This window comes from Streptomyces sp. NPDC102274 (assembly GCF_044766385.1).
Lineage (GTDB): Bacteria > Actinomycetota > Actinomycetes > Streptomycetales > Streptomycetaceae > Streptomyces.
The window spans coordinates 1-52,228 of record NZ_JBIWLW010000043.1; the positions used below are offsets into that span (position 1 = coordinate 1).

The window sequence follows — 52,228 nt, forward strand, 5'->3', positions numbered from 1 at the left end:
CTCGCCACCCGCTACCGAGCCGGACTCCAACTCGCCTCACTCATCCTCTGGCTCCGCCAACCAGCGACATGATCATTGTCAGACACACCCTAGTGCAGCTGGGTCTGAACCTGTGAGGCGATCAGCTCCAGATGGTCCAGATCGTCCAGATCCATCACCTGGAGATAGATCCGCGACGAGCCGACGGCGCCATAACGGCCGATCTTGTCGACCACCTCGTCGGGCGAGCCCGCGAGCCCGTTCACCTTCAGCTCACCCACCTCCCGTCCGAGGGAGGCGGCCCGGCGGGCCACCTCCGCGTCGTCCTTGCCGACGCACACGATCAGCGCGTTCGAGTACACAAGATCGTCCGCCTTGCGCCCCACGGCCTCGGCGGCGGCCCGCACCCGGGCGAACTGCCGCTCGGTGTCCTCGATGGAGGCGAACGGGAGATTGAACTCGTCCGCGTACTGCGCGGTCAGCCGCGGTGTGCGCTTGGCGCCATGGCCGCCGATCAGGATCGGCACCTTGCTCTGCGCGGGCTTGGGCAGCGCGGGTGAGTCGGTCAGCTGGTAGTGCGTACCGTCGTACGAGAAGGTACGGCCGGTCTCCGTGGCCCAGAGGCCGGTCACGATCGCCAGTTGCTCCTCCAGCCGGGCGAACTTCTCCTTGGGGAACGGAATTCCGTACGCCTTGTGCTCCTCCTCGAACCAGCCCGCGCCCAGGCCCAGTTCGATCCGGCCGCCGGACATCTGGTCCACCTGCGCGACCTGGATGGCCAGCACACCCGGCAGCCGGAACGTACCGGCCGTCATCAGCGTGCCGAGGCGGATCCGCTTGGTCTCCCTGGCCAGCCCGGCCAGGGTGATCCAGGCGTCCGTGGGCCCGGGGAGCCCGTCGGCGGACCCCATCTTCAGATAGTGATCGGACCGGAAAAAGGCGTCAAAGCCCAGGTCCTCGGTGGCCTTGGCCACGGTCAGCAGTGTCTCGTAGCTCGCCCCTTGCTGGGGCTCGGTGAAGATTCGAAGATCCATGTCCTCCATCCTGCACCTTCGGGCAGGGCTCCCCTCTCCCCTCCCTGCCGATCCTGCTCTCCCGCTCCCTCTGCCGCTGCCACTCCAGCCCCAGCTGCCGCTCCTCCCGCTGGCGCGCCCACTCCCGCTCCCGCTCGCGGTCCCGCGCCACGAGCAGGCGCAGCATCACGCCCACCCGGTCGTTGGACTCGTCGGCCGCGTCGATCGCGTCGATGCACTGCCAGTACAGCCCCTCCTCGTCCGTGGCACACGCCACTGCCACCAGCGCGATCCCGACCTCGCCCAGCAGCGCGCCGAGTCCGGTCAGGGCCGCCCGGATGTCGGCCACCCCGGAGAGCTGTCCGGCCCGCACCCGGCCGATGCGCGGCCCCGGACGGTCCGGTAAGCCGTCCGGCGACCCGTCGGCCCGCCCGTCCGGTAATCCGCAGTCGCTCGCGCCCCCGTCGGCCAGCTCCCGCGCCTCGCTCTTCAGCTCCTTCGGTCCGTTCAGCGCCAACTGGACGCCGATCGCTCGGGCGAGGCTCTGCGCCTGCCACGCCTCCGCGATGACATCCCATTCGTCCGTGCTCCCGGCAAGGGCATGCCGGCTCACTCCGATGAGCCGTTCCGCATCCATCCGCAGCCCCGTTCGTACGACAATCCTGCCCGCGCAACTCCACTACCCAGAGTGAGGGATTGGCGACGGAAAGGCCAGAGCAATGCGGAAATCTCTGGACAGCAGGCTCGTTGTGCATAACTTGCCCACTCCGTAGAGTGACGATCAGGGTGATTCGCGGCCATCCGTCGGTCGCTTGGGCGGGTAGCGGACCTCATTCCGGTCCATCTTGGCGGCGAGTGCCACGAGCGGGTCGATCCCCAGCACCTCGCAAAACTGGAGCAGATAGGCGAGCACGTCCGCGACCTCGTCCGAGACCCGGTGGGCCGACTCCGGGTCCTCCATCACCCGCGCCGACTGCTCGGGCGTCAACCACTGGAAGATCTCCAGCAGCTCCGACGCCTCGACGCTCAGCGCCGCCACCAGATTCTTGGGGGTGTGGTACTGCTCCCAGTCGCGCGCCGCCGCGAACCGGGCCAGTCTGCGCTGCATTCCCGCTACATCGAGTTCCGTCACGGGTCCAGGTCTACCACCGTCACCCCGGCGGCCCCCCGCGCGCGGGAGGCGTCACCGACCGCCCCGACCAGGCCGATCTTCCCCTCCGCGCAGACCGCCGAGGCCAGCGAGAGCAGTTCGCCCGCTTGCCGCCGGTCCAGGCTCCGGTCGAATCCGTCCGCGAGGACGGTGAGCGACCGCAGCGCCGGGGGTACCTCGGAGGTCTGGCCCACGGCCAGCACGCCCGGACCGGTGAGCAGGACGAGCGCGAGCGCCAGATATCTCAGCTCGCCCTCGCCGAGCCGGCCCACGGGAGTGGCCGCCCTGGCGCCCGAGGCGTCCCGGGCGAGCAGCGCCCGTACCGTACCGTCGGCGAGCTGCTCGACGGCGAGTTCCGTCACCGGCCCCGCGCATCCGGCCCGCGCCGCCGCGGCCAGCCGGGCCCGCCGGCGGGCGCAGCCGTCGCCCGAGCGGTCGAGCGTCCGGTCGAGCACCGCCGCCAGATTCTCGCAGCCGCGGCGCAGCCGCCCCATTCCGGCGGCCACCGGATGCCGCATGAGCTGGGGCTGCGGGTCGCAGACGAAGACGGAGCGCAGGGCCAGCACGGTCTGTTCCGCGGCGGCGAGCACCAGCGACTCGCCCTCCGTACGGCCTCCCACCCGCAGCGGGAGCAGCGCCGTGCCGAGCCGGTCGTCGGGCAGCGGGGCCCGGGTCACCGGCACGGCACCTGCCGTGTGCCAGGCCGCCTGGACCGTAGGACGCCCCGGGTCGCGCAGCGCCGTGGTGAGCAGGGTCTGCCCGCGGCCGGTCAACCGTTCGCCGACGATACGGAGTTCGGGCTCGGCCTGGACGGCGAGATCGAGCCGTACGGGACCGACCGGGCCGTCGACGGTGCAGCCGATCCGGAAACCGCGCCGTCCCTGGGCGTCGGGCGCGGCCCGTTCCGGAACGCAGGCGACCGGATCCGGGAAGACCTCGGCGAGGGGCACGCCCGCGCCGAGCCTGGCGAGCGACTCGTAGGCCCGCAGGGCCGTGGACTTACCGCTGCCGCTCGCTCCGGTGAACAGCGTCATGGGGCCCAGGGGAAAAGCCGCTCCGCGATGCGAGGTGAAGGCAGAGAGCCGCAGTTCGGTGATGGTGGGACGCGCGCGGGTTGCTTCCATGGCCGGACCGTATGCGGCCCAAAAGCTGCCGAACCGTTACGCCTTGGCCACCTTCCTACGATCGGGGGACGGCGTCCGCCGCGATCCCCTCGACCTCCGTGCCGATGGGGGCCAGCAGGAAGACGTTCCTGTCGACCCGGTGCATCCCGCTGCCGAGCCCGAAGACGACTCCGCTGCTGAAGTCCAGGATGCGTTTGGCCACATCGGGCTCCGCGCCGGTCAGATCCAGCAGCACCGGAATCCGGGCGATCAGATGGTCGGCGACCTCCCGCGCGTCCGCGAACACCTGCACGCGCAGCACGATGAAGCGCCGGTTCTCCGCCTGGAAGTCCTGGGGGACGGTGCGGTGATCGACCCGCGAGGGCCACTCGTTGCGGCCACGCAGCGGAACGACCTGGGCCAGGCCCTCCCACTGCTCATCGGTGGCGTCGTATCCGTCGTACCTGCCGTAGCGACTCATCGGACCACCCCGCCCGTGCGCTGTGTCTGCATCCGGCCATCCTCCCGCGCCTCACCCGTTCGGCCCAATAGCGACACGGCCCGGGAGGGGACCGGCTTCGCCGGCCGTGACCGGAATCCGCCGACGGGACCCCGCCCCCCGGAGCCTGTCCACCCAAGGGCTGTCCGGCCGGGGTCCCATCCTCACACCACGCGCACTCGGCCTCAACGGGGCGTCACGGACTCCCTCTTCACCTCCAGACCCGCCGGCGCCTCGATGTGCGCCGTACCGTCGGCGGCCACGGAGATGTCCAGGCGCCCGCCCGCGACATCGAGACCCTCCACCTTCAGCGGCCGGTACGCCTCGGCGAACGCGGGCGCGACGGTGAGCGTGCCACCGGGAACATCGGCCGAGAGCCCCAGCACGGACTGGAGGACCACGACGGACGAGGCGGCCGCCCACGCCTGCGGCCGGCAGGACGCCGGATAGGCTGAGGGCACCGAGTCGGTCGCCGAGCCATGGCCGGCGAACAGCTCGGGCAGCCGGGCGTCGAAGCCCGCGGAGGCGGTCAACAGCCCCGCGGCGAGCCCCGCCGCGGCGTCCGGGAATCCGGCCCTGGTCAGCCCGTGCACCGCGATCGCGGTGTCGTGCGGCCAGATGGAACCGATGTGATAGCCGTACGGGTTGTAGCCCACGGAGTCGCTGCTCAGGGTGCGCAGGCCATGGCCCGAGTCGAGGTCGGGCGCGCTGAGCCGGGCGGCCAGCAGGGCGCTCTCCTCGTGGTTGAGCAGGCCCGTGCCCAGCAGATGGCCGAAGCCCGAGGTGACCGAGTCCACCGGCCGCTTGTCCCGGTCGAGGGCGACGGCCGGATAGGCGCCGCGCTCGTCCTCCACCCAGAAGTGGCTGCGGAACCGGTCGGAGAGCCGCTCGGCCCACTCCTCCCACTGGTCGGCGCCGGGCCGGCCGAAGGCGCGCAGCAGCGCGGCGCCGCCGCGGGCCGCCTCGTACGCGTACGCCTGGACCTCGCACAGCGCGATCGGAGAGGTGGCGAGGCGTCCGTCACGGTGCCGGATGGAGTCGCCGGAGTCCTTCCAGCCCTGGTTGGCCAGACCGCGTCCGGTGTGGTCGATGTACTTCAGGAAGCCGTCGCCGTCGGCGTCACCGTGGTCACGCATCCAGGCGAGGGCGGACTCGGCGTGCGGCAGCAGCTGTTCGACCTGGTCGGGGGCGAGCCCCCAGCGCCAGGAGTCGTGCAGCAGCGTGATCCACAGCGGGGTGGCGTCGACCGTGCCGTAGTAGGACGGCGGCAGCGAGAAGTCGTCGCGGAAGTCCTGGGTCCCGCGGCGCACCTCGTGCAGGATCTTGCCGGGCTGCTCCTCGGTGTCCTGATCGGACGTGACGCCCTGGCGGCGCGCGAGCGTACGCAGCGTACCGGCGGCGAGTTCGGTGCCCAGCGGCAGCAGCATCCGGGCCGCCCACAGGGAGTCACGGCCGAAGAGCGTGAGGAACCAGGGGGCTCCGGCGGCCAGGAACTGGTCGGCGGGCGCCTCGGAGTCGGTGAGGCGCAGCCGGTCGAGGTCGGCAGCCGACTGGCTGAGCCAGTGGTCGAAGCGCCGGTCGGCGCTGCGCAGCACCGGGGTGCGCCAGGGCACGCTGTCCGCCGTGGGGGCGGGGAACTGGTCGCCGTCCTCGTGAGCGGCGTCACAGTGCAGAACGGCGGTCCAGACCGCTCCGGGCGCCAGTTCGATGTCGTACTCCAGCCGCCCGGACGCCGGGTCGACGGCGGTGGGCGCCGGGGTTGAGGTGAGGCTTACGGCGAACGCCTCCTTGGACCAGCCGAGTCCGTGCGCGATGGCGGTCGCGGGAACCGGGCTCTGCGGGTGCCCGGTCTTGACGCGCTCCATCGCGGCGAGGTCGGTGGCGGCGGTGACGATCAGCCGGACGCGGACGTTCCGCACTCCCGCGTTGGAGAGTTCGAGCGTCTCCTCCAGCAGCCCGGGGGTGACGCGCCGCCTGCGGTGCAGGGTGACCGCCGGGTCCGGGGTCACCTCGCCGAGGCCGCGCAGCACTCCGCGGAAGGCCGCCCGGTCCGCACCGTCGAAGGCTCCGCGTACCGGCGCGATCGCGATCCCGTCGGCCTCGACCGTCAGCCGGGCCAGCGCTCTGCTGTCGCTGTGGTAGAAGCCTTCGGCGCCGCCGTCGATCTGTCCGTCCGCGTGGGAAATCGCGAAGCTCGGCGCGTACAGCGTCACACAGGCGTCATGCAGGAACGGCTGGAGGCCCTCGGCCGAGCGGACCGCGGCTGCGTCGGAGTTCATAGCGTCGTGGGTCTTGACAGTAGTGGACAACAGAGCAGAACCTCTCAGTCATTGGAGCGTTCCAAGAACCCTAACGACGACATCAGCTCGTTGACAATGGCATTAGAACGCTCCAATCAACTCGTTGATTCGCACGAACCGTTCCGGAGACAGTCATGCCCCGCCCACCCAACGCGCCCCCGACCAAGGCCGGTCCGGTGACTCTGGCCATGGTCGCGCGGCGCGCAGGGGTCTCTCCGCAGACAGTGTCAAATGCCCTCAATTCGCCCGAACTGCTGCGCTCCGAAACACTGGAGCGGGTCCAGCGCACCATCGACGAGATGGGGTACCGCCCGCACCGGGCGGCGCAGACGCTGCGCACCCGCTCCAGCAAGCTCATCGGCTACGGCATACGTCCCGCGCCGGGGAACTCGGCGCCGGTCATGGACCGCTTCCTGCACGCGCTGTCCCAGGCGGCCGACGAGGCGGGCTACCGGATCCTGCTGTTCGCCTCGCCGCCCGGCCACGCCAGTCTGGACGGGCACGAAGAGCTGATCGATCTGCACAGCGTCGACGGGTTCGTGCTCAGCGGCACCGACCGCGGCGACCCTCGTCAGACCTGGCTGGCCAAGCGCGGCATACCGTTCGTGGGCTTCGGACGGATGTGGTCGGGCCGGCAGATAGGCGACTGGGCGGATGTCGACGGCGCCTCGGGCACGGACGCCGCGGTCGAACACCTGGTGGCCCTGGGGCATCGAAAAATCGTGTTCCTCGGCTGGCCGCGCGGCTCCGGTGTCGGTGACGACCGGGCCGAGGGCTGGCAGCGCGCCATGCGCCGGCACGGTCTGCCGGTACGCGGCCGGCGCGCGCAGAGCCTCGATGACAGCTCCTCGGCGCGGGCCGCCGTGGGACCGCTGCTCGACGCGGGGGCGACGGCCGTGATCGCCGCCAGCGACATGCTCGCGATGGGCTGCTACCAGGCGCTGCGCGAGCGCAAGGCCCTGCCGGGCAAGGACGTCGCCGTCATCGGCTTCGACGACTCCCCCACCGCGGCCCTGCTCTCCCCCGGTCTGTCCACCGTCGCCCAGCCTCTGGAGGCCGTCGGCCGCGAGTGCGTACGTCTGCTGCTCGCCCGGATGTCGGAGCCCGGTGCCCCGCCCGAGCGTGTCCTGCTCGAACCGTCCCTTGTCATCCGCGACAGCACACCCGCCCCGGGAAGCTGACCGCGCCCACCAGCGCCCCGGAGCGAAGAACGCTTCCGGGTCACCGATTCACCACACGCCCTTCCAAGGCTTCTGAGTCGCACGTTTCATCTCTTCTGGAGGAATTCATGGTCACCCGCACGGCCGCCGCCGCCGCACTCGTCACCTGCGCGGCGCTCCTGGCCGCCACCGGCTGCTCGTCCAACTTCGACAGTGGCAAGGACCAGGCACAGGACAAGGCCGAGAAGCAGAACCTGACCGTTCTGATCGCCACCTCGGGTGACGCCGAGACCCAGGCCGTGAAGGCCGCCGCCGCCTCGTACGCGAAGACGTCCGGCAACACGGTGACCGTCGAGGTCGCCAAGGACATGAACCAGCAGCTTGCGCAGGCCTTCGCCGGGCACAAGCCGCCGGACGTCTTCTACGTCAACTCCGACCAGTTCGCGAACTACGCCAAGGGCGGCTCGCTCTACGCCTACGGCGACCAGATATCCGACGCCTCGGACTTCTCCCAGCAGCTGCTCTCGTCCTTCTCGTACGAGGGGAAGCAGGTGTGCCTGCCCAAGGACACCTCCACCCTCGGTCTCGCCATCAACTCCGACCTGTGGAAGAAGGCCGGGCTGACGGAGAAGGACTACCCGAAGAACTGGAAGGAACTCCAGAGCGTCGCGGACAAGCTCACCGCCAACGGCGTCACCGGCCTGGTGACCAGCGACGAGTACCAGCGCCTCGGCGTCTTCATGAAGCAGGCGGGCGGCTGGCTCACCGACGCGGACCAGAAGAAGATGACCGCCGACACCCCGGAGAACGCCGAGGGTCTCGCCTTCGTCCAGTCGATGCTGAAGTCGGGCTCGATGAAGTTCGCCAAGCAGGTGGACACCAGCTGGGGCGGTGAGGCGCTCGGCAAGGGCAAGGCCGCGATGACCATCGAGGGCAACTGGCTCGACGGCGGTATGAAGCTCGACTACCCGGACGTGAAGTACTCCGTCGCCCCGCTGCCCGCGGGTCCGAAGGGCGAGGGCACGCTCGCCTTCAGCACCTGCTGGGGCGTCGCCGCCGACAGCACCCACCGCGCCGCGAGCGTCGACCTCGTCAAGCACCTGACCTCCGCCGACCAGCAGCTCGCCTTCGCCGACGCGTTCGGTGTCATGCCGTCGCGGACGAGCGCGCTCACGACGTACGCCGAGCGGACGCCGCAGGCCAAGGCGTGGGTGGACGGCAGCGCGTACGCGCAGGGACCGGTCACCATCGCCGGCTTCGACAAGGTGCTGAGCCAGTTCAACACCGACCTCCAGTCGCTGCGTACGGCTGATCCGAAGAAGATCCTCGCCGACCTCCAGCGCAACGGCGAACAGGCGATCGCGAAGGGCAACTGAGCCCCATGCCCCTCCGTACTGTGCGCGCGCACCGCGCACACCGATCGACCGGCAGGCCGGGCGAACCTGACACGCCCGGCGTGACCGGTACGACCGCGACGGCCCGCGCCCGCGCCCCGCGCGCGGGCCGTCGCGGGGACCAGCGCCGGGAAGGCACCTGGGGCTGGCTGTTCGTCAGCCCCATGGTGGTGGTCCTCGGGCTCTTCCTGGTACTGCCCATCCTCATGGCACTGTGGGTGAGCCTGCTGAACTGGGACGGACAGTCCAACCCGTTCAGCGGCGACGCCGACTTCGTGGGCCTGGACAACTACCGGACGCTGTTCACACAGGACGGTCTCGACCGCACCCTCTTCGCGACCGCCCTGCGCAACAACGCCTATTACGTCCTGCTGACCGTGCCCCTGCAGACCGGGCTGGCGCTGGGCCTGGCCCTGATCGTGAACCAGAAGCTGCTGCGGGCGCGCGGCGCGCTGCGTACGACCTTCTTCTTCCCGTCGGTCACCAGCTCCATCGCCGTGTCCACGGTCTTCCTCTTCCTCTTCCAGGGCAGCGGGGCGGTCAACTCCCTGCTGTCGTGGATCGGGGTGAAGGGACCGAACTGGTTCGCGGACCCGCGCGGGGTGCTCTCCCTGATCCTGGGCGGCCTCGGGATCGTCGATCCCGAACGGCCCTCCGGGATGCTGGCGGACCACGCCTTCATGGGGCTGTCGTGGTTCGAGTGGCTGTCAGGCCCCTCGATCGCGATGTGCACGATCATCCTGCTGTCCGTGTGGACGACCTCGGGCACCTTCATGCTGATCTTCCTCGCGGCGCTCCAGGACATCCCCCGGGAGCTGGAGGAGTCGGCCGCCCTGGAAGGGGTCAACCGCCGTCAGCTGCTGCGGTACGTGACGCTTCCCGCGCTGCGTCCCGTGCTGTTCCTGGTGCTCACCCTGGGACTGATCTCCACCTGGCAGGTCTTCGACCAGGTCTATGTGATGGGCCAGGGGGCCCCGGGCAATACGACGCTCACACCCGCGTTCCTGTCGTACTCCGCGGGCTTCGACAACGCCGACTTCGGCCAGGGTGCGGCGATCGCGTTCGTCCTGCTCACCCTGATCCTCTGTCTGACCGGGTTCCAGCGCTGGGCCCTGCGGGAGCGCGGCGAACGTAAGGGGAGGAAGCGATGAGCGCCGGTGGTACGGCCGTACGCGACCGGGTCGAGCGGGCCCGGCTCCGGCGCGCCGCGCGCAACCCGGCCCGCCCGCCGGTCCTGGGACGGTTCCCGGTCCCACTGCGGGTGGTGGGGTACGCCCTGGTGGTGGGGGTGGCGATGCTCTATCTGCTGCCGTTCCTCCTCCAGTTGGTGACCGGTTTCAAGACGGACCCGGACGCGGCGGCGCATCCGCTCTCCCTGCTGCCGACCACTCCGACGACGGCGGCCTACCAGCGGCTGTTCGGGCTGAGCGAGTCGGCGGACGGTGTGCCCTTCCTGCGCTGGCTCTCCAACTCGGCGCTGGTCGCGGTGATCGTGACCGCGGGCCGGGTGCTGTTCGACTCGATGGCCGGGTACGCGCTGGCGCGGCTGCGCTTCCGGGGCCGCAAGGTGCTCTTCGGCTTCGTGCTCGCCGTGATGGCGGTGCCCGGGGTGGCCCTGCTCATCCCGAAGTTCCTGGTGCTCAACACCTTCGGGATCTTCGACACCTACACCGGCATGATCCTGCCGCTGATGGTGGACGCGGCGGGCATCTTCATCATGAAGCAGTTCTTCGAGTCGGTGCCGCGTGAGGTCGAGGAAGCGGCACGGGTCGACGGGGCGGGGGTGTTCCGGATCTTCTGGTCGGTGGTCCTGCCGATGGCCAGGCCCGCGCTGATCACGCTGACGATCCTGTCGTTCCAGGGATCGTGGAACGAGTTCACGCACTTCCTGGTCGCCACCCAGTCCGGCCAGTACGAGACGCTCACCACGGGTCTGGCCCGCTTCGTCTCGGGCGGTCTCGGCGGCGGCACGCAGTATCCGCTGAAGCTGGCGGCGGCGCTGCTCTCCACCCTGCCGGTGGCCGCGCTGTTCTTCTGCTTCCAGCGCTACTTCGTCAACGGCGCCAACTCGGGCGCGGTCAAGGAGTAGCGGAAACACGGCCGCAGTCCGGCTCCGACACTGCCCCGTCGCCGGGTACGGCGACGGGGCAGCCGTGTACTGCGCCGAAGAGGTGAAACACCCCCACGGCGTCCGGTATGTCCCACAATTCGGCGGCGCCCGCGTCGCGAATGTGTCGGTGACAGAGCGCGTACCCGCGGTGGTGCGGGCGCCGAGGAAAGAGGGGGCGTGATGGGCGCGGAACACATCGACACCCGGCCACTGGAACCCACGACGCGGGACGACATCATGGCGCTGCAGACGGCGGCCTCACTGGAGAACCTCGCGGTCGGCGTCTACCGGACCGCCGCCTCGCTGCCGTTCATCAAAGACGGCAACGCGACGATCCAGGAGTTCATCGCCGCCACCACCCAGCAGCACGAGGAACACGTCAAGGCGTTCAACACGGCCGCCGTCCAGGCGGGCGGCAGGCCACAGACCGGGACCGACCCGAAGTACGCGGCCGTCGTCCAGCAGGCGCTGCCGACCGCCAAAACCCCCGCGGACGTGGTCGCGCTCGCCCTCTCGCTGGAGGACGTGGCCGCGCAGACGTACGCCATGAACGTGGGCCGGGTCGGCACCGCGCGACTGCGCCGGCTCTTCGCCTCCGTCGCGCCCGTCGAGGCCCAGCACCGCGCCACGCTGCTGACCGTTCAGCTACTGCTCGGCTCGGGCGACGGCGATCTGATCGCGATTCCGACGGACGCCGCCGCACTGCCCGCCGCCGTCGGGACGGCCGGATTCCCCGACGCCTTCTATCCGACGGTCAACGCTTCGCCGATCTCCGAAGGGGCCGTGCGGTGAACGCCGCACCCGAACGGGGCGGCCGGGAGCTGCCCGTCGCCGGTCCCACCGAAGAGGCTGGGGCGCGCGGCGCCGACCGCCGGAGGTTCCTGCTGGGGGCGTCAGGCGCGGGGGCCGCGTTCCTGCTGGCGGCCTGCTCCGGCGAGGAGGCCCTGTCCTCGCGGTCGCCCGTCGACCGGGCCAGCGTGATCGCGCACCGGGTCGCCTACCCCGGCGATCTGCGGACGGTCGCGCTGGCGGTCGCGCTGGAGAACCAGGTCGTGGGCGTCTATACGTCGGCGTTGGACGCGGTCGGGGCGGGCAGACTCGGGACCGTACCGCCCGCGCTGAGGAGCTTCCTCGCCCAGGCGAAGGCGCAGCACACCGACCACGCCAGGACTTGGAACGCCGTCCTGACCCGCGCCGGCAAGCCCGCCCTCAGGGATGTGCCGCTCTCCGACCAGAAGGAGATCACCGACACGCTGGCCAGGGCCACCAGCGCCGCCGACGCCGCCGCGCTCGCGTTGCAGCTGGAGGAACAGGCCGCGCAGACCTATGTGATGACCACCTACAGCGTGCGGGGTGCCTCGGAGGTCGAGACCGCGGCCACGCTCGCGCCCGTCGAGGCGATGCACGCCTCGATCCTGCGCTTCATCCTGGGTCAGGATCCGGTGCCCGACGCGTTCCTGCCCATCGACCGGGCGGCCAGGACGAGTCTGCTGACGGTGTGAGGCCGCGGCCCGTCGCGTGCCGGGAGTACGGCGAGCGGCTGCCGCTCGTGCCGCAGGACCGGGACGACGTGCCCGCCGGAGTGCCCGGCCATGTCAGCGCCCGCCGCCGAACGGCGACTTGGCCACGATTCCATGATTTCCTACGCGCCGTCAGGCGTCGCGCCCCCGCTCCCGCCGCTGGGCCAGCACCTCCTTGCGGCGCGCCTCCTCCGCGTGGAAGAGCGCCGCCAGCCGCCGCGTCCTCTCGTCGAGTTCGATCGGCGCGTCCTCGTCGTCGTCCTCGGAGATCAGCCCCTCCGCGACGGCCTGCTGGTGCTGCACCATCACGGGGGGCTGCGGGTCGGGGTCCGAGGGGCGCGGGCCCTCGGGGCCGTCCGGCCCGATACGGACCAGGCGTTCGATCCGTACCACCCTGAACCGCCGTCCCTCCACCTCCACTTCGTCGCCGCGCTCCGCGTCGAGCCGGTCGGCCGCGGCCACGTACGGTGCGCGCCGCTCCGGTTCGAGGCCGAGCTGCCACGGGATCATGACGCGCAGCGCGACGGCGAGGGCGTCCCGCGCGCCCTGCGGTGTGGTGCATGTCCCGGTGGAGTCGGGCCGCCAGCGCCCGGACTCCTTCTCCGCCGTCATGAACGTCGCCGGCAGGAGGACCCCTCCCGGGTGCGTCCGCGCCGCGATCCGGGAATCGTCGCGGATGTCGTCGGGTACCGTGCCCGACTTGCGTACCAGCGAGAGCAGTTCGACCTTGAGAATGCCCTGGGACATACCGGTGGCGATGACGGGGTCGAAGACGAACCCGGCCGTGGGATCCGGGGCCTTGTGCGACTCGCCGCACTCCATCGGGTCCGGGTCGGTCGGGCGCGGGGGCTCAGGTCCGTCGGGTCCCGAGCGTACGTAACACTCCGCGCGGGCGACCCGGTGGCGGACGCCGAGCACGGTCAGCTCGTCGAGGGTCTCCCACTCCATCCGCTCGGCGGCCCGCATGCACTCCTCGTATCCGGCCCGGTCACCGGCCTGCTCGCACTCCTCGGCCCGTCTGCGGAACTGCGAACCCATGTTGTCCCGGCCGTCCTGCGGGGCCAGCCCCGAGAACGACGAGACCAGCTCCCAGCCGCCCGCCTCGCGTTCGCGCACCACTCCGAAGAGCGGCCCGCCCGCCGAGAGGATGTCCGGATAGCTCTCCCGCGCCCGCCATGCCTCCACATCGGCCACCGCCTCGACCGGCCCCTCCGGTCCTGACACCCGGATCGTCCGGTATGCGGGCACGTTCTCACCAAGCTCAGCCATGCCCATGAGCATGCCCACAGGGCCGGGACGCACGGGGCGATTCCATGGAAAGAACCACCGACCGCGTGACACGCTGCCGTACCCGCACATATGTACGCCCATCCGGGCGGGTGCGGAGCCGAACCCGCGTACGGGTCATCGCGGCCGGCGAAGGCGCCAGGGGAGTCTGAGTCCACGGCGGGCGGCCCATCGCGGCAGCGCGGGGCCGGAGAATCGGCGGTCGTACGGGCGCGTGCCGCCGACGTCCGCGCCGACGTCGCCGTCCGGTCCGGTGCCCGTGTCCACCGGAGGGCGCAGACCATCCTTGTCGTACTGGGTGGCGGCGATCGCCGCCACGAGCTGCTCCTCGGTGAAGGTCTCGGAGCCCCGAACATGCGGGACGAAGCCCACGAGGACGCCGTCCTCCACCACCTCGGCCCGCAGCCCGAGCACCTCGTCGATGTCCCAGATCGCCTCGCCGCCCTCGGCGAGCACGACCTGCACCCCGCACTGGTAGACCCCCAGGTGCGCCAGATGGGCCATCACTCCGCGGGCCCGCAGCGACGACACGAGACGGCCGGCACGATCCTCATCCATCCGATGGCCATCTCCCTGTGCGGCAGCTTCTGGACGGATATGTCCTCTGGCACTCATGGTAGGCCGTTTTCCGGGGAGGGCGACTTCCCGTTCGATCCGGCCCCGCCGGGCCGCTTGGCTACCGACGGGGCCGACGGTCAGCGCGAGTACTGCGGCGGTACGCGCCCGGAGGCCCAGCCGGAGACCTCCGGCTCGTCCAGCGAGCGGACCCAGAGGTCCACCAGCGCGACGGTCCGCGCGTCGGGCCAGGGGCCGACTCCCATGATGCGCATACCGGCCTGGTCCGCGGCCTGGATACCGCAGTGGGAGTCCTCGATGGCCAGGGTGTCGGCCGGGGCGGCGCCGCAGAGCCTGGCCGCGGTGAGATAGACGTCCGGATGCGGCTTGGGCCGCATCTCGTGCTCGGGCACCACGATGTGCCCGAAGAGGTCGAGCAGGCCCGCGGTGTCGAGGCAGGACTCGACGACCTCCCGCGGGCAGTTGCTGGCGACGGCGAGCGGAGCGAACTGCGCTGCCGTTTCCACGAGTTGACGTGCGCCGGGCATGGTCATGGGGTTGTCGGCGACCAGGGCGCGGAAATGCGTGAGAAGCCGGTCGGTCATCTCCTCGCCAAGGTCCGAGCGTCCCGCCTCGTCCGCCATCAGGCGTCCGCATTCGCTGTAGTGGAGCCCTTTGGCCCGCTCCGCGAAGCCGGGAGCAGGGGTGAATCCGTACTCGCGCAACGCCAGAATGCGCGCGTCCTGCCAGTGGCATTCGGTGTCCATGAGAGTGCCGTCGCAGTCGAAGACGATGGCTGAGGGAGTCCAGGAAAGGATGCGTTGAGCTGTCATCCGCGTGCTTCCGTTCAGGAGTGCCCTAAAAGCGGCAGCGCTGGCCGCCGCAACGGTGCGAAGCACCGCGGGCGTGTTGGTCACCCGTCGTCGGGCGGGTGCGATCCCAGGCGGGCGCTGCCTTATGGAGAAGGCCAGTTCCGGCGACCGCCAGGAACATAACGATCGCTACGCTAGAGAGAACTACTCTCAGCAGTCAAGTGATTGCATTTAGTGTCTAAATCTGTTTATTGGTAGCCGAGGACCCCAAAGGCCTTCTGCTCGCCGTCCTGGAGAAAGCGGAAGACGCAGGTCGCGTGGTGCGGCACGCACAGAACGCGGGCGGGCGGGGTGTATTCGATGAAGCGCGCCGTCTTCAGCCGACCGGCGGTAGGCCGCAGCAGTCTTCCGCCGCTTTCGAGGGCCGCCGCCTGCCGGGCCGCCTCCAGTACGACCATGCCCGGGACGTGATCCGTCGCGTGGTCGAAGAAGAAGGGATGCCTCATATCCACCGGGTCCACCAGCAGGGCCGCCCCCTCGATCCCGATCACGACATCATGCGCGCCGGTCACCCCCAGCAGCCCGGCATCGGGGCGGACCCGGCCGTTCGCGCACGCGACGGACGGAGCGGCGGCCCCCGCGCGGCCCGCCCGTACGGTGCCGTACTGCTCGGGTTCGAGGAACCGCGCACCGCCGCCGGCCAGCGCGAAGACCGCTCCGTCGGCCAGATAGGAGACCTGGAGACGCAGCCCGGTCGCGGAACCGTCCGGTGCGTGGCGCACCTGGGCGACCTGTACCCGGCAGGTGACGCCGGTGGCGCCGGAGAGCGCCCGCGGCTCGGACGCGGGGTCGAGGTCGAAGAACAGATCGGTGATGATCAGACTCGCGGCCGGCGAGACCCCGAAATACCGAAGCGGAATGTAGATCCCGAGCTGGCGCAGTGTCTCGACGATCATCAACGGGCTGTGCAGATCGGCGCCGTCGCGCGGAAACGTCGGATGGGAACGGGGCCAGGAGGCGGCGGCTTCGAAATCGCCGCTTTCGGTCTGACGTACGTCGGTGAGCAGGACCTCCGCCACGGAAGCGCGATGCACCATCTCGCGGTCGACGGTGCGCGACCAGGACAGCGCCCGGACCTCCCGGACGATGTCACCAACCGATGTATTCATGCGATAAGAACATCGCAATTCTCCGATACGCGCACCCCAGCCCGCCCCCGCCACACGCCGTCACGCCCCGGACGAAAAGCCGCTACATTGCGTGCTGTCATTTAACGGAACGGGAATCCGGGGTACACGTGCAGGTTCGGGCGGAGCAGGTTCGGGCGAAAGCGACGCGCAGGTTTCTCCTGGAGGCCGCGGCACATTTGTTCGATGAGCGCGGCTATGCCGGTACCAGCATCAGCGATATCAGCGCGCGGTCCGGCCGTACCAGCGGGGCCATCTACTTCCACTACGCCAGCAAGGAGAATCTGGCCCTGGCCATTGTGGAGGAGCATTTCGCGACCTGGCCGGAGCTGATCGGCCGTTACAAGGCGGCCGACCGCCCGGCGCTCGAAAGGCTGGTCGCCCTGAGTTTCGATGTGGCCAGGGCTTTCCGTGACGATGTCGTCATCCGCGCCGGATCCCGGCTGTGGGCGGAACGCGCGGCCATCGACGTCACGTTGCCCCGGCCCTTCGTCGGCTGGCTGGAGACGGTCACCGCGCTGCTCGAAGAGGCCCGCGCCGAGGGAGCGCTCGCCGAGGGCGTGTGTCCCGAAGTGGCCGCGCATGGACTGGTCTGCGCCTTCTTCGGGCTGCATACGGTCTCCGACGCCCTGGAGGGACGGCGGCAGATCGAGGAGGGGCTGTCGGATCTCTGGCTGCTGCTCCTGGCCGCGCTTCAGACGGACCCCGACCCGGCGCTGCTGCTCGCGCGGGTACATGAGCGGGAGCGCCAGGAGGGAGCGACGGACGACCGCCGGGCGCGGTTCGCGGGCCGGGTGCTCACGAAGAGCGGCTGACCGCGCGGCCACCGATCGGGGCCAGGTCGCGCCCGGCGGCGTACGCGCGCTCAACCAGCGCCCCTGCCCGGCGAGTTGGGACGTCATGACTGCGGGCAGGGGATATGACGAGGCGGACCGGACGCGCTTCCCACACTGGACACGCGTCCCGCGCCGGACGCGTCCCGCACTGGACGCGCCTTCCGCGGGTGACGGCCGCTCAGTTCTCCTCGAAGTAGGCGTCCAGGACGGCGTCGAGTCCTTCCGTCCATTCCTTGAGCCGGTTCCTGGTGTCGGCCTCGACCTCGGCGTCGAACCAGCGTCGCTCCGACATGTGCACCGTCACCGTGAACCGACGCCCGAACCGCGGTGTCTTGATCTCGACCGCGCCGATCTCGTTCCACCAGAAGTCGGCCTCCTGGTCGTCAAGACGGAACCGGACGCCCTCGCTGTCCGCGGTGATCGAGCCGCGGCGGTCGACGGCCTCGAAGACGGGGCCGTCCTTGACGGGGGCGTCCTTGGCAGGGGTGTCCTCGGCGGAGGAGTCGTCCTGTGAGGGGGCGTTCCCCTCCGAGGAGGCCTCCTTCGCCGCTTCGGCCTTACCGGTGGTGCTGTCCGCGTCGAGGGCGGGCTCATCGGGAACGTCCTCCGGGAGGGCGTCCGAGGGGGCGCCGCCTTCGGGCGCGCGCTCCTCGGACTCCGCCTGCTCCGGGTCCGTCTCCGCTGTCCCGGCGGGGCGGGGGACCATGAGGCCGGGAACGTACGCCGGGTCTTTCCCCACGGCACGCTCGGGCCAGATATTCGAGTCTATGCGCTGCTCCACGTCCGGAAGTATGGACGAGAATCCTGTGCGAGCACAGTCCGGCTCGCGTCCGGCCGCCGACGCGCGGCATCTGGCCGCTCGTACATGGCCGGGTATGTCGGATCGACGCTGGTCATCGTGACGGCGCCGATCTGGACGGCGCGGAAGGCGAGGTGTGGGTTTTCCCGGGGCCGGCGGCCTGGGAACGCGAGAACGCGGGAACAGCAGGAACGCGGCAGGCCGGACAAGCCCTCAGGGCTGTCCGGCCTGCCGCGCAGGGTGTGAGGGCCTGTCAGTAGGGGCCGTTCACGTTGTCGATCGAGCCGTACCGGTCGGCCGCGTAGTTGCTCGCGGCGGTGATGTTGGCGACCGGGTCGTAGCTGTCCGTCGACGTACCGGGCACGTGGTAGGCCTGGAACGTGGGGTCGATGACCTGCAACAGCCCCTTGGACGGGGTGCCGGCGGCGGCGTTGGAGTCCCAGTTGTTGATGGCCGACGGGTTGCCCGAGGACTCGCGCATGATGTTGCGGTAGATGCCGTCGTAGGAGCCCGGGATGCCCTGCGCCGCCATGACGTCCAGCGACTCCCGGATCCAGCCGTCCAGGTTGTCGGAGTACGTCTTCGCGGACGCCTCGACGGCGGCGCCCGTATCGGCCGAGGCGCCCTGATCGGCCGAGGCACTCTGGTCGGCCGTGGCGCTCTGGTCGGCCGTGGCGCTCTGGTCGGCGGTGGAGTCGGCCGGGGCCTGCGACGCGGACTCCGACGCGGACTCCGTGCCGAGCGTCAGCGTGAGACCGGGTTGGATCAGCGACGGGTTGCCGCCGATGGCACTGCGGTTGTCCTCGTAGAGCTTCTGCCAGCCACCGCTGAGCCCGTACGCGTCCGCGATCTTGGACAGCGAGTCCCCCCAGACCACGGAGTAGGTCGCCGGGGTGTCCTGGTGCACGGCGGCGGTCGGAGCCAGGTCCACCTTGGCGGTGGCGGCGGTGTGCTCCGCCGGGGCCGCTTCCGCGGTGGTCGCGGCCAGCAGGGGGAAGGCGAGTGCGGCACCGCCCGTGCCCGCGGTGACGAGGCCTCTGGCGAGGGGACTGTTCTTGGGACGGCGGTGCTTAGCCTTTGAGGCCATGACGAATTCCTCTCCTCCGCCTGCGAGGTGAGCTGTCGGGTTCGGACTGGAGATGCCCGGCCGCACGGTGAATGCGGCTTCACCCCAAGCCGGTCCGGAGTACGGATCGGCGACTTACCTGGGTCCCCCGCTCCTGCCGTACGTGGGTGGGTGTCGGTTTCCGGACGGCGGCAGGATTCGGCGTTCCATCCGGAGTGACGAGAACGTAAGCGAGGACATCGGGATGAAACAAGACCCGAATTCACAACGGAATCCAATTCGCGAATCCGGCCCGGAAAGGATCTCGTTAACCACCCGCTACCGGGGCGCTCAACTCGCCTTCCCTGCGGACGAAATGGGCGAGGAGGCCGACCACTGCGACCCGGCACTTACGTGACACACATCACGCCCATGACGGAAATGCGCAGCTCACAAGGGTCCCGAGAGAGTGGAAAGTCGCCTGAACGCTACAGAAATGGACTTCAGGGAGAACAGCGATAAATCGCCCATAAAGGCACTATGCGCCACACTCGATCCAGCTCCCGCACTCCGATCTATGACCGGGAATGCACGCGCCCCACAGGGCACCTCATCGCACATGATCACGCATTCCGCCGGCCGCCTCGGACGGGCCCTGACGGACCCCGGGCGAGCCACTTATCGTGGCCAATTGAACGCTCGACGCCATTGAATTGGCGGAGCTGTACGCGTTCCTGACCCCCTATCGAGTCCGAACAACGACGGGCCACGTTCCAGTTCCGCGGCAACATTTCACCGAGGAGCTGATCGAATTCAACGATCACCCTTTCACCAAAAGGCAGTTCACGGCCGAAAGGGGAGCGCGGCCCACTCCCACGCTCCCCTTTCGGCCGCCTGTGCGTACAGCGCGCATGCGGTGCTCCACGCTCAACTCGGAGAGCCGGCACACCGGTTCGTCGCTGTCGCCGTCGCCGGGCGATAGCCGGGAAGGCGATAGCCGGGAAGGCGATCGGACCGAGAACGGGCGGAGCGCGGACGCTCCGGCTCGGTGACAGCGGCGGGCCCCGTCGGTCGAGGGCCATGCCAGATTTGCCCGCCATTCCCCTTTCGTGGGTAAAGGTGACATCCAACGTGACCTGGCTCCCGACCGACCGCTTCACGGCCGGCATCGATCCGCCCACGCCTCCGCCCACGCCCCGGCCCACGGCCGCGCCCGTCAGCCCAGGCTGACGGGTCGTTGGCCGATGCCTGGGCTGACGGGCGGGACGCGAGGCTCAGTCCGCTTCCGTGATGTCCTCCCGCCCCGCCGCCGTGAAGCCGAGGAGCGCGCGGCTGCGGGTGGTGTCGAACAGCGAGGCGTGTCCGTCGAGCGCGCCCCGGATCTCGCTGGTGGGGTGGTGCGTCTCCAGCAGTTCGCGGGTGGGCTCCAGGGCGGCGCTGTCGGGCGCGGCCACGTTGACGACATGGTGGCCCGTGAGGTCGGCCGTCAGGGCGGCCCGTACAGCTCGGGCGGCGTCCGGGGTGTGCAGCCAGCCCCACAGTTCACGGCGGTTGGACGCGGGGTCGCCGTGCACCTCGGCCAGCCGTTCCCGCAGCCGGTCGCCCGCCCCGACGAACGGGAACCGCAGCATGACGGTGACCGTGCCGTAGCGCCGTGTCGTGAACTCCGCGGCCTTCTCCGACATGACCTTGGACAGACCGTAGGAGTCGACGGTGAGGTCCGGGTGGTCCTCGTCGACGGGGACGTACACCGGGTGCAGGTCCCGGTCGGCCCACGCGATGCCGACGGCCGCCGCGCTGGAGGCGCCGACCACGCGAGGCACCCCGAGCCGGCCCGCCTCCTGGAACACCAGATAGGCGGCGAGCACGTTGGCGCGCAGTGTCTCTTCCTCCGACACGATGCCGGGCGCCGGGTACGCCGCGAGATGTACGACCCCGGCGAACGCACCCTCCTCCCCCGCCGCCTCCCGGGCGGCGGCGAAGCTCTCCGTGACGGTCTTCGCCTCGCTGAGGTCGCCGGTGACGAACCGGACACAGCCGTCCTCGCCGTCGCCCCGCTCCAGGTCGGCGCCCACGACGCGGAAGCCCGCGCCGATGAGGTCGGCGACAACGGCGCGGCCGATCCCGCCGGCCGCCCCGGTCACCAGTACCGTCCGGCCGCTCCTGTGTACCGTCCGCCCGCTCATCCCTTGACCGCTCCCATCAGTCCGTTGACGAAGTAACGCTGGGCGCACAGGAACAGGACGATCACCGGGACCACCATGATCAGAGCCGCCGCCATCAGCGAGTTGTACTGCACGACGCTCTGCGACTGCATCGCCTGGAGCGCGATCGGCAGTGTGTACGTGTGCGGGTCGTTCAACGAGATCCGGGTGAGCTGATACTCGTTCCAGGTCGGGATGGCCGTGAGCAGCGCGATGGTGATGACGGCGGGCCTGGCCAGCGGCAGATAGATCCGGCTGAAGATCCGCAACTCACCCGCGCCGTCCATCCGCGCCGCCTCGCGCAGTTCCCCCGGCACCGATGTGAAGGCGTTGGTCAGCATCAGGATCGCCAGCGGAGCGCTGCCGTTGACGAACGGCAGGATCAGGCCCCAGTGGGTGCCCAGGATGTCGAGCTTGCTCTCCAGCAGCACGATCGGCAGCAGCGTCACCACTCCGGGCACGAAGAGCAGCACCAGGAACAGCCGGTACAGCCACTTCTTGCCGGGGAAGGCCAGCACCGAGAAGGCGTACGAGGCGGCCGAGTAGACCACCACGACCAGCACGGTCGTCAGGACGGTGACCTTGACGCTGTTGAGGAAGTAGTCGAAGAAGTCGAGCTTGTTCCAGGTGTCGGCGAAGGTACGGAGGGTCGGGTCGTGCGGTATGAGGTGACCGCCCTCCTGCACCTCCTTGTTGGTCTTGAAGGCCGCCGAGACCATCCACAGGAAGGGATAGATACTGACCGCCGCGTAGCCGGCGAGCACGATCCCGACGACGGCTCGGACGGCGGTCCGGCCGACGGGCCTGCGGCCGCCGGTCCGCGGCACGGTCCGGTCCTGGGCGCGGATGCCCACCCGCCGTGGTGGGGAAAGCGTTTCGCCGCTCATCCCATCCTCCTCATCACCCGCTGGTTGATGAAGGCGACGACGAGGGCCGCCAGGAACAGGAGCCAGCCCAGGGCGCTGGCGAGACCCAGCGTCGGGGACAGCTCGGAGAGGAAGGCGAGCCGGTAGGTCTCCAGCCCCAGGACGCTCGTGGAGTCGCCCGGACCGCCGTTGGTCATGATCAGGAAGGACTGGAAGCCCTGGAGGGAGTCGCGCACATTGAGCAGCAGCACGACGACGGTGATCGGCTTCATGAGCGGCCATACGACCGTCGTGGTGGAGCGCAGCCAGCCTGCGCCGTCGATCTGCGCGGCCTCCAGCAGGGAGCTGTCCAGCGACTGGAGTCCGGTCAGATACAGCAGCATCGCGACCGGCACGGCCGACCAGACCATGACGACGATCATGGTGGCCAGCGCGGTGTTCGGATTGCCGAGCCAGCCCTGCGGCTGCTGGAGCGAGCCGAGGCCGACGGTCTTCAGCAGCAGGTTGACGGCGCCGTTGGGCTCCAGGATGTAGTTCCAGGCGAAGTAGACGGCGATTCCGGTCGTCACGTACGGCACGAAGTAGACGGAGCGCAGGACGCCCTGGAAGCGCTTGACCTGGTTCAGGACGAGGGCCAGCGGGAAGGCGACGAGCACGGTGAGCAGGGGGACCGCGATGACGACCCACAGGGTGTTGACCGCGGCCTTCTTCACGATCGGCCAGTACGTCGGGCTGCCCCCGAGCAGATCCGAGTAGTTGCGGAAGCCGCGCCAATTCCATTCGGGCCAGAAGCCGTTCCACTGGGCGAAGCTCAGCGAGAAGCCGTAGACGATCGTGTAGACGCCCATGACGGCGAACAGGACGATGGCGGGGGCGACGAAGAGGTAGCCCCAGGCGGCCTGCCTGCGCTTCTCGCGCAGCCCGCCGAAGAGTCCGCGGCGAGGTGTGCCGCCGTTCCGCTCCCCGGCGGACGAGGAGCCCGTGCCTCTCCCGGTGCCGGCGGCCGTCGCCGTACCGGTTCCGGCCGTCATTTGTTCTGCTCCGCCCAGTAGGACTTCAGCATGGAACTCATCTGGGCACCCGTGCTTTCCGCGCCGCGTGACTTGAGCGGGGTGAACTGGGCCAGTACGGCTCCGACCTTTCCGGGGTCGTACAGGCTGGGACGGTAGGCGGTATAACCGGCGTTGTAGGAATTCTTGCCGGACCCGAAGGCCGCCTCCATGGAATTCAGGACCGGGCCGAGCGCCTGGCTCTGATTCTTGTCGAGATCATTCGGCGGCACATCGAGTGCCTGCTTTCCGAAGTCGGCGGCTACATCGTCCTGCGAGAGGAACTTCAGCCACTGCAGCGCCTTGTCCTTCTTCTCCGATTTCCGGGTGATGGAGAGACCCGTGAGCGAGAAGGGCGAGAGCTGCAGGTCGGGGATGGCTGCGTCCTTCGGCGGCGGCACCGGAAACGTCATGAGATTGTTCGCGTCGTAGCCGTTCTCGGCGAGAAACGCCAGCGTGTAGGTGCCGCCGATGTCGAAGGACGCCTTGCCCTGGGCGAAGGCGAGATCCGCCTCGTCGATCCCCTTGGACTGGGTGCCCGGCATCCAGTACGGGGTCACCTCGTTGTACGTGTTCAGAACCTTCTGGCCGTTGGGCGACGACCAGCCCTGAGCGGCGTCCGGGCCGAAGAGCGCCTCGAACCTCTCCTTCCCGAGCAGGCCGAACGCCATCGGCTGCATCAGCCATTCGAGAGCCGTGGAGGGCTGCTTGATGCCGACGGTCACCCCGCCGTTGTCCGGGTATGCCTTCTTCACCTTGTCGAGGGCGTCGATGAATTCCTCCCAGGTGGCCGGCGCCCGGGTGACCCCGGCTTTGGCCGCGCGGCTCTTGTTCATATAGACGACGCCCTGGGTGCCGACGGTGAGCGGCACACTGAATCGCTGCCCCAGCCGCACACCCTGGGTCTTGGAACCCTCGGTGAGCGACGCCTTGTAGACATCGGGCGTGACCGTGCCGTCCGCGAGGACCTGGGGGAGATACTGGTCCAGCCATTTCCGGTCGACGTCCTTGGAGAGGTCTTCCAGCAGTCCCGCCCCGCCGAACGCGAGATCGTCGCCGTTGGCGTGCACTTCGAGTACATCGGGCAGGTCATTGGTACGGGCCGCGGCCTGAACCTTGGTCAGAAAGGCATCATCCGGCGTCACCGCCTGAATATTCACCTTTGTTCCGGTCTCGGCGGTGAACTTTTCCGCGGCCGCCCGCAAAGCGGCCACATGGGACTGTTTGAAGGTCCACATGGAAAGTTCATCGCGTCCGGAACTGTTCCCGCCGTTCGAACCGCAACCCGCGATCAGCACACCCATAGCGGCGACCGAAGCGAGTATCGAGGTACGACGTGCGGCTGGGAGAAGTCGTATCACGTTCCCAGCGCCTTTCTTCGGGGCTGTCCGTCCAGCTCCTCTATGACGCAGCGAATCTAAATCGACTTGATGTACGGTGTCAACAGTTGTAACACCCGGAAAACACGGACGTGCCATCACCTCGGAGGGAACCCATGACGGCAGCGAATCGAGCGACGGGTACCGGCGCCCACCACGCGGCGGACACCCCCGCCCCACGCGCACCGGAGACAGCGGAGACGGCGGGGACACGGGGAACGGCGGAGACGGCGGAGGTGCTGGCCCAGGCCCCCTGGACGCGATCCGACGCCGACTCCTCGCGGGGCTCCGACTCACTGCGGGTGACGGCGGTCCGTACCTTCCTGTGCGCCCCGCAGGGCTGTCCGTACGTGATCGTGCGCGTGGAGACGAATCAGCCCGGCCTGTACGGGCTCGGCTGCGCCAGCGACCCGCAGCGCACCCTGGCGATCCGTTCGGTCGTCGACGACTACTTCGGTCCGATGCTGCTGGGCCGCGACCCTCAGGACATCGAGGACCTGCACCGGCTGCTGCTCAACAGCGGGTACTGGCGGGGCGGTTCGATCGCCCAGAACGCCCTGGCGGGCGTCGACGTGGCGCTCTGGGACATCAAGGGGAAGGCGGCGGGGCTGCCGCTGCACCAGCTGCTCGGCGGCCGGGCCCGTGAGGCCGCCGAGGCGTACACGCACGTGGACGGCCAGGAGGCCGGCGAGATCGCCGAGCGGGTGCTCGCCGCCGCCGAGCGGGGCTACCGTCATGTCCGCGTCCAGGTCGCGGTCCCCGGTACGGACACCTACGGCACGGCCCCGCGCGACGAGGCCGAAGCCCGCCGACGCCGGCTGCGCGCGGGGAGCTGGGACTCACTGGGCTATCTGCGTCATGTCCCGCCGGTGCTGCGCGAGATCCGCGAACGGGTCGGCACGGGAGTGGAGCTGCTGCACGACGCGCACGAGCGGCTGACGCCCTCGCAGGCCCGGGAACTGGTCCACGAGGTGGAGGACGCGCGGCTGTTCTTCCTGGAGGACGCCCTCGCCCCCGAGGACGCGGCCCACTTCGGTCAGCTCCGCCGGGCCGGTTCGGTCCCGCTCGCGGTGGGAGAGCTCTACCACGACGTCATGATGTATCTGCCGCTGCTGGAACAGCGGGTCATCGACTTCGCCCGGATCCGCATCCCCACCCTGGGGGGTCTGACGCCGACCCGCAAACTCGTCGCGGCCTGCGAGCTGTTCGGGGTACGGACGGCGCCGCACGGCCCCGGTGACGTCAGCCCCGTCGGCATGGCCGCCAATGTCGCCCTGGACATCAGCTCGCCCGCGTTCGGCGTCCAGGAGGCGGCCCCCTTCAAGGAAGCCACCCTGGAGGTCTTCCCCGGTGCGCCCGTGCCGCGCGAGGGGCGCTTGTACCCCTCCGAACAGCCGGGCCTGGGAGTCGACTTCGACGAGTCGGCCGTACGCAGGTACCCGGTGACCGAGCCCCTGGAGCACGACCGCTGGGCGCTGCTGCGCAACACGGACGGCAGTGTGCAGCGGCCCTGACTGTGTGACGTACACGGGTGAGGCCCCGCCGGTCGGCGGGGCCTCACCCGTATCCGCGACCCGTATCCGCGGTTCATCCCCTGCCCGCGGCTCACCCCAGCAGCAGGGATTTCGGCTGCGCGGAGAGCGTCCGGTCCAGGACCAGCGACGCCGCTCCCACGGCCGCGACGTTCTCGCCGACGGCGGTGGTGATGACCAGCGTGGGATGGATCGGCTTGACGAACGGGGACTGCGCGACCATCGGCTCGATGAGCGCGAGGAGCCGGTCGGCGAGGAGGTGCCATATCGGACCGCCGAAGACGATGGTGTCCACATCCAGGAGCGTGGCCGCCGCGCAGACACCCCGGCCGATCCGGACCCCCCAGCGGTCGATGATGCTGCCGGCCCGCTCCTCGCCCCGCTCGGCGAGGATCGCCAGCTGCTCAAGGCCGCGCTGGGCGTCCCCGGGATCCATGGGAGTGAACTCACCGCCGAGCACGCCGAGCGCGATGGCCTCGTCGACCAGGACCCGGGTCGAGCAGGCCGCGCCGAGACCGCCGACCTCCCCGACGTTGCCGGAGACGCCGCGCAGCACGGTGTCGTCGACGACCAGCCCCATGCCGGAGCCCGTGCCGAGGTAGAAGAAGAGGAAGTTACGGCTTTCGGTGGCCGCCCCGGACCAGCGCTCGGCCACGACGGCGGCGATCACGTCCTTGTCCAGCAGGGCGGGGTAGCCGGTCGCCTCGCTGAGCTGGTCGCGCAGCGGGACGCTCCCCCAGCCGGGCAGTTCGGGCGGGTCCACGACCAGCCCGGCCGCCGCGTCGATCGGTCCTGGCGCGGCGATCCCCAGGCCCAGTACGCGTTCCCTGTCGACCCCCGACTCGGCCACCAGCGCGGTCACCGAGGCGGCGATGCCCGCCACGACCTGGTCGGTGTCGCCGCCGCGCGGGGTCCGTTCGCTGCGCTGGGCGACGACCGTACCGAGCAGGTCGAGCAGTACGTACGTGATGACGGCCGGGTCGAGATGCACGCCCACGGCGTACCGGGCGCCGGGGGCGATCCGCAGGAGCGTACGGGGTTTGCCGCTGCCGGTGCTCTGCTTCCCGGACTCGCGGGCCACGCCCTGGTCGAGCAGTCGGCGCGTGATGTTGGAGACGGTCTGCGCCGACAGCCCGGTGGCCTGGGCGAGTTCGACCCGGCTCAGGCCCGCGGAGTGGCGCCGGATCGCGTCCAGGACGACGGATTCGTTGAAGTCGCCCATGCGCGGCAGGTTGGTGCCGCGTCTGATCGACGCCTTCCCGGTGTTCGCCTTCTTGCTGGTCAAAATCCGTCTCCTGGCCCCGTAAAGGGACGGTGGCCAGATGCCGCCGTTCCCTGGGTGCGTCAAATCGATGGAATCGTACCGGCTGGGGCGTGGGACGTGTCCGCAAAGCCCGCTTGTGCCGGTATCAGCCCAACTGCTCGATAAGGACGAGCGACCACGGGCTGACGTCCGTGTCGAGCCGCAGCACCCCGTCCTCACCCGCCGCGACGGTCCGTAGCTCGGTGGCACGGGCCAGCCGGTCGAGATGGGCGAGCTGCTCGCGGGTGGGCGCGGCCGGCGAGCCGAGGGCCCGCCAGGCCCCGATGGCGTCGCCGTGCGCGGAGTCCAGCACCTCGACCCGGAAGGGGGCGCCGGGCGCGAGCGCGCCGATCTCCAGCGTCAGCCGCCGGGGCCGCCCCTTGGCCTGGGTGGCCTCGGCCATGGCCCGGTCGTCGAAGGAGGCCGGCACGGACTTGGGCTCCTCCTCCGGATAGTGATGGACGAGCGCGGTGATCCGGCCGGTGGCGGCCGAGCGGGTCACGACATGGTCCTCGCCGCGCTCGATCAGCTCGTCGCCGAGCGTGTGCAGCATGCGGTACGCGTGGAAGGTCGGCTTGGGGATACCGGGCAGCGTGATCATGCCGAAGCCGCCGTGGAACAGTTCGTCGCCGGCCCCGCCCTCCTCGAAGACGTCCGTGAACGTCCAGTACGCGAGCGAGTCGACCGTACCGATCGAGTGCAGGATCGAGCGCGTGACATAGGTGGCGGCGGGCAGCGTGTCATGGGTGTGGTCGCGCGGCGAGGAGGACGAGGACCACTCGGTGAGATGGATCTCGGCGTGCGGGTACGGGCTCTTGGCGATCAGGTCGCGCAGCAGGGCCAGGTCGACCGGGGTGGCGTCCTTGCCCCGGGTGAGCTTCTCGCCCTGGCCGTGCTCGTCCAGCGCCCAGTCCGTGGGGTACGGGTGGGTGGAGACGAAGTCGACGGGCAGCCCTTCCCCGGCGCAGTAGTCCAGGAAGGCCGCCATCCACACCGGACGCCACTCCAGGTCGTCGATGTCGTCGCGGCCGGCCACGATGCGCCGGGAGACATCCTCGGACTCACCGCCGAAGCGCTCGTCGGGTACGAAGTTGGAGGTGGCGGGGCCGCCGACGCGCAGCCGCTCGTCCACGTTCTTCACCGCGCCCGCGGTGACCTTGTACAGCTCGAAGTACTCGGAGCGGGTGCCGTGGAAGAAGCCCCAGAGGTTCGCCTCGTTCCACACCTCGAAGTACCAGCGGCGCACTTCCTCGATCCCGTACCGGGTGATCCAGTGGCGGGTGATGGCGTCGATCAGCGCGGCCCATTTGTCCAGGTCCACGGGCGGGGCGCCGTGCGCTCCCCACCAGAAGACGGTGTTGGTCTCCCGGGCGAGGGCACGCGGGCTGAAGCCGAACTCCACGAACGGCCGGACCCCGAGGTCCAGGAGGAAGTCGAAGAGCGCGTCGACGTACTGGAAGTTGTAAACAGCCGTGCCGTCCTCACGCTCCGTATACACGAACATGTCGTCGTGGAAGAGGCCGTGGAAGCGGATGTACTCGAAGCCGCACGCCTCGTGGGCCTCGCGGAGCTGGCGCTGCCAGTCGGCGCGCAGCCCCTCGTTGGCGCGTCCGGCGCCGACGACGCGGCTCCAGAAGTGCGGCAGCGGGGTCGCGGTGGCGTTCGCGAGGGCGCTGACCGTGATGTCGCCCGACATGGTGGTTCCTTCCGTCCCGGTACGGCAGGCAGTGTGCTCTGCGACAGACGATAAATCAAAATGATTGATATATCTAATCCCGGAACGGGCCGCGGCGGAGGCTGCCGGCGATACGTTGGATTCCATGTACTCGACGCGAATCTCCCGCCGCGTGAACGCCCCCCGCGCGGCCGTCTACCGAGCGCTTCTCGACGCGGACGCGATCGCGCGATGGCGGGTGCCCGCAGGCATGACCAGCCGCGTGCACACGTTCGATCCCCGCGAAGGCGGAACGTTCCGCGTCTCCCTCACGTACGACGACCCGGCCGGCACCGGCAAGTCGGCCGCGCACACCGACACCTACCAGGGCCACTTCGCGCGGCTCGTGCCGGACGAGCAGGTGACGGAAGTGTTCGCTTTCGAGACGGCGGACCCCGGCTTCGGCGGCACGATGACGATGACGACCACACTCACCGACGCGGGCGGCGCGACGGACGTCCTGATCGTGCATGAGGGGATCCCCGACGAGGTGCCGGCCGCCGACAACGAGCTGGGTACCCGCATGGCCTTGGCGAACCTCGCCCGGCTGGTCGAGGCGGAGGAGCGACCGGACGGTGACAGCACGGCGCGATTGTCCTGAATCAGGCGGAGTGTGAAGAATGGGGAGAATCGACCAGTAAGGGCGGCTGTTCACACGAGACTTAGAGGCGGTGCTCATCCCGCAAACCGTCCATGTGATCAAAGGCGAGGTCCATCAGAGACTCACGAGCTCGCTTCACACTCGACATCTCCTGAGCGAGCTCGGACACGGTCCGTCGGCGTACGGCGCTGTTCAAACGATTCAGATCAACGGTCTCCGCCTCTCCATCGCCGTCGCGGATCTCACGGATGAGGCCGGAGACGGCGTACGCGTGGCGAAGCAGAAGCTCAAGGCAACTGTTTTCGGGCGAGCGCACCTCACGACTGCTGCTGGAGAGGGTGAAGTGGAGCCCGTCGATCGCGAGGTTGTCCGCTGCTCCTCCTACCGCGTCAAGGGCCGCCTGCAGAGCCGGCCAGGTCACATCGCGGACGACGGCCCGGCCGGCCAGCAATGATGTGTATTCCTCATCGAGGAGTCCGACCAGCTCTCGCGTGGTCTTACGCAGAGCCATCAGCCGGTTGAACTTGGCCTCTGCGCGGGACTGCCGTCGCACACGTTCCGCATGTCTGTTCTGCAGTACCGGTACGGCGAAGGTTGCCGCACCTCCCAGGAGAGCTCCACCTATGACACCGACCAACCCGTAGACCGCTGCACTGTCTGCCATACGGACATCGTCGTCGGCCTTGACGCGCTCCGTCGAACCGCGCGCGGCGCCACCGCCCCCAGCGCCGCGCGCTGTTCGAGGCGGGATTGATCTCGAACAGCCTGCACGACTCTGGGCCCCGCCATAGTCTGTGCGCGAACACAGGCAGGAGGGCCGCGCATGGAGGACCTCGGCGCCGCGGACCCGCGGCAGGTCGGCCCGTACACACTCATCGGCCGGCTGGGCGCGGGCGGGATGGGTTCGGTGTACCTCGGGCGCTCGGCCGGAGGCCGTACCGTCGCGGTGAAGGTGGCGCAGGCGGAGCTGGCGCAGGATCCCGGCTTCCGGACGCGGTTCGCGCGAGAGGTCGCGGCGGCGCGCATGGTCTCGGGCGCTTTCACCGCGGCGGTGGTGGACGCCGATCCACGGGCCGAAGTCCCCTGGATGGCCACCGCGTTCGTCGTCGGCGTCCCGTTGCACCGGGCGGTCACCACGCACGGCCCGCTGCCCGAGGACGCGCTACGGACGCTGACGGCAGGCCTCGCCGAAGCGCTCATCTCCGTACACGGCGCCGGGCTGATCCACCGCGACCTCAAGCCCGCGAATGTGATGCTGACCCTGGACGGCCCGCGCGTCATCGACTTCGGGATCTCGCGCGCGGCCGAGGGCACCACGCTGACCCGCACCGGGGCGGTCATCGGCTCGGTGCCCTATATGTCGCCGGAACAGACGCTCGGCCGGGCGCTCACCCCGGCCAGCGACATGTTCTCCCTGGGATCCACGGTCGCCTTCGCGGCCCTCGGATCGCATCTGTACGGCGATGGCCACGCGGCCGGGGTCGGGTACCGCATCGTGCACACCGAGCCGGACATCGAGGCCGTTCCGGCGATTCTGCGTCCCCTGATCGAGGCCTGTCTGGCCCAGGATCCTGGTGCGCGGCCCACCCCGCGGCAGGTGGTCGAGCACATCGAGCAGGTCGAGCACATCGAGCACATCGAACAGGTCGAGCGGGAGAACCGGCCGCTGGTGTCGGGCAGTTGGCTGCCCGGGGCGGTCATCGCGGACATCATCGCCGTACGGGGCCTCATGACGGCCCTCACCCGCGAGCCTCCCGGTCAGGGCCCTGGTCCGGCCCCCGGTGCGAGGCGGGAGCCCTCGGCAGCCGGCCGCCGAAGACTGCTCCTCGGAGTGGGCGGTGCGGTGGTCTCGGCGGTCGGGGCGGGGGTCGGCCTCTGGCTGACCAAGGGCGAGGGCGGCAGGTCCGGAGGCACCGGGGCATCCGGCACGGACACCGGAGAGACCGGGGCATCCGGCACGGACAAGGGATCGACCGGCGCGGACAAGGGATCGACGCAGCCGCGCCGTATCCGGCGCCCCTCGGGTGATGTTCCCGAAGGCCAGCTGGCCTGGAAGGTGAACCAGTCCGCTGCCAGCCCGCAGGTTCTCTCGGCCAACGGGGTCGTGGCCTGCGTATCCGGAGAGGCCGTCTGGGGAGTCGACGACAAGGGCGACAAGAAGTGGACCGTGGACGGCGACACCGGCGGGTACGGCATGAGCTTCGCGGTGCACGACGCGATGCCCAAGACCGTCGCCGCGGTGGACGGGGGTCTGCTGTACGTGGCGGGGTCGAAGAGTCTGAAGAGCGCGCTGGCCGCGATCGACATGGCCAAAGGGGAGGTCGTGTGGACGGTGGCCCTGGACCGGCCGTACGCCCAGGGGGTGCTCAGCTTCTGGGGGATCCGGGAGGGCCGGGCCTATCTCACCGGCCTGGGCGGCGACCAGGGCCCGGCGCCCAAGGGGTATCACGTGCGGGCACTGGACCTCGCCGACCGCGGCACGGCCTGGGTGCACAGCGAAGCGGACCTGCTCATCGACTCGGCTCTGCCGTTGACCGGCGACCACGTCCTGTTCAGAACGGAACGCTATCTGAAGGCACTTGACGGCAGCGGCAAACCCGCCTGGGAGCAGAAGCTGGCCGCCACGCTCGCCGCCACCGAGAAGCACGTCATCGTCTTCGGCGACCGCGACACCCTGTACGCCCTGGACCCGGCGACGGGAGACAAGGTGTGGAGCGCCGAGGGCGCCGCCGAGGCCTCCAACCATGGCGACGGCATAGCCACCAACAAGGACGGCAGCCTCCTGTACGGCCTGTGGCAGGACGAGGACGGCGGGCACTCGCTGCGCTGCCTGGACAGCGCGACCGGCACGACCCAATGGCAGGCTCCGGTCCCGGCCGGGCCGAAGGACGCCAAGGGCTCCGGCGTCCGCCTGCTGTACGGGGACGGAAACCTGTACTGGATGGCGTCGGACGCTGTCGTCTGGGCCGTCGATCCGGCACACGGCAAGGCTCGTTGGAAGTACACGGGGTTGCGCGGAAAGAACCCCGTCTTCCTTGCGTGGAGCGCCGGCGACGGCCGCCTGTGCCTCTCGGATCCGGCTGCCAACACGGTCGCCGCACTGCATGCGAACGGAGCGTAGGAATGCGGCCGTTGGAGCACGCGGACCCACGGCGGATCGGCCCCTACCGGCTCCTCGGCCGCCTCGGGGCCGGAGGCATAGGGGTGGTCTATCTGGGACGGTCGTACGGCGGCCGTACGGTCGTGGTCAGACTGGTCCGCGCGGAGCTCGCCCATGACGCCGGGTTCCGAGCCCGCTTTCGTGCGGAGGTCGCGGCGGCGAGGGCGGCGTCCGGAGCCTTCACCGCCCCGGTCATCGACGCGGACCCGGACGCCGTCACGCCGTGGCTGGCGACGGTGTTCGTGCCCGGCGTCTCCCTGCACGAGGCCGTGCGGCTCGACGGCCCGCTGCCCAGGGCATCGCTGCTCGCGCTGGCGGCCGGGGTCGCCGAGGCCCTCGCGGGCATCCACGCGGCGGGCCTCGTCCACCGGGATCTCAAGCCGGGCAATGTGCTCCTTGCCCTGGACGGGCCGCACCTCATCGACTTCGGCATCGCACGGGCCGCCGACGGCACGAGGCTCACGGGCCCGGGTCTTGTCCTCGGCACGACCGCGTACATGGCGCCGGAGCAGGCGACGGGGCGGGTGCCGGGGCAGGCCACGGGGCGGGCACCGGGGCAGCCCACGGGTCAGGCGCCGGGGCAGGCCGCGGGTGAGGCGCCGGGGCAGCCGCTCACGCCTGCCTGCGACATGTTCTCCCTGGGCGCGACGCTCGCGTTCGCCGCGAGTGGGTCGAGTGTGTTCGGCGAGGGGCTCGGCCCCGACGTTCGGCGGCGGGTCGTCGGCGGCGAACCTGATCTTTCGACAGTGCCGGACGAGCTGCGACCACTGGTCGCGGCCTGTCTGGCGAAGAGTCCCGCGGACCGCCCGACCCCCCGGCAGGCGATCGAGTTCCTCCCCCGGGGCGTGCCGTCGACGGCGGCCGGTGCGTGGCTGCCCGCCTCTCTGATCACCGCCATCGAGCGGGTGGCGGCGGTCATGGTGCCGTCGGGGCCGTCCACCGAGCCGGCTGAACCGCTGTCCGTACAAGCGCCGTCGAGCCCCGCGGCCGAGCGGCCGGGCGCCGCACCGGCCCACGCGATCGCTGTTCCTCCGCCGCCCCTTCCCCTCACGCCGCCCCGTCCTCTGCCCCTGCCGTCCTCGCCGGGCTCTGTGGCGGCCCCGGGGCCCAGCCGCAGAAGGGTCGTACTGGGCCTGACGGGTGGCGCGCTGGCGGGCGGCGGCACCATGCTCGCGCTGGCACTGCGGGGCCGGCCCTCGGACGGGGCCTCCGGCAACGGTGAGGACAGGAAACCCCGGCGATCCCCGGATCCGAAGGACCCCGGGCGTGTGCTCACCACCAAGACCGCCGCGACCCCGCTGTGGACGGCCGAGATCGACGAACGGCTCCTCCATGTGGTGGGCGCGGACGAGACCGTCATCGCCGTCGGCACCAAGAATCTGCGGGCCTTCGACCGGGACGGGAAGCCCCGTTGGGATCCGCTGCGCAACACAACGAGCGCGGCCGTCGCGGACATGGGCGGCAACCCCGTGGTCCTCGGCGACGGCATGGCGTTCGCCGTGGATCACACGGACCAGCTCAAGCCGACCGGACGGACCCTCATACTCAGGGCCGTCGATCTCGCCACCGGCACCGAGAAGTGGGCTCTCGACCGGCCGGCCGACGGGGTCATGATCGCCGGCGCCCATGCCAAGCCCGACGGGCTGGTGTACGTCACCGGGTCCTCATATTCCAGGACCGCGTTCGTCTGGGCCGTGGACCCCGCGACCCGGAAGATTCGCTGGACGAAGGAATTCGACAACGTGGCGGGCCAGTTTCTCCTGATGGTGCCCTCGTCGGGCGAGCAGTTGCTGTGGCGCAGCAGCACCAGGGTCGATCAGAGCGCACCGAGGATGTCCGCGCTGGACGCGGAGTCGGGCGGTGAAGCCCTGTGGCAGCAGCCCGTCCCGGGCAGCGGTAACACCCTCACCATGGTGATCGACTCGCTGCGTGTCCGCTGGTCCGACGGACCGCACTGCTCGGCCGGCGGGTTCTTCCTCCACCTGGCTGGGCGCCTGTACGCGGTGGATCCTACGAACGGGCAGGTGGCCTGGAGCTCTCCCGACTCGTTACCGGTCACGGCGGTGACTGCCTCTCCGGACGGGGAGACCGTGTACGACGCCAGAGTCGTCGACAAGAGCGGCGTCCTCGTCCGTGCCTTCAATGCCCTTACTGGCGCGGTGCGTTGGGCCGGGACGCTGCCGGAGGCCGTGGAAGAACCGGTCGGGCTCCAGTGCGCGGACGGCAACCTGTACGTAGGGTCGATCGGGCGTGTGCGGGCCTTGGACGCGGAGAGCGGTACGGCACGATGGAATTACGACTTCGCCGCGAGCACCGACGCGCTGTGGACGACATACGTCCCGATGTGGGCGGGCGGCGGACGGCTCTACGCCGGGTCGGACAAGGGCCTGATCGCTCTGGACGCCGAAGGCGGGTGAGCTGGGCAGGGGGCACCAGGGCGCGTCCTTCGCGGTTTGCCGATCAGCGTGCTGATCGGCAAACTGTGCTGCGTTCGTTGTCCCGTGCCACTGCTACAGAAGGCTGAGCGCGTGCCATCGATCCTTGACTGCCGTCGCCCCTACTTGAGTGCCGTCGGCTCGACTTGAGTGCCGTCGGCCCGATCAGCCTCGCTGCCGCCACCGGCGTACCAGGCGGCGCAGGCGCACTCTTTCTCGACGGGGGCGCGACACGGACGGCCGTCGGCCCCTCTCCCGCACCCCGCTCGCTTCGTGGCCGTTCCGCGGCCAGTGACCGTCCGGCGACAGCACAGGGGACTGGCGCTCCGCCTGTGCCTTGATCTCCCAGTGGGACTCGTGAGCGGTCACGCGATACGCCTCCTCCCACGAGGCCAGCGCCGCGGCGACCGCCACGCCCGCTGTGCCCCGGCGTCGAACGTGGCATGCCAGCCACACGAGAGCGGCAAGGACCGCGGCCAGGCCTCCGAAGATCACCAGCAGCGGCAGGACATTCCCCATGGCGCCGAGGCTACGTGCCCCCGCGACTCGGTGTCACTCTTCTCCGCGAGCACGTACCGAATCCCGTGCCGGCCCCACCGAACCCGTCACGAACGCGTCACGAGCGCCTCAGCCGTCACGCTTTCCCGCGATCGCCCGTGCTGTACGGGCGGCCTTCTCCTCCGCGTCGGCGAGGGCTCCGCTTCCCATGCCGAACAGACCTTGGCGCAGGAACACGGCCAGGCCGTGCGCGGCAGCGGCGACCCGGAGCAGCAGGTCGAACGCGTCGTCCGCGTCCGCGGCCAGCCGGCGCGTCACCGGCAGCAGGAGGCCGGCCACCTCGTCGCCCGCCGAGGCCAGTTCGGCGAATCTGGACTTGTCGAGGCCCGCGTTGAAGGTGATGTCGAACAGGGCGGTTTCCTCGGCGGCGAAACGGACGTAGGCGGACGCGAAGGACGCCAGCTGTTCGACAGGGTCCTCGCTGCCGCTCACGGCCGCGGCGAAGCGGTCCCGTTGCTCGCGATACCCCTGCGTGGCGAGGTCCGCCAGCAGCGTCTCCCGGTCGGCGAAGTGCTTGTACGGAGCCGCGACGCTCACTCCTGCCCGGCGGCTTGCCTCGGCCAGGGTGAAGCCGTGCGGGCCTCGTTCACCGACCAGTTCGAGGGCCGCCCGCAGCAGGGCGTTGCGCAGGTCTCCGTGGTGGTGGCCGGTGGGACGCCGCTTGACGGGAGCGCTCATGCCCGTAAGGTTAACATCACTTACCAGGTGAAAGGCATTAACCATGGGAGTTGCCATGACCACTGCTCGTTTCCACCACATCAGCCTCTCGGTCGCCGACCTCGCCGCGCAGGAAGCCTGGTACGCCGACGCCTTCGGGCTCACGCAGGTGGAGGAGCGCCTGGAGATGCCCGAAGCGGGAGTCCGTACCGTCGTCCTGAGCGATACGGCGGGCCTGCGCGTGGAGTTCGTCGAGCGACCCGGCTCACGCCCGGCCGCGCACACCGACCCCTTCACCGCCACCGCCGTGCAGACCTTCACCCACCTCGCGCTTCAAGTCCCGGATCTCGACGGCGCGTTCGCGCGCCTGACGCGTGACTGCGACGCCGTCCCGGTGTCGTCCCCGGCGCCCGGCATCAGCGAAGGCATGCGGTACGCGTACGTGGCCGACCCGGAAGGCAATCTCCTGGAGTTGATCGAAACGGCACGGGACTGACCGGTTCGGGCAACGAGACCGACGTCGTCGACCGCCCCTCCGGCACGCCGCACGGGGTGGCCCGCTACGCCGTCGACCCGGAGGGCGCGCGACGCCTGTGGGACCAACCCGTCGCCGTACCGTCCCTGCGGTCCATCACACGGGCCCAGCAAACATCCGGATGTGGGGCACGTCACTTTTTGGACCGCCGCGGCGGTAGGGCTGCGGCCCGCAGCAGGGTCAACGATGTGTCGAGTGCCGCCTCCAGGTGGGCGATGCCGCCGGTGGACATCAGGATGGTCACCCCGCCCTGCACCGCCGCGACCAGCGCCGCTGCCGTACGGTCGGCGTCCAGGTGCCGGTCGATGTCGCCGTTGTCCTGCATCTGCCGGATGCCGACGCGGAGGGCCGTCTGCCACTGGCCGATCAGCCGGCTCGTGAGCGCCTGTGCGGCGGGGGTGGCACGGCCGAGCTCGGTGATCAGCACCCCGAGCGGGCAGTTGACGCCCTGCTGCTCATAGCGCCGTACGACCGCGTCGCGCCAGTCCTGCCAGGCCGACCAGGTGCCCAGGTTGCTGAGGTGGGGTTCCTGGTCCTCAAGGACACGGTCGGCCTCGCGGGCGGCCACCGCGAGGAGCAGCTCCTCCTTCCCGCCCGGGAAGTAGTGGAAGATCTGGCTCTTGCTGGTCGCGGTGCGGGCGCGGATGTCGTCGAGGGTGGTGCCCGCGGCGCCCCGCTCACGGATCTCCTCAGCCGCGCCTTCCACGATGCGCCGCCGGGTCTCCATGCCCTTGCGGGTCAGTCCCGGCGTGGTGGCTCTGCCGGTGGTCATGGGCGCCTCCTCCAAGCGTCACCGTTTGGACTTGCCGGTCCATTTTACGCGAGGCACGCTGGCCCGCAGATCCAGAAGAAAGGTGCCCGACATGCGCGCCATCGTGGTGGAAGAACTGGGCGGCCCGGAGCGGCTGCGGATCGCGGAGCGACCCTCCCCCGAGCCCGGACCGGGGGAGATCCTCGTGGACATCGCGGCGGCCGGGGTGAATTTCATGGACACCGGAGCGCGCCGGCTCGGCGCTTCCACCGGTGAACTCCCCTTCGTGCCCGGGGTGGAGGGCGCCGGCCGAGTGAGCGCGCTGGGCGAGGCCGTGACCGGTTTCGCCGTCGGCGACCGAGTCGCCTGGGTGTACGCCTGGGGCTCGTACGCCGGGCAGATCGTGCTGCCCGTGGACAGCGCGGTACCGGTGCCCGACGACATCACCGACGAGGCGGCGGCGAGCCTCATGATGCAGGGCATCACCGCCCACCACTTCGTCACCGAGGCCGCCGACGTCCGGCCCGGCCAGGTCGCCGTCGTGCACGCCGCGGCCGGTGGGCTCGGCCAGAAGCTGACCCGGCTCATCAAGGCCCGGGGCGGCACGGTCATCGGCATCGTGTCCGGCGAACAGAAGGCCGAGACCGCCCGCCGCGCCGGCGCCGATCACGTCGTACTGTCCACCGGCGCGGCGTTCGTCGAGCCGGTGCTCGACCTGACCGACCGGGAGGGCGTCCACGTCGTCTTCGACGGTGGCGGCGAGACCACGTTCCGCGCCTCCACGAACGTACTGCGCCGGCACGGGCTGCTGCTCTACTACGGGGCGGTCATCGGCGCGGCCCCCGTGGTGAACATGCGGGACCTGCCGCGCAGCATCAAGGTGTCCTATCCGGTCTTCCGCGACCACATCCCCACCCGTGAGGCGCTGCTGCGCCACAGCACCGACCTCTTCGACCTGGTGCGGCGCGGCGTCCTCGATCCCGGCATAGGCCGCCGCTACCCGCTGAAGGACGCCGAACAGGCCCACCGAGACATCGAGTCCCGCACCACCACCGGCAAACTCCTGCTGATCCCATGAACCCTGGTCCATGAGCCCGCCCCCGGCTTCCTGGAGGTCGAGTCGCACGCCGCTCCGCCGCCCGGCGGCGGGCCCGGCACCGCCTGGAACTGGCGTTCGGGCTCGTCGTGGGAGTCGGCGATCGGACCAAGGCTTGCTGAGCGCTTGACCGAGGTCTAGCGTGACGGACGTACCAGACACCGCTTCCTGCGCCGGAGGACATTTCGAGGCCGACGAAGGATCGTGGGCTGCCACGATCGGTCATCACCCGACTGGTTGTGTCTCCGCGCGCGCCGGAACGGCCACTGTCTCCTCGTACCGCTCGTACCCCTCCGCGTTCGTTCATCACCGCACCGGGCCACCTCGCGCATGACCGTCTGAGAGTCGTCACATGAAAGCCGCCACCGTCGCCCAACCCTGGAGTGCCGAGGCCGGCGACGGGCCGGAGCCCACCCCCGGCCCCGGGACGTGGTCACCGCAATCGCCGTCGGCGGCATCCGGGAGAGTCGCGGTCGGTGATCGAACGGACCGGTGGTCACGGTGACGCACCCTCACCACCTCGACTCGCTCGGGCAGGGCACCTGCGATGCCCCGGCGGAGACGGCCTTCTCCGCACTGCGCGACCGAGCCCGCGCTCTCGCGGAATCCGGGCGGCGGGCGATTCTGGGGATCGTCGGGGCACCCGGTTCCGGAAAGTCGACCCTGGCGTTCCACTTGGCCGCCGCGCTCGGCCCGGACACCGCCGTTGTAGTGCCCATGGACGGCTTCCACCTTGCCAACGGTGAACTGAACAGGCTGGGCCGTCGCCAGCGGAAAGGCGCACCGGACACCTTCGACGCCGCAGGCTACGCGGCGCTTCTGCGCCGGCTGCGCGACCAGACGGAGAACTGCGTGTACGCCCCTCGGTTCCACCGCGAGTTCGAGGAAGCCATCGCGGGCGCCATCCCGGTCCCGGCCGGGGTGCCCCTGGTCATCACCGAGGGCAACTACCTGCTGCTCGACGACGGCCCTTGGGCGGGCGTCAAAGCGCTCCTCGATGAAGCGTGGTACGTCGCCACCGATGAGGCGACCCGGCTGAACCAGCTCATCCAACGGCACGTGGCCTATGGGAAACCCCTCGCGGAGGCCCGCGCGTGGTCTCTCGGCAGCGACCAGCGCAACGCCGATCTGGTCGCCGCCACCCCGCACCGAGCCGACCTGGTGTTCTCCCCGCCGCTTCTTGACCGGATACCGATCGACCAGGTGCCGAACCGCACCGACCCCGACTCCTCCGCCGGGCACCATCCCCTGAACGAGTAAGTCCGCGGTCCCGTCCGCCCGGGACGTATCACCAACCCGACGATCCTCCGGAAGGCGATCAGCGGCGGCGACCCGCCCGCTGCCGTACGTATGCCATACGCCGGACCACTACCGGGTCTTGGCCAGCTGGGTCCGGAAGAAGTCGGTCAGCTTGGTGACGGCGGGGCCGACGTAGGGCTCCTTGTCGTAGAGGTCGACGTGGCTGGCGCCATCCACCCAGTGCAGTTCCTTGGGACCGCGTGCGTTCTGGAAGGCTTCGACGCTCATCCAGGAGGTGACGGCCTCGCGGCCGACGATGAGCAGCAGGGGGCGCGGGGCGATCAGGCCGACGAAACGGAACCCGTCGAAGAAGGCCATGCGGTCGACGCTGGACCAGGTGAAGGACCTCGCCGAGCGCGGGTGCTGGGCGCGGGGCGTGCAGTAGTACTCGAAGCCCTCCGCGCCGTGCCCGCCGCCCGCGGCCTCGGCCTCCGCGGAGGTGTTGGGGAAGAGCGGGAAGACCGGGACGCCCTCACCGCGGGCCTCGGCAGTGCGGGCAGCCGCGGCCGCGTCGAGCATGGTCCGGAAAACGGCCGGGTCCTGGGCACCGTCGGCGCCGTCGCGGAACTGGCGGGCGATGTCGACGGCGGAGACGGCGCCAACGGCCTTGATGCGGTGATCGGACGCGGTCGCGGTCAGGGCGTATCCGCCGGAGGCGCAGATGCCCAGTGCCCCGATCCGGTCGGAGTCGACCTCGTCGCGGGTGGTGAGGAAGGAGACCGCGGCTTTGATGTCTTCGACCCGGTGGGCCGGGTCCTCCAGGCCACGCGGCTCGCCCTCGCTCTCCCCCTGGTAAGCGGCGTCGAAGGCGAGGGTGACGAAACCCTGGTCGGCCAGGCGCCGCGCGTAAAGGCCGGCGGTCTGTTCCTTCGCGCCGCTGCCGGGGTGGCTGACGACGATCGCCGGGCGCGGCGCCCCAGCCTCGCCATCCGGTGTGTACAGGTGTCCGGCGATCTTGATACCGGCGCTGGGGAAGCTGACGTTGGTCCGCACGGTGGTGCTCCAGTCGCGAAAAAAGAGGGAGCGGGCTCGCGGTGGGGCGGGCTCCGGTGGCCGCCCTGCTCGCGGCCACACAGCAACGATGAAGTCGGCGGTTCCGAGGTACCAGGGAGAGCGTTGCCTACGGAAGCCATTACCAGGCTCGTCGCTGGTTCGCGCCGGCCCCCGGAGTCGAGGGACACCGAGACGGCGGTCCCGGACGGCGACGAGTCGGACGGTCCCCCGCGTTGCCCTCGATCCGCTCGCCGACACCCCACGCCCGCCCGGACGAACCACCCCGCCCGCACACCACCCGAACCCGCAGGTCAGGCGCCCTTTTCAGCAGGCTCAAGGATCGCGACGCACTCCACATGGTGCGTCATCGGAAAGAGGTCGAAAGCCCGCAGCGTGCGCGGGCGGTAGCCGCCCTCTCGGAAGTACGCCACGTCGCGGGCGAGCGCGGCCGGGTCGCAGGCGACGTAGGCGATGCGGCGGGCGCCGAGGCCCGAGAGGTGCTTGACCGTCTGCTTGCCCGCGCCCGCGCGGGGCGGGTCCAGGACGATGAGGTCCGTCTCGGTGATCCTGGTGCGCGGCAGTACCTGGTCGACCTTGCCCTGTTCGATCCTGACCCGGGGCATGTCCTGGAGGTTGTGCCTGGCATCCTCGACCGCGCGCTTGCCGGATTCGATGCCCAGCACCGCGCCGGTCTCTCCGACGCGCTCCGCGATCGCCCCGGCGAACAGGCCCACTCCGCAGTACAGATCGAGCGCGGTCTCGCCCTTCCTCGGCATCAGGCCCTGCATCACGGCCTCCACCAGCAGCTGCGGAGCCTGCGGGTGCACCTGCCAGAAGCCGCCCATGCCGACGCGGTACGTACGGCCGTCGGCGCGTTCGCGGACGAAGGCGCGGCCGTGGACGCGGTGCACTCCCCCGTCGCGCTCGTCCACCCGCAGCACGGACACCGGCTTGTCCAGCTCCACCAGCGGCAGCCGGCCGCCCTCGCGCGGGGTGAGGATCACCTGACGGTCGCCCGAGCCCGACGCGGCGATCGCCTCGACCGTGGCGATCTGCGGCCACTCGCGTCGCTCGACGCCCAGCTCGCTGACGCCTTCCGTGGCGATCATGCAGTGCTCGACCGGCTCGACCTCGTGCGAGCGGTGCTTGCGCAGCCCCGCGTGTCCGTCCTCGTCGACCGCGTACTGCACGCGCGAGCGCCAGGCCGGCACCTCGCCCGCGGGCAGCTTGTCGCCGGGGGCGGGCATGACCGTACCGTCCCAGCCCGCCTCCTCCGGAGTGAGGCCCGCGAGCCGCTGGAGCTGTTCGGCGATGACCTCGCCCTTGAAGCGCCGCTGCGCGCCCGGCTTGGCGTGCTGCCAGTCGCAGCCGCCGCACCTGCCGGGGCCCGCGTTCGGGCACGGGGCCTCGACCCGGTCCTTCGACGGCTCGATGATCTTCACCGCGTCGGCGCGGAGATAGCGGGAGTCCTCGTCGCCCTCCGTCACGCGCGCGACGATCTTCTCGCCGGGCAGGGCGTGCCGTACGAAAAGCACACGGCCCCCGGCGGTACGGGCGACGCAGTGGCCGCCATGGGCGACGGGGCCCACCTCGACCTCGTACTCCTCCCCGATCAGCGAAGCCTGCGGTTCTGTTGACATGGGGGGTGGCTCCAAAAGATCAGAGGTGAGGGAGACAGAAGATCACATGCGGGGGACGGGGAGGCATGGACGGCAGCCCACCGGACAGCGCATCGGACAGCCCACCAGTCTACGTGCGCGTCACCCACCCGGCCGCCACCAGCCGACGCCTCCCCCCTCCAGCCTGCTCAGTCCTTCCGCTCCGGCTCCTTCGGCCGCGAGTCCAGCCGCGAGTCCACGGGACCGCGCCTGACCGCGCCCGGCACCACATACGCGGGGCGCCGCTTCGCCCGCTGCTTCGCCAGCTCCGAGGACTCCAGCTGGTACGGCACCGACGTCACCATCACCCCCGGGGTGAAGAGCAGCCGCCCCTTGAGCCGCAGGGCGCTCTGGTTGTGCAGCAGATGCTCGTACCAGCGGCCGACCACATACTCCGGGATGTAGACGCTGACCGCGTCGCGCGGATTCTCCGAGCGCAGACCGCGTACGTACTCGATCACCGGCCGGGTGATCTCGCGGTACGGGGAGTCAAGGATCTTCAGCGGTACGTTGATGCCGCGCCGCTCCCACTCCTCCCTGAGCTGCTTCGTCTCCGCCGCGTCGACATTGATGCTGAGCGCCTCCAGGGTGTCCGAGCGCATCAGTTTGGCGTATCCGAGGGCGCGCAGCGTGGGCTTGTGGACCTTGGAGACCAGGACGATCGAGTGCACCCGGGACGGCCGGACGCTGTCGTCGGACGGTCCTTCGGCGGCGGCGATCTCCGCGGAGACCCGGTCGTAGTGCTTACGGATCGCGGTCATCGTCCCGTAGAAGATCACCATGCCGAGCAGCGCGACCCAGGCGCCATGGGTGAACTTGGTCGCCAGTACGACGACCAGCACGAGCCCGGTGAAGAAGGCACCGAAGGTGTTGATCGCCCGGGACCGGATCATATGGCGGCGCTTGGCCGGGTCCCGCTCGGTCCGCAGATGGCGGTTCCAGTGCCGGACCATGCCGGTCTGGCTGAGCGTGAAGGAGACGAAGACACCGACGATGTAGAGCTGGATCAGCCGGGTGGAGTCCGCCCCGTAGAGGCCGACGAGCAGCGCGGCGGCCCCGGCCAGCACGACGATGCCGTTGGAGAAGGCCAGCCGGTCGCCGCGGGTGTGCAGCTGGCGCGGCAGATAGCGGTCCTGGGCGAGGATCGAGCCGAGCAGCGGGAAACCGTTGTACGCGGTGTTGGCGGCCAGGAAGAGGACCAGCGCGGTGGCCGCGGCGAGCAGGACGAACAGGAACGTGCCGCTGCCGAAGACGGCGGCGGCGACCTGGGAGATCACCGGGTTCTGGACATAACCGGAGCCGACCGGGACGCCGTCGCGGAGCAGATCCGTGCCGGGCGACTCCGCCATCTTCACATCGGTGGCCATCGCCAGGCCGATGATGCCGCAGAACATCGTCACGGCCAGGCCGCCCATCAGGGCGAGGGTCGTCGCCGCGTTCTTGCTCTTCGGCTTGCGGAAGGCCGGGACCCCGTTACTGATCGCCTCGACGCCGGTCAGCGCGGCGCAGCCGGAGGAGAAGGCCCGCAGCAGCAGGAAGACCAGCGCGAAGCCGGCCAGGCCCTGGTGCTCGGGCTTGATCTCGAGGCCGGACGTCGGGGCGCTCATGGTCTCGCCGAGTACGAGTCCGCGGAAGGCTCCCCAGACGATCATGAGGAACACCCCGCCGACGAAGACATACGTCGGGATGGCGAAGAGCTTCCCGGACTCCCGTACGCCCCGCAGATTCATCAGTGTGAGCAGCACGATTATCCCAATGGCGCACAGGACCTTGTTCTCCACCACGAAGGGGATCGCGGACCCGAGGTTCTCCACGCCGGAGGAGATCGACACCGCCACGGTCAGCACGTAGTCGACGAGGAGCGCGCTGGCGACGGTGAGCCCGGCCTTGGGGCCGAGGTTGGTGTTCGCGACCTCGTAGTCGCCGCCGCCGCTCGGATAGGCGTGCACGTTCTGCCGGTACGACGCGACGACCGTGAACATCAGGACCACGACGGCCACCGCGATCCACGGGCTGAACTGGTACGCCGACACCCCCGCGATGGACAGGACGAGGAGGACCTCTCCCGGCGCGTACGCCACCGAGGACAGCGGGTCGGAGGCGAACACGGGCAGGGCGATGCGCTTGGGGAGGAGGGTCTCTCCAAGCCTGTCGCTACGCAGCGCCCGTCCGATCAGGAGGCGTTTGGGCACGTCGGTCAGTTTGGACACGCAAGGGATCGTATGCGTTCGAACAACATCACGTGAGGGCACCACCCCCACCTGCGGTCCGGCACGCCGAGGGGCCTCTTCGGACAGGCCCTGAGCGTCACCCGGTGAGGGTCGGCGTGCGCCGTGCGGTCGCCCGCGAGCCGTTCCCCGCGCAGAGATCGATACGTGCGGGTTCCACGAGGAAACAGCCCGCCGGGTCGTCCGTCCAGAGCCCCAGGTCCTCCGCGCCGTCCTGAGCCGCTCTGCCCCGAGCCGGGGCACACGCCTGATCTCCCGTTCCTGGTTGCCGATACGGTGGGCCTGAGCGCGGACGAGGGCGACATCCCCGGCACCGCTCGGGTCCATGACCGGCAGCCAGTCGCGCATGGTGCCCCGCGGGCCCCCAAGTGCCCGCAACGTGTTGCCCGGCGAGCCGAGAGAGAGATATGAGCAGGATGTATTCGCAGTTCAGGTGGGGTATGAGGAGTGCGGGGTAGGGCCGTGCATATTGTCATCATGGGCTGTGGCCGGGTGGGTGCCGCACTCGCGCAGAACCTGGAGCAGCAGGGGCACACCGTCGCCGTCATCGACCAGGACCCCACCGCGTTCCGGCGGCTCGGCTCCGGTTTCGGCGGCCGTCGCGTCAGCGGCGTCGGGTTCGACCAGGACACCCTGCGGGAAGCGGGGATCGAGGACGCCGGCGCCTTCGCCGCGGTGAGCAGCGGCGACAACTCCAACATCATCGCCGCCCGGGTGGCGCGCGAGATGTTCGGCATCGAGAACGTGGCCGCCCGTATCTACGACCCGAAGCGCGCCGAGGTCTACCAGCGGCTGGGCATCCCGACCGTGGCCACGGTCCGCTGGACCGCCGACCAGATGATGCGCCGGCTGCTGCCGTCCGGCGCGAAACCGCTGTGGCGCGATCCGAGCGGCGGCGTTCAACTCGCCGAGGTGCACACCGCGGAGAGCTGGATCGGCCACAAGATCAGCACGCTCCAGGAGGAGACGGGCGTCCGTGTCGCGTTTCTGACCCGGCTGGGCGAGGCGATGCTGCCGACATCCCAGACCGTGCTACAGGAGGGCGATCTCGTCCACGTGATGATGCGTACGGACGACATCGAGAAGGTCGAGGCGGCATTCGCCGAGGGCCCCGAAGGAGGCGGGAACTGATGCGCGTCGCGATTGCCGGGGCAGGGGCGGTGGGCCGTTCCATCGCGGGTGAGCTGCTGGAGAACGGACACGAGATCCTGCTGATCGACAAGGCACCGACCGCCATCTCGGTGGAGCGGGTGCCGCTGGCGGAATGGCTGCTGGCCGACGCCTGTGAGATCACCTCGCTGGACGAGGCGGCGCTCCAGCGCTGCCATGTCGTGATCGCCGCGACCGGTGACGACAAGGTCAATCTGGTTGTCTCGCTGCTCGCCAAGACCGAGTACGGCGTCCCCAGAGTGGTGGCCCGGGTCAACAACCCCAAGAACGAGTGGCTCTTCAACGAATCCTGGGGTGTGGACGTCGCGGTCTCGACGCCGCGTCTGATGTCGGCGCTGGTCGAGGAGGCGGTGAGCGTCGGCGATCTCGTACGGCTGCTGCGCTTCAGCCACGGCGACGCGAACCTGGTCGAGCTGACGCTGCCGCCCGAGTCGGCCGTGACCGGTACGCAGGTCGGCGATGTGACCTGGCCCGAGGACACCTCGCTGGTCACGATCATCCGCGGGACGCGCGTCCTCACCCCGAACCCGGAGGAGACGCTGGAGGCGGGCGACGAACTGCTGTTCGTGGCCGCCCAGGCCCGCGAGGAGCAGTTGGAGGATCTGCTGTCGGTACGCCGCGAGGACGCGGCCGGCTGACGCCCCGGCGCCGGACGGGCCGGTCGCGCCGGACGGGCTACATCCCGCCCGTCCGGCGCCCCGAGGACGGCCCGCTGTCCTGGAAACGGTCCGCTCGACCACGGCCGCCCATCGGCATCGCGGCCGCCTATCGGCGGTGTCGTGGCCCGGACCCGTCCCCGGCCGTCGCGGCGACGGCGGCCGCGCGCTCCTTCTCGGCCCGCTCCTCCGCCTCCATCTCGGCGAACACGTCGATCGGCGGCGGCGCCTTCGCCAGGAAGACCCAGGTCAGATAGACCGCCAGCAGGAACGGCGGGATCTTGAGCGCAATCAGGATCCAGCCGAGCTGAGTGGTGTCCGCCCACCAGTAGAGCGGGAAGAGGATCGCGCACTTGGCGAGCAGGATCAGCCCCCAGGCCCAGCTGGCCTTGGCGTACGCCTTCTTACGGCCCGGGTTGCGCGTGCGCCAGGAGAGGTTCTCCTTGAAGATCGGGCCGAGGATCAGCCCGATCAGCGGCACGCCCGCGAGCGTGGTGACGATGTACGCGACCGCCAGCCCCAGCGTGTAGAGCATGCCCGGCAGATAGAAGTCCTTGGCGTCGCCGGTCATCATCGCGAAGACCACACCGAACGCGACACCGAAGACCCCGCTGAAGGCGTGCTTGACGGTGTCCCGGCGGATCAGCCGGACCGCGACGAGCAGCAGCGAGACGACCAGCGCGGCGATCGCCGACGCGTGCAGGTCCTTGTTGACCGTGAAGATCGTGACGAAGAGCAGGCCGGGGAGGACCGTCTCCACCATGCCGCGCAGTCCGCCGAAGGCCTCGAAAAGAGCCGCCTCGGTGACGGCTTTCGCATCGCCGTCCGGAGCGTCCGGGGTGTCGGACGAAGAGGTGGCGGGTGAGGCGGATGAAGTGGCGGGGGAAGCGTTCGAGGCGGCGGGCTTGTCGGGTGACGTCACCGGCTACTCCTGTCCGAGTGGTCGGAGTTCGTATTTGGGATTGAACAGCACTCGCCGACCGTGACTCAGGGAGATCCGGCCGGAGGCGATCAGCTTGCGGCCCGGCTCTATGCCCACGATCGAGCGCCGGCCCAGCCAGACAACGTCCAGTGGCGCGGTGCCGTCGAACAGCTCCGCCTCCAGCGCGGGCACTCCGGCCCGTGGACGCAAGGTGACCGTCCGCAACGTACCAGTCACCCGAACGATCTGGCGGTCGTTGCAGTCGGAGATCCGCGTACAGCCCGATGCCTGCGCGTCCTCCCGCAACTCTTCGGACTCCAGATCCTCCTGGGAGCTGGAGAGCCGGTCGAGCATCCTTCGGAAGCGGCCGGTCGGCTTCTCAGCACTCATGCCCAAAGCGTACCGGGGTATGGGCGCGCCGGATCAACGCTCGAACCGATAGCCCATGCCCGGTTCGGTGACGAAGTGCCTGGGATGCGACGGATCCGCCTCCAGCTTGCGGCGCAGCTGGGCCATATAGACCCGCAGATAGTTGGTCTCGGTGCCGTACGACGGGCCCCAGACCTCCTGGAGGAGCTGCTTCTGGCTGACCAGCCGGCCGGTGTTCCGTACGAGCACCTCCAGCAGATGCCACTCGGTCGGGGTGAGCCGTACGTCCCTGCCCTCGCGGTGGACCTTCTTGGCGGCCAGATCGACGGTGAACCCCTCGGTCTCCACGACCGAGACCGTCTCGTCGCCGTCGCCGCCGACCGGCTCGGCCCGCCGGACCGCGGCGCGCAGCCTGGCCAGCAGTTCGTCCATGCCGAAGGGCTTGGTGACATAGTCGTCGGCGCCCGCGTCCAGCGCCTCGACCTTCTCGTCGGAGGTGTGGCGCGCGGAGAGCACCAGGATCGGTACGCGGGTCCAGCCGCGCAGGCCCTTGATCACCTCGACGCCGTCCATGTCCGGGAGGCCGAGGTCGAGTACGACGACATCGGGGTGGCGGGCGGCGGCAAGTTCCAGCGCGCTCGCGCCGTCGGAAGCCGCCTCCACCTCGTACTTGCGCGCCTTCAGGTTGATCACCAGCGCGCGTACGATCTGCGGCTCGTCGTCGACCACGAGCACCCGGGTCATAGGGAACTGCCTTTCTGCCGGCCCGGTCATGTGAGGGACCGGGCGGGTGGTTCGGGACGTACCGGCTCGCGTCCGGACGCCGCTGAGAGGGTGAGGACCATGGTCAGACCGCCGCCGGGGGTGTCCTCGGCTGCCAGCGTGCCACCCATCGCGTCCACGAAGCCACGGGCGACCGCCAGTCCGAGGCCGACTCCCGCCCCGCGCGGCGCGTCGCCGTGGCGCTGGAAGGGTTCGAAGATCCGGTCCTTGGCATCGTCGGGGACACCCGGGCCCCGGTCCACGACCCGTACCTCGACCCGCGCGCCCAGCACGCTGGCCGCGACGGTGACGAGCCGTCCCTCGGGGCTGTACTTGACGGCGTTCTCGACGATATTGGCGACCGCGCGCTCCAGCAGACCGGGGTCGACGTTCACCATGGGCAGCGATTCGGGGATGTCCAGCTCAACGCTGTTCTCCGGTACGCCGCCGAGCGCCCACGGGACCACCTCATCGAGATCGATCTCCCGCATCAGCGGGGTGACGGTGCCGGTCTGGAGCCGGGACATGTCGAGCAGATTGCCGACCAGATGGTCCAGCCGGTCGGCGCCGTGCTCGATGCCCTCGAGCAGCTCAGCCCGGTCCTCCTCGGACCATTCGACGTCGTCGGAGCGCAGCGAGGTGACCGAGGCCTTGATGCCGGCCAGCGGGGTGCGCAGATCGTGGCTGACGGCCGCGAGCAGCGCCGTACGGATGCGGTTGCCCTCGGCGAGCGCGCGGGCCTGTTCCGCCTCACCCACCAGGCGCTGCCGGTCGAGTACGACGGCGGCCTGGGCGGCGAAGGCGGCGAGCACCCGGCGGTCCTCGGCGGGCAGGACGCGACCGGTGAGCGCCAGCGCCATGTGGTCGCCGACCGGCATGTCGACATCGGCGGACTCGGGGCGGTCGACGGGGTGCGGTCCGACGCTGCCGGCACAGGTCCAGGGATCGACATCGCTCATACGTTCGAGAAGTGCGACGGACTCCATGGAGAACGTCTCACGGACCCGCTGAAGGAGCGCGTCCAGCGTGGTCTCCCCGCGCAGCACGCTGCCGGCCAGGAACGAGAGGATCTCCGACTCGGCGCGCAATCGGGCCGCCTGGTGGGTACGGCGGGCCGCCAGGTCCACCACGGAGGCCACGGACACGGCCACCGCGAAGAAGATCACGATGGCGACCAGGTTCTTGGGGTCCGCCACGGTCAGCGTGTGGGTGGGCGGCGTGAAGTAGAAGTTGAGCAGCAACGAGCCCACGGCCGCCGAGGCGAGGGCGGGCCGCAGCCCGCCGAGCAGCGCGGCCAGGACGGTCAGGAAGAGGAACAGCAGGACATCGTTGGCGAGCCCCAGGGTGTTGTTCAGCGCCGTCAGCAGCAGCGAGAGCAGTACGGGCGCGACGACCCCGGCCAGCCAGCCCCAGACGATCCGGGAGCGGCCGAGCCTGGCCCCGCGCGCCACCGGCAGCCCGCGCCCCTTGGCGGCCTCCTCGTGCGTGACGATATGGACGTCCAGGTCGGGCCCGGACTCCCGGGCCACGGTGGCGCCGACACCGGGCCCGAAGATGTACTGCCAGGTCTTGCGCCGGCTGGAACCCAGCACGATCTGGGTGGCGTTGACCCCGCGCGCGAATTCGAGCAGCGCGGAGGGGATGTCGTCGCCGATGACATGGTGGAAGGTGCCGCCCAGATCCTCGACCAGCTTGCGCTGGACCGCCAGTTCCTTCGGCGAGGCGGCGGTCAGACCGTCGCTCCTGGCTATGTAGACGGCCAGGATCTCGCTGCCGGAGCCCTTCGCGGCCATCCGGGCGGCGCGGCGGATGAGCGTACGTCCCTCCGGGCCGCCGGTGAGGCCGACGACGATGCGCTCACGGGCCTGCCACGTGGAGCGGATGTTGTGCTCGCCCCGGTACTGCTGGAGGTATTCGTCCACCCGGTCGGCGACCCAGAGCAGCGCCAGCTCACGCAGCGCCGTGAGGTTGCCGGGGCGGAAGTAGTGCGAGAGCGCCGCGTCGACCTTGTCGGGCTTGTAGACATTGCCGTGCGCCATGCGCCGCCGCAGCGCCTGGGGCGACATGTCGACCAGCTCGATCTGGTCGGCGCGCCGCACCATCTCGTCGGGGACGGTCTCCTGCTGCCGCACACCCGTTATCGACTCGACGACATCGCCGAGTGACTCCAGGTGCTGGATATTGACCGAGGACACGACCTCGATCCCGGCCTTGAGCAGCTCCTCGACGTCCTGCCAGCGCTTGGCGTTGCGGGAGCCCGGCACATTGGTGTGCGCCAGTTCGTCGACGAGCGCGACGGCCGGGCGGCGCTCCAGCACCGCGTCGATGTCCATCTCCGTGAAGACCGTCCCGCGGTACTCCAGTTCACGCCGCCGGACCGCTTCGAGCCCGTGCAGCATCACTTCCGTACGCGGCCGGTCGTGGTGCTCCACGAACGCCACGACGCAGTCCGTGCCGCGCTCCACCCTGCGGTGCGCCTCGGAGAGCATCGCGTACGTCTTGCCGACGCCCGGTGCCGCGCCCAGATAGATCCGAAGCTTGCCGCGTCCCATGGCCCCATTGTCTTCCAGAAGAGCCACCACGTCCGACGCGCCGGCTGTGTCGAAAATACAGCCGGGGAAAACGACAAAAGGGGCGGCAACGGTCTTGTGAGTCGGTCTTGACACGATTCTGATGGTCAGCCGACCGTCTCCCGCAGCGCGACGTTGAGCGCGAGGACATTCACCCGGGGTTCCCCGATGAAACCGAGAACGCGCTGCCGGGTGTGGTTCTTGACCAGTTTCTCCACCTGCTGGACGGAGAGGTGGTTCCGCTCGGCCACCCGGTGGACCTGGAGCTGGGCGTACGCCGGTGAGATGTCGGGGTCGAGTCCGGAGCCCGAGGAGGTGACGGCGTCCGGCGGTACGGCGGAGGCCGGGACCCGGTAACCGGGGGTGGAGTTGTCCTTGACGACGGCGGCCTTGGCGTCCCTGACCCACTTGATCAGCTCCGCGTTGTCGCCCGAGCGATTGGTGGCCCCGGAGAGGATCAGCTTGTACTGGGTGTTGACGCTGTTGGTGCCCAGACCGTTGGACGGGCGCGGCTGGAACCACTTCAGGTCGGGCTCCGGGGTCTCCTGGCCCGTCCTCAGCGGCAGGTCGTAGCGCTGGCCGATGAGCGAGGAGCCGACGACCTTGCCGGCCTCCTTGACCTCGGACCCGTTCGCCTGACGGGGGAAGAGGCCCTGGGTGACGCCGGTGATGACCAGCGGGTAGAGCACCCCGCACAGGACGGTGAGGACGAGGAGCGCGCGCACACCGGCCCCGAGGAGGCGCGCGGCGTTGCGTGCCGAGCCGTTCATGAATGTCATGCCGTTCACCCGATGCCCGGGATGAGGGAGAGGAGCAGGTCGATGATCTTGATGCCGATGAAGGGGGCGATCAGTCCGCCGAGGCCGTAGATCCCCAGATTCCTCCGGAGCATTCGGTCCGCGCTCATCGGCCGGTACCGCACGCCTCTGAGGGCGAGTGGTACGAGCGCGACGATGATCAGCGCGTTGAAGATGACCGCGGAGAGGATCGCGGACTCCGGCGAGGACAGCCG

The 52,228-nt window shown here is 70.0% G+C and carries 45 protein-coding genes, 2 pseudogenes and 1 riboswitch; of the genes and pseudogenes, 16 read left to right on the plus strand and 31 right to left on the minus strand.

The genetic code is table 11. The features are described 5' to 3' along the window. Positions 1–89: 89 nt before the first annotated feature. The 6 genes and pseudogenes from ACIRQP_RS36435 to ACIRQP_RS36460 form a co-directional block, all read right to left on the minus strand. Positions 90–1,013 (minus strand): LLM class F420-dependent oxidoreductase, encoded by a 924-nt coding sequence (locus ACIRQP_RS36435; protein ID WP_403898381.1) that lies wholly within the window; start codon positions 1,011–1,013, stop codon positions 90–92. 124 nt (positions 1,014–1,137) lie between these two features. After that, positions 1,138–1,629, minus strand: a pseudogene (locus ACIRQP_RS36440) (DUF6099 family protein); the annotation flags it as partial. 144 nt (positions 1,630–1,773) lie between these two features. Beyond that, positions 1,774–2,100: a nucleotide pyrophosphohydrolase gene (locus ACIRQP_RS36445; protein WP_403898497.1), complete on the minus strand. Its 327-nt coding sequence runs from the start codon at positions 2,098–2,100 to the stop codon at positions 1,774–1,776. Between the two features lie 20 nt (positions 2,101–2,120). Further along, a complete protein-coding gene (locus ACIRQP_RS36450) occupies positions 2,121–3,266 on the minus strand; it encodes an ATP-binding protein (RefSeq protein WP_403898385.1) in 1,146 nt (381 codons plus the stop codon). A gap of 55 nt (positions 3,267–3,321) precedes the next feature. After that, complete coding sequence (locus tag ACIRQP_RS36455; protein WP_403898387.1) at positions 3,322–3,726, minus strand: cell division protein SepF; 405 nt, start codon at positions 3,724–3,726, stop codon at positions 3,322–3,324. 203 nt (positions 3,727–3,929) lie between these two features. Next, positions 3,930–6,023 (minus strand): glycogen debranching N-terminal domain-containing protein, encoded by a 2,094-nt coding sequence (locus tag ACIRQP_RS36460; RefSeq protein WP_403898390.1) that lies wholly within the window; start codon positions 6,021–6,023, stop codon positions 3,930–3,932. Positions 6,024–6,178: 155 nt separating this feature from the next. Between ACIRQP_RS36460 and ACIRQP_RS36465 the strand changes: the two genes are divergently transcribed. The 6 genes from ACIRQP_RS36465 to ACIRQP_RS36490 all read left to right on the plus strand — a co-directional run bounded on the left by ACIRQP_RS36465 (position 6,179) and on the right by ACIRQP_RS36490 (position 12,210). Next, entirely contained in the window at positions 6,179–7,225 is a 1,047-nt protein-coding gene (locus ACIRQP_RS36465) for a LacI family DNA-binding transcriptional regulator (protein ID WP_403898393.1), read from the plus strand. A 107-nt stretch (positions 7,226–7,332) separates the two neighbouring features. Then, positions 7,333–8,580 carry an extracellular solute-binding protein gene (locus tag ACIRQP_RS36470; protein ID WP_403898396.1) on the plus strand — a complete coding sequence of 416 codons (1,248 nt, stop codon included), beginning with the start codon at positions 7,333–7,335 and terminating at the stop codon, positions 8,578–8,580. Positions 8,581–8,660: 80 nt separating this feature from the next. Continuing rightward, positions 8,661–9,749 (plus strand): carbohydrate ABC transporter permease, encoded by a 1,089-nt coding sequence (locus ACIRQP_RS36475; protein WP_403898398.1) that lies wholly within the window; start codon positions 8,661–8,663, stop codon positions 9,747–9,749. Continuing rightward, a complete protein-coding gene (locus tag ACIRQP_RS36480; protein WP_403898401.1) occupies positions 9,746–10,687 on the plus strand; it encodes a carbohydrate ABC transporter permease in 942 nt (313 codons plus the stop codon). The genes ACIRQP_RS36475 and ACIRQP_RS36480 overlap by 4 nt, the downstream gene beginning before the upstream one ends. Before the next feature lie 201 nt (positions 10,688–10,888). Further along, positions 10,889–11,500, plus strand: a complete 612-nt coding sequence (locus ACIRQP_RS36485) for a ferritin-like domain-containing protein (RefSeq protein WP_403898403.1) — start codon at positions 10,889–10,891, stop codon at positions 11,498–11,500. Next, on the plus strand, positions 11,497–12,210 hold the full coding sequence (locus ACIRQP_RS36490; RefSeq protein ID WP_403898406.1) for a ferritin-like domain-containing protein: 714 nt from the start codon (positions 11,497–11,499) through the stop codon (positions 12,208–12,210). The genes ACIRQP_RS36485 and ACIRQP_RS36490 overlap by 4 nt, the downstream gene beginning before the upstream one ends. A gap of 150 nt (positions 12,211–12,360) precedes the next feature. On the opposite strand, the gene ACIRQP_RS36495 is transcribed toward ACIRQP_RS36490, so the two are convergent. From ACIRQP_RS36495 to ACIRQP_RS36510, 4 genes are all read right to left on the minus strand, one after another. Then, on the minus strand, positions 12,361–13,497 hold the full coding sequence (locus tag ACIRQP_RS36495) for a DUF5954 family protein (RefSeq protein ID WP_403898409.1): 1,137 nt from the start codon (positions 13,495–13,497) through the stop codon (positions 12,361–12,363). A 135-nt stretch (positions 13,498–13,632) separates the two neighbouring features. Then, positions 13,633–14,073 (minus strand): hypothetical protein, encoded by a 441-nt coding sequence (locus ACIRQP_RS36500; protein ID WP_403898411.1) that lies wholly within the window; start codon positions 14,071–14,073, stop codon positions 13,633–13,635. A 137-nt stretch (positions 14,074–14,210) separates the two neighbouring features. After that, a complete protein-coding gene (locus ACIRQP_RS36505; RefSeq protein ID WP_403898414.1) occupies positions 14,211–14,903 on the minus strand; it encodes an HAD family hydrolase in 693 nt (230 codons plus the stop codon). Between the two features lie 227 nt (positions 14,904–15,130). Beyond that, positions 15,131–16,051 carry a ScbA/BarX family gamma-butyrolactone biosynthesis protein gene (locus ACIRQP_RS36510; protein WP_403898417.1) on the minus strand — a complete coding sequence of 307 codons (921 nt, stop codon included), beginning with the start codon at positions 16,049–16,051 and terminating at the stop codon, positions 15,131–15,133. A gap of 197 nt (positions 16,052–16,248) precedes the next feature. On the opposite strand from ACIRQP_RS36510, the gene ACIRQP_RS36515 reads away from it, so the two are divergent. After that, on the plus strand, positions 16,249–16,884 hold the full coding sequence (locus ACIRQP_RS36515) for a ScbR family autoregulator-binding transcription factor (protein ID WP_403898420.1): 636 nt from the start codon (positions 16,249–16,251) through the stop codon (positions 16,882–16,884). Positions 16,885–17,083: 199 nt separating this feature from the next. On the opposite strand, the gene ACIRQP_RS36520 is transcribed toward ACIRQP_RS36515, so the two are convergent. From ACIRQP_RS36520 to ACIRQP_RS36545, 6 genes are all read right to left on the minus strand, one after another. After that, the gene (locus ACIRQP_RS36520; RefSeq protein ID WP_403898423.1) at positions 17,084–17,686 is read right to left on the minus strand and encodes a hypothetical protein; all 603 of its coding nucleotides are present in this window, start codon (positions 17,684–17,686) and stop codon (positions 17,084–17,086) included. 271 nt (positions 17,687–17,957) lie between these two features. Beyond that, entirely contained in the window at positions 17,958–18,791 is an 834-nt protein-coding gene (locus ACIRQP_RS36525) for a transglycosylase SLT domain-containing protein (protein ID WP_403898426.1), read from the minus strand. Between the two features lie 4 nt (positions 18,792–18,795). After that, positions 18,796–18,984: riboswitch (cyclic di-AMP (ydaO/yuaA leader) on the minus strand. A gap of 1,039 nt (positions 18,985–20,023) precedes the next feature. Then, on the minus strand, positions 20,024–20,935 hold the full coding sequence (locus tag ACIRQP_RS36530; RefSeq protein ID WP_403898429.1) for an NAD-dependent epimerase/dehydratase family protein: 912 nt from the start codon (positions 20,933–20,935) through the stop codon (positions 20,024–20,026). Beyond that, entirely contained in the window at positions 20,932–21,840 is a 909-nt protein-coding gene (locus tag ACIRQP_RS36535) for a carbohydrate ABC transporter permease (protein ID WP_403898432.1), read from the minus strand. The genes ACIRQP_RS36530 and ACIRQP_RS36535 overlap by 4 nt, the downstream gene beginning before the upstream one ends. Further along, entirely contained in the window at positions 21,837–22,850 is a 1,014-nt protein-coding gene (locus ACIRQP_RS36540; protein WP_403898435.1) for a carbohydrate ABC transporter permease, read from the minus strand. Before ACIRQP_RS36540 ends, ACIRQP_RS36535 begins: the two co-directional genes overlap by 4 nt. Further along, positions 22,847–24,106, minus strand: coding sequence for an ABC transporter substrate-binding protein (locus ACIRQP_RS36545; protein ID WP_403898438.1), 1,260 nt, complete (start codon positions 24,104–24,106; stop codon positions 22,847–22,849). The genes ACIRQP_RS36540 and ACIRQP_RS36545 overlap by 4 nt, the downstream gene beginning before the upstream one ends. 257 nt (positions 24,107–24,363) lie before the next feature. On the opposite strand from ACIRQP_RS36545, the gene ACIRQP_RS36550 reads away from it, so the two are divergent. After that, positions 24,364–25,761: an enolase C-terminal domain-like protein gene (locus ACIRQP_RS36550; RefSeq protein WP_403898440.1), complete on the plus strand. Its 1,398-nt coding sequence runs from the start codon at positions 24,364–24,366 to the stop codon at positions 25,759–25,761. A 91-nt stretch (positions 25,762–25,852) separates the two neighbouring features. Here the strand turns inward: ACIRQP_RS36550 and ACIRQP_RS36555 are convergent, their stop codons facing one another. After that, entirely contained in the window at positions 25,853–27,001 is a 1,149-nt protein-coding gene (locus ACIRQP_RS36555) for an ROK family transcriptional regulator (protein WP_403898499.1), read from the minus strand. Between the two features lie 187 nt (positions 27,002–27,188). Next, a complete protein-coding gene (locus ACIRQP_RS36560) occupies positions 27,189–28,778 on the minus strand; it encodes a beta-xylosidase (protein ID WP_403898443.1) in 1,590 nt (529 codons plus the stop codon). A 124-nt stretch (positions 28,779–28,902) separates the two neighbouring features. Here ACIRQP_RS36560 and ACIRQP_RS36565 point away from each other — a divergent pair, with 124 nt between their 5' ends. Then, positions 28,903–29,397 (plus strand): SRPBCC domain-containing protein, encoded by a 495-nt coding sequence (locus ACIRQP_RS36565; RefSeq protein ID WP_403898446.1) that lies wholly within the window; start codon positions 28,903–28,905, stop codon positions 29,395–29,397. A 61-nt stretch (positions 29,398–29,458) separates the two neighbouring features. On the opposite strand, the gene ACIRQP_RS36570 is transcribed toward ACIRQP_RS36565, so the two are convergent. Next, entirely contained in the window at positions 29,459–30,061 is a 603-nt protein-coding gene (locus ACIRQP_RS36570; RefSeq protein WP_403898449.1) for a hypothetical protein, read from the minus strand. 159 nt (positions 30,062–30,220) lie between these two features. Here ACIRQP_RS36570 and ACIRQP_RS36575 point away from each other — a divergent pair, with 159 nt between their 5' ends. Next, complete coding sequence (locus ACIRQP_RS36575; RefSeq protein ID WP_403898452.1) at positions 30,221–32,518, plus strand: PQQ-binding-like beta-propeller repeat protein; 2,298 nt, start codon at positions 30,221–30,223, stop codon at positions 32,516–32,518. Between the two features lie 2 nt (positions 32,519–32,520). Then, positions 32,521–34,974: a serine/threonine-protein kinase gene (locus ACIRQP_RS36580; RefSeq protein ID WP_403898455.1), complete on the plus strand. Its 2,454-nt coding sequence runs from the start codon at positions 32,521–32,523 to the stop codon at positions 34,972–34,974. Between the two features lie 183 nt (positions 34,975–35,157). Here the strand turns inward: ACIRQP_RS36580 and ACIRQP_RS36585 are convergent, their stop codons facing one another. Together ACIRQP_RS36585 and ACIRQP_RS36590 are read right to left on the minus strand one after the other, a co-directional pair. After that, entirely contained in the window at positions 35,158–35,511 is a 354-nt protein-coding gene (locus ACIRQP_RS36585; protein WP_403898458.1) for a hypothetical protein, read from the minus strand. Positions 35,512–35,619: 108 nt separating this feature from the next. Further along, positions 35,620–36,228 carry a TetR/AcrR family transcriptional regulator gene (locus tag ACIRQP_RS36590; RefSeq protein WP_403898461.1) on the minus strand — a complete coding sequence of 203 codons (609 nt, stop codon included), beginning with the start codon at positions 36,226–36,228 and terminating at the stop codon, positions 35,620–35,622. A 55-nt stretch (positions 36,229–36,283) separates the two neighbouring features. On the opposite strand from ACIRQP_RS36590, the gene ACIRQP_RS36595 reads away from it, so the two are divergent. Beyond that, positions 36,284–36,703: a VOC family protein gene (locus ACIRQP_RS36595; protein WP_403898464.1), complete on the plus strand. Its 420-nt coding sequence runs from the start codon at positions 36,284–36,286 to the stop codon at positions 36,701–36,703. Between the two features lie 172 nt (positions 36,704–36,875). Here the strand turns inward: ACIRQP_RS36595 and ACIRQP_RS36600 are convergent, their stop codons facing one another. Continuing rightward, positions 36,876–37,514: a TetR/AcrR family transcriptional regulator gene (locus tag ACIRQP_RS36600; protein ID WP_403898467.1), complete on the minus strand. Its 639-nt coding sequence runs from the start codon at positions 37,512–37,514 to the stop codon at positions 36,876–36,878. Between the two features lie 91 nt (positions 37,515–37,605). On the opposite strand from ACIRQP_RS36600, the gene ACIRQP_RS36605 reads away from it, so the two are divergent. Further along, on the plus strand, positions 37,606–38,571 hold the full coding sequence (locus tag ACIRQP_RS36605; protein WP_403898470.1) for a quinone oxidoreductase family protein: 966 nt from the start codon (positions 37,606–37,608) through the stop codon (positions 38,569–38,571). A 519-nt stretch (positions 38,572–39,090) separates the two neighbouring features. Further along, the gene (locus ACIRQP_RS36610) at positions 39,091–39,849 is read left to right on the plus strand and encodes a nucleoside/nucleotide kinase family protein (protein WP_403898473.1); all 759 of its coding nucleotides are present in this window, start codon (positions 39,091–39,093) and stop codon (positions 39,847–39,849) included. 108 nt (positions 39,850–39,957) lie between these two features. Here the strand turns inward: ACIRQP_RS36610 and ACIRQP_RS36615 are convergent, their stop codons facing one another. The 3 genes from ACIRQP_RS36615 to ACIRQP_RS36625 form a co-directional block, all read right to left on the minus strand. Continuing rightward, positions 39,958–40,881 (minus strand): alpha/beta hydrolase, encoded by a 924-nt coding sequence (locus tag ACIRQP_RS36615; protein ID WP_403898475.1) that lies wholly within the window; start codon positions 40,879–40,881, stop codon positions 39,958–39,960. Between the two features lie 311 nt (positions 40,882–41,192). Further along, complete coding sequence (locus ACIRQP_RS36620; protein ID WP_403898478.1) at positions 41,193–42,521, minus strand: class I SAM-dependent RNA methyltransferase; 1,329 nt, start codon at positions 42,519–42,521, stop codon at positions 41,193–41,195. A gap of 167 nt (positions 42,522–42,688) precedes the next feature. Then, positions 42,689–44,749 carry an APC family permease gene (locus ACIRQP_RS36625; protein WP_403898480.1) on the minus strand — a complete coding sequence of 687 codons (2,061 nt, stop codon included), beginning with the start codon at positions 44,747–44,749 and terminating at the stop codon, positions 42,689–42,691. A 480-nt stretch (positions 44,750–45,229) separates the two neighbouring features. Here ACIRQP_RS36625 and ACIRQP_RS36630 point away from each other — a divergent pair, with 480 nt between their 5' ends. Continuing rightward, entirely contained in the window at positions 45,230–45,898 is a 669-nt protein-coding gene (locus ACIRQP_RS36630) for a potassium channel family protein (protein ID WP_403898483.1), read from the plus strand. Continuing rightward, the gene (locus tag ACIRQP_RS36635) at positions 45,898–46,575 is read left to right on the plus strand and encodes a potassium channel family protein (RefSeq protein ID WP_403898486.1); all 678 of its coding nucleotides are present in this window, start codon (positions 45,898–45,900) and stop codon (positions 46,573–46,575) included. The genes ACIRQP_RS36630 and ACIRQP_RS36635 overlap by 1 nt, the downstream gene beginning before the upstream one ends. A gap of 127 nt (positions 46,576–46,702) precedes the next feature. Here the strand turns inward: ACIRQP_RS36635 and ACIRQP_RS36640 are convergent, their stop codons facing one another. From ACIRQP_RS36640 to ACIRQP_RS36665, 6 genes and pseudogenes are all read right to left on the minus strand, one after another. After that, entirely contained in the window at positions 46,703–47,515 is an 813-nt protein-coding gene (locus ACIRQP_RS36640; RefSeq protein ID WP_403898489.1) for a DUF3159 domain-containing protein, read from the minus strand. A gap of 3 nt (positions 47,516–47,518) precedes the next feature. Next, positions 47,519–47,905 (minus strand): OB-fold nucleic acid binding domain-containing protein, encoded by a 387-nt coding sequence (locus ACIRQP_RS36645; protein ID WP_382883779.1) that lies wholly within the window; start codon positions 47,903–47,905, stop codon positions 47,519–47,521. 33 nt (positions 47,906–47,938) lie between these two features. After that, positions 47,939–48,628, minus strand: coding sequence for a response regulator (locus tag ACIRQP_RS36650; protein ID WP_403898492.1), 690 nt, complete (start codon positions 48,626–48,628; stop codon positions 47,939–47,941). Positions 48,629–48,654: 26 nt separating this feature from the next. Then, positions 48,655–51,198 carry a DUF4118 domain-containing protein gene (locus ACIRQP_RS36655; protein ID WP_403898494.1) on the minus strand — a complete coding sequence of 848 codons (2,544 nt, stop codon included), beginning with the start codon at positions 51,196–51,198 and terminating at the stop codon, positions 48,655–48,657. Between the two features lie 125 nt (positions 51,199–51,323). Then, positions 51,324–51,986 (minus strand): potassium-transporting ATPase subunit C, encoded by a 663-nt coding sequence (locus tag ACIRQP_RS36660; protein ID WP_403898502.1) that lies wholly within the window; start codon positions 51,984–51,986, stop codon positions 51,324–51,326. A 14-nt stretch (positions 51,987–52,000) separates the two neighbouring features. Then, positions 52,001–52,228 (minus strand): annotated as a pseudogene (locus ACIRQP_RS36665) (potassium-transporting ATPase subunit B); the annotation flags it as partial.

Coding starts and splice junctions, on each gene's coding strand:
- ACIRQP_RS36435 (WP_403898381.1), bottom strand. CDS start 1,013: ATGGATCTTCGAATCTTCACCGAGCCCCAGCAAGGGGCGAGCTACGAG.
- ACIRQP_RS36445 (WP_403898497.1), bottom strand. CDS start 2,100: ATGCAGCGCAGACTGGCCCGGTTCGCGGCGGCGCGCGACTGGGAGCAG.
- ACIRQP_RS36450 (WP_403898385.1), bottom strand. CDS start 3,266: ATGGAAGCAACCCGCGCGCGTCCCACCATCACCGAACTGCGGCTCTCT.
- ACIRQP_RS36455 (WP_403898387.1), bottom strand. CDS start 3,726: ATGAGTCGCTACGGCAGGTACGACGGATACGACGCCACCGATGAGCAG.
- ACIRQP_RS36460 (WP_403898390.1), bottom strand. CDS start 6,023: ATGAACTCCGACGCAGCCGCGGTCCGCTCGGCCGAGGGCCTCCAGCCG.
- ACIRQP_RS36465 (WP_403898393.1), top strand. CDS start 6,179: ATGCCCCGCCCACCCAACGCGCCCCCGACCAAGGCCGGTCCGGTGACT.
- ACIRQP_RS36470 (WP_403898396.1), top strand. CDS start 7,333: ATGGTCACCCGCACGGCCGCCGCCGCCGCACTCGTCACCTGCGCGGCG.
- ACIRQP_RS36480 (WP_403898401.1), top strand. CDS start 9,746: ATGAGCGCCGGTGGTACGGCCGTACGCGACCGGGTCGAGCGGGCCCGG.
- ACIRQP_RS36485 (WP_403898403.1), top strand. CDS start 10,889: ATGGGCGCGGAACACATCGACACCCGGCCACTGGAACCCACGACGCGG.
- ACIRQP_RS36495 (WP_403898409.1), bottom strand. CDS start 13,497: ATGGCTGAGCTTGGTGAGAACGTGCCCGCATACCGGACGATCCGGGTG.
- ACIRQP_RS36500 (WP_403898411.1), bottom strand. CDS start 14,073: ATGGATGAGGATCGTGCCGGCCGTCTCGTGTCGTCGCTGCGGGCCCGC.
- ACIRQP_RS36505 (WP_403898414.1), bottom strand. CDS start 14,903: ATGACAGCTCAACGCATCCTTTCCTGGACTCCCTCAGCCATCGTCTTC.
- ACIRQP_RS36510 (WP_403898417.1), bottom strand. CDS start 16,051: ATGAATACATCGGTTGGTGACATCGTCCGGGAGGTCCGGGCGCTGTCC.
- ACIRQP_RS36525 (WP_403898426.1), bottom strand. CDS start 18,791: ATGGCCTCAAAGGCTAAGCACCGCCGTCCCAAGAACAGTCCCCTCGCC.
- ACIRQP_RS36530 (WP_403898429.1), bottom strand. CDS start 20,935: ATGAGCGGGCGGACGGTACACAGGAGCGGCCGGACGGTACTGGTGACC.
- ACIRQP_RS36535 (WP_403898432.1), bottom strand. CDS start 21,840: ATGAGCGGCGAAACGCTTTCCCCACCACGGCGGGTGGGCATCCGCGCC.
- ACIRQP_RS36540 (WP_403898435.1), bottom strand. CDS start 22,850: ATGACGGCCGGAACCGGTACGGCGACGGCCGCCGGCACCGGGAGAGGC.
- ACIRQP_RS36545 (WP_403898438.1), bottom strand. CDS start 24,106: ATGTGGACCTTCAAACAGTCCCATGTGGCCGCTTTGCGGGCGGCCGCG.
- ACIRQP_RS36550 (WP_403898440.1), top strand. CDS start 24,364: ATGACGGCAGCGAATCGAGCGACGGGTACCGGCGCCCACCACGCGGCG.
- ACIRQP_RS36555 (WP_403898499.1), bottom strand. CDS start 27,001: ATGGGCGACTTCAACGAATCCGTCGTCCTGGACGCGATCCGGCGCCAC.
- ACIRQP_RS36560 (WP_403898443.1), bottom strand. CDS start 28,778: ATGTCGGGCGACATCACGGTCAGCGCCCTCGCGAACGCCACCGCGACC.
- ACIRQP_RS36565 (WP_403898446.1), top strand. CDS start 28,903: ATGTACTCGACGCGAATCTCCCGCCGCGTGAACGCCCCCCGCGCGGCC.
- ACIRQP_RS36570 (WP_403898449.1), bottom strand. CDS start 30,061: ATGGCAGACAGTGCAGCGGTCTACGGGTTGGTCGGTGTCATAGGTGGA.
- ACIRQP_RS36575 (WP_403898452.1), top strand. CDS start 30,221: ATGGAGGACCTCGGCGCCGCGGACCCGCGGCAGGTCGGCCCGTACACA.
- ACIRQP_RS36580 (WP_403898455.1), top strand. CDS start 32,521: ATGCGGCCGTTGGAGCACGCGGACCCACGGCGGATCGGCCCCTACCGG.
- ACIRQP_RS36585 (WP_403898458.1), bottom strand. CDS start 35,511: ATGGGGAATGTCCTGCCGCTGCTGGTGATCTTCGGAGGCCTGGCCGCG.
- ACIRQP_RS36590 (WP_403898461.1), bottom strand. CDS start 36,228: ATGAGCGCTCCCGTCAAGCGGCGTCCCACCGGCCACCACCACGGAGAC.
- ACIRQP_RS36595 (WP_403898464.1), top strand. CDS start 36,284: ATGACCACTGCTCGTTTCCACCACATCAGCCTCTCGGTCGCCGACCTC.
- ACIRQP_RS36600 (WP_403898467.1), bottom strand. CDS start 37,514: ATGACCACCGGCAGAGCCACCACGCCGGGACTGACCCGCAAGGGCATG.
- ACIRQP_RS36605 (WP_403898470.1), top strand. CDS start 37,606: ATGCGCGCCATCGTGGTGGAAGAACTGGGCGGCCCGGAGCGGCTGCGG.
- ACIRQP_RS36620 (WP_403898478.1), bottom strand. CDS start 42,521: ATGTCAACAGAACCGCAGGCTTCGCTGATCGGGGAGGAGTACGAGGTC.
- ACIRQP_RS36635 (WP_403898486.1), top strand. CDS start 45,898: ATGCGCGTCGCGATTGCCGGGGCAGGGGCGGTGGGCCGTTCCATCGCG.
- ACIRQP_RS36645 (WP_382883779.1), bottom strand. CDS start 47,905: ATGAGTGCTGAGAAGCCGACCGGCCGCTTCCGAAGGATGCTCGACCGG.
- ACIRQP_RS36650 (WP_403898492.1), bottom strand. CDS start 48,628: ATGACCCGGGTGCTCGTGGTCGACGACGAGCCGCAGATCGTACGCGCG.
- ACIRQP_RS36655 (WP_403898494.1), bottom strand. CDS start 51,198: ATGGGACGCGGCAAGCTTCGGATCTATCTGGGCGCGGCACCGGGCGTC.
- ACIRQP_RS36660 (WP_403898502.1), bottom strand. CDS start 51,986: ATGAACGGCTCGGCACGCAACGCCGCGCGCCTCCTCGGGGCCGGTGTG.